Here is a 57,671-nt window from a genome sequence, read left to right as displayed (position 1 = left end):
GGCGGTGCGGCCGGACCGCGCAGGAGGCGCTCCGCCAGGGCGATCGCGGTCGAGCCGCCGACCGGTTCGTCGGGGTGCGGCCGGGCGACCACCAGGACGTGACGCGGACCGTGTCCCACGGACAGCATCTGGAGCGGGCGGCCGGCCCGGGACATGCCGATCCGGCGCAGCCGGCCGGTCCCGGGGAACCGGGAGACCAGCCGCCGCGCCGAGTCGGAGACTTCCGCGACCGTGAGGTAGCGGTCCGGCGTCGGCACCCGTCAGCTGCCGCCGTTGCCACCGCTGTCGCCGGTGGTCTCCTTCTTGTCCAGCGGCCGTATCTCGATCTTGTTCGGCATGCCATCTCCTCCCGACGGTGGCCCCTGGCGTGCGGTGCCGATGTCCTCTTGCCACCGTTCGCCTTACCGGTAACCCTTGTCAACACCGTTGATGCGCAAGCGAGTTGAGGTTCAGTAGATTGGCGCGAAATGACCGTACCCGCGATGCGGCGGCCTCGGATCAAGCCCGAGCACCGGGCCTACCGGACCGTCGAGGGCCATGTGCGGATCGGCAGCGTCGTGCACGGCATCGGCGCCGAGGTCAGGGATCCCGACGGCTGGGTGTGGACCCTGGTCGAGGCGATGGACGGCACCCGGAGCGCCGCGGACGTCGTCGCCGAGGTGGGCCGCCGCCATCCGGGACTGCGGCTGCCCGACCCGGACATCGCCCAGGCCATCACGGACCTGACCACCGCCGGGTACGTGGAGGACGCGGGGGCCGCGCCGCCCGCGGAACTGTCCGAGCGTGAACGCGAACGGTACGGCCGGGGCATGACCCTGCTGCGCTGGATGGACCTCAGCCCCCGGGAGAGCGCCTGGGAGCCGCAACTGCGGCTGCGCGGGGCCCGGGTGCTGCTGGTCGGCGTCGGCGGTACCGGCGGGGCCGCCGCGCGCGACCTGGTGGCCTCCGGGGTGGGTCGGCTGCACTGCGTCGAACCCGACGTCGTCGAGCTGTCCAACCTCAACCGGCAGACCCTCTTCGGCGAGCGCGACCTCGGCACGCCGAAGATCGACGCCGCGCTGACGGCCCTGCGCGCCCTGAACTCGGACGCCACGGTCACCGGCGAACGCCGCGAGGTGCGCGGGCCCGTGGACCTGCGCGAACTGCTGGCGGACGGCGCGGACGGCGCCGGGTACGACGTGCTGCTGCTGGCCGCCGACCGTCCGCCGGTGATCCGCAGGTGGGCCAACGAGGTCTGCCTGGCCACCGGCACGGCCTGGGCGGAGGCCGGATACCGCGGCCCGCTGGTCAGCGTCGGGGTCTTCAGGCCCGGCCGGGGCGCGTGCTGGGAGTGCCTGCGCGCCGCCGAGGCCGAGCGGCGCGACCTGCGGCTCGCGCCCGGCCAGGACGAGGAGGCCGCCTCGCCGCGCATGCCCTGGAACCCCGTCAACGCGGTCACCGCCGGTCTGTCCGGCGGCCTGCTGGCCCACGCGGCGCTGATGCTGCTGTGCGGGATACCGCCCGTCGAACCCGGATGCCGGTTCGGCCTCAACCTCATGCTGCCGGGCGACCCCGTCATGCAGCGCGCGCGACGCCGCCCCGACTGTCCGGCCTGCGGCGCCGCCGCCCGCCCGCCCGGGGAGCCCGCGTGAGCGGGACCGCGGCGAAGGACCGTCCGGTGATCGAGCCGTCGGCCCGGATCCTGCTGCACGACCTCGGGATCCGGCGGGACCGCGACGAGTGGATCGTGGGCCGCATGGCCACCCGGACCTTCGTCGCCCTGCCCGCGGCCGGCGCCCGCGCGGTGGAACTCCTCGGCCGCGGCCTGAGCGTGGCCCGTACCGCGGACCTGCTGCGCGCGGAGACCGGCGAGGAACTCGACGTCGGGGACTTCGTCCGGGACCTCGCCGCGCTGGGGTTCGTGGCGCGGATCGGCGACCACCCGGTGCCGGACGCCGTACCGGAGCGCGCGTCCCTGCCGTGGCTGCGTCCGGAGACGGTCCGGTTCGCCCTGCACCCGGCGCTCGCGGTGCTCGCCGTCCTGCTGCCGCTGGCCGCCGCGGGGATCCTGCTGCGCCGGCCCGACCTGGTCCCCTGCTACCGCGACCTGCTGTGGAGCCCGCACGGCAGCCTGGTCCTGGTCACCGGGGCGGCGGTGGGGTGGGCGCTGCTGTTCGCCCACGAGCTGGCGCACCTGGTCACCGCGCGGGCCGCGGGCGTGCCGGGGCGGATGCGGCTGGGCACCCGGCTGCAGTTCCTCGTCATGCAGACCGACATCAGCGGCATCGAACTCGCGCCCCGACGGCACCGGCTGACGGCCTACCTGGCGGGCATCGCCCTCAACCTGTCGGTCGCCTCGGCCCTCGTGCCGGTCCTCGCCCTGACCGACCCCGGGACGACGCTCCACCGGGTGCTGGCCGCGGTCCTGCTGCTGGCCCTGCTGCCGCTGCCCTTCCAGTGCATGGTGTTCACGCGCACGGACCTCTACTTCGTCCTCCAGGACGTCACCGGCTGCCGGGACCTGTACGGCGACGGTCTCGCCTACGCCCGCCACCGGCTGCGACGGCTGCCGCGCGTCCGGCACGCCGCCGGGGCCGCCGCCGACCCGAGCGCCGGGCTGCCCGCGCACGAGCGGCGCGCGGTCCGTCTCTACAGCGTCGTGCTGGTGGCCGGCACGGCGGCCTGCCTGGCGTTCATGGCCGCCGTCACGCTGCCCGCCGACCTCACCCTGCTGATCCGGGCGGCCCGGGGGCTGGGCCCGGACCGGGGCCTGGCACGCAACGCCGACTCGGCGGCCGTGCTGATCGTCCTGGGCGGAGTCAACGTCCTGTGGCTGGTGACCCGCTGGCGCAACCGCCGCACCCGGCGCTCCGCGTGAGGGGAGGGCGTTCGCGCAGTTCCCCGCGCCCCCTGAGCCAGGACCGGTGAGCCCACCTTCCTGGGGACGCGGGGAACTGCGCGACAAGCCCCCACCGGGCCGCAGCGAGTCGACGAGCGCACCCGGTGCCCCGCCCCCCGGAGGGTTACGCCGACTCGCGCAGTCGTAGTTCCGCTCCCACCGTCAGCTCGTCGGGGCGCAGCGGGGCGGTTCCGGTCAGGAGCCTCGCCGTCTGCTCGACGGCGAGGGCGCCGAGGCGGCGGGTGTCCAGGGCCACCGTGGTCAGCGCCGGCTCGACCAGCTTGCCGAGGCCCAGGCCGTCGAAGCCGAGGACGGCCAGGTCGCCGGGGACCCGGCGGCCGAGGCGGCGGGCGGCCCGCAGCGCGCCGATGGCGATGATGTCGTTGAACGTGAACACGGCGGTCAGGTGCGGATGCCGGGCGAGGAGGTCCTCGAGAGCACGCTCCCCGCCCTCCACGCTCTGGTCGGCGCGGGCCACCGCACCGGAGTCCAGCGCGCACGCGGACATCGCCGCGTCGAACCACTCGTGCCGGATGCTCGGCTCGGAGCGCTCGGCGTGGTCCAGCATGCCGATGTACCGGTGCCCGGCCCCTGTCAGGTGCCGTATCGCGGTGTGCACGCCCGTCTCGCCGTCGATCCGGATCGAGCTGAACCGCTCGGTCGGACGCTTGCGGTCGATGAGCACGACGGGCAGCCCGCGGGTGAGCCGCGCGATCTCGTCCTCGTCCAGGCTCAGGTAGCCCACCACCGCGTCCACCTGGGAGGCGATCACCTCCAGGGTGCCCCGCTCCTCCTCGACGCGGTCACCCGTGTCGTAGACCACGACGTGCCAGCCGCGGCCCCGGGCCGCGTCCAGCGCGGCGGCGGCGACCTCGGTGAAGAAGGGGTTGAGCAGGTCGGGGATCACCAGTCCGACGCTGAACGTGTCCTGCTTCACCAGCCCCCGGGCGAACCGGCTGGGCCGGTAGCCGAGCGCGAGGGCCGCGTCCAGGACGCGCTGTTTGGTGGAGACGCCGATCTCGCCCTTGTCGTTGAGCGCGCGTGACACGGTCTGCCGGGACACTCCCGCGGCTTCGGCCACATCGTCGATCGTCACCCTGCGGGGTCCGGTCCCCGACGGCGCCATCACTCACCTCCGTGCAGTTGCCGACGCGGCCGCGTCGCAGGGACACCGAGTATGCCGGGTCCGACGTATTGAGTCTTGACACTCCGGCGGGCCGAAGTTCAGACTCCCAATCACTTCCCGTTACCGCTCCCGTGAGCGCTCACGTTACCGCTCACGGAACCTGATTCCAACCAGAAGGCATCCGCCTCCAGGTGTCAACGTCGACCCGCCTGCCGACCCTCGCCAGGCGATCTCTGGAACGGAAGACATGACCAGCACAGTCACTCGCACCCGCCTCGCCGTCGCGGTCGCCACGGCCGGCATCGTCGTACTCGCCGGGTGCTCCTCGTCCGGTGCGCCGGACAAGGCGTCCGCCTCGTCCTGCGCACCCGCGAAGGGCAAGGTCACCCTCCAGTACTGGAACACCGTCCCGGGCATGGACAAGGTCGTCGCGCTGTGGAACAAGCAGCACCCGGACGTCCAGGTCGAGACCAAGAACATCTCCAACGACCAGTACGGCACCCTCGGCAACGCCCTCAAGGCGGACAAGGCGCCGGACCTGGCCCAGGTCGGCTACGACGAACTGCCCAACCTGCGCACCCAGAACGCCTTCGTGGACGCCTCCGCCTGCAAGGCGGCGACCGCGGCCAAGTCGAAGTTCGTGCCGTGGACCTGGTCGCAGACCAGCTTCGGCGGGACCGGCGTGTTCGCCCTCCCGCAGGACACCGGCCCGATGGCCCTGTTCGTGCGCACCGACCTCTTCAAGAAGCACGGCGTCGCCGTCCCCACCACCTGGGACGAGTACGCGACGGCCGCCGAGAAGCTGCACAAGGCGGATCCCCGCCTCGACATCACGTTCTTCGACCCGAACAACGCCGAGTGGTTCAACGGCCTGCTCTGGCAGAACAGCGCGGAGATGTACGGCTACTCCGGCGGGAAGTGGCAGGTCAGCGTCGAGTCGGACAAGAGCAGGCAGGTCGCCGACTACTGGCAGAAGCTCATCGACGGCAAGCTGGTGCGCACCGACCTCGCCAACGGGTCGACGCAGATGTACGCGGCGTACCAGAAGGACCAGGTCGCCAGCTACGTCGGTGCCGCCTGGGGCTACAGCATGTTCCGCGACAACCTGCCCAAGCAGGCGGGCAAGTGGTCGATCGTCCCGATGCCGACGTGGGGCAGCGGCGGTGCCTCCGGTGACTGGGGCGGCTCGACCGTCGCGTTCATGAAGGGCGGCAAGCACCTCTACGAGTCGGTCGAGTTCAACACCTGGCTGAACAGCGACCCGCAGGCGCTGGCGATGGAGAACGAGCTGGGCGGCCTCTACCCGGCGGCGAACGACGGGCTGAAGCTCCCGGCGCTGTCCAAGGGTGTGCCGTACTACGGCGACGAGAAGATCTTCGACGTGTTCGCCGACTCGTCCAACAAGATCGACACCAGCTTCAGCTGGGGCCCCACCCAGAAGGCCGTGAACCTCGCGCTCCAGGACGCGATGGCCAAGGCCGCCGCCGGTGACGGCACCCTGACCGACGCGCTCGCCACCGCCCAGGCCGCCGCGCTGAAGTCGATGAAGGACCAGGCCATCCCGGCCGAGGCGGGCAAGTGACCGCCGTATGACCGACATCGCGACCCGCCCGAGCCGTGCGGTGCCGCCGTCCGGGAGCCGCCGTCGCCGCCGCGACGGCGGCGGCCCCCGCCTGGGCACCGTCGCCGCCTTCGTCACCCCGTTCTTCCTGCCGTTCCTGCTGTTCTACCTGGTGCCGGTCTGCTACGCGCTGTGGCAGAGCTTCCGTGTGGTGCGCCGCAGCGGAGGCCAGTACGGCACCTCGTACACGACCTTCGGCGGCTTCGAGCAGTACGTCCAGGTCTTCCAGAACGACGAGTTCTGGTCCAGCATCGGCCGGATCGGCCTGTTCGGCATCGTGCAGGTGCCGGTCATGCTGTTCGTCGCCCTGATCATCGCGCTGCTCCTGGACACCCCGCTGCTGCGGGCCAAGGGGTTCTTCCGGATCGTCGCGTTCATGCCGTACGCGGTGCCCGGCGTGATCGCCGCGATCATGTGGTCGTACCTCTACTCACCACAGCTCAGCCCGGTCGTCGACCTGCTCGACGGCGTCGGGCTGCACCCCGACTTCCTCGGCCCCGGTGCCGTGCTGTGGTCCGCGGCGAACGTCTCCACCTGGCTGTGGACCGGCTACAACATGCTGATCATGTTCTCGGCGCTCCAGTCGATCCCGCAGGAGCTCTACGAGGCCGCCAAGCTCGACGGCGCCTCCAACTGGACGATCGCCTGGCGCGTCAAGGTCCCGATCATCGCCCCGTCGATCGTCCTGACGACGGTGTTCTCGATCATCGGCACCCTCCAGCTGTACGCCGAACCGGCCGTGCTGCGCCAGATCTCCTCGAACATCTCCAGCACGTTCACCCCGAACATGCTCGCCTACACGGTGGCCTCGGGGAACAACTACCAGCAGGCAGCCGCCATTTCCGTCGTCATCGCCGTCATCACCTTCGTCTTGAGCTTCGGGTTCATGCGACTGACCTCGAAGAAGGCCGGACTGTGAGCAACCACCCCTCCGCGAGCACCGAGAGCCGCGTCAGCCGGACCGCCGTCATGGGCCTGATGCTGCTGCTGGCCGTGTACTTCCTGCTGCCGGTCTACTTCCTGATCGTCGCGGCGACCAAGCCGCAGGGCGACCTCGCCACCACCAACGGCCTGGCGTTCTCGCACTTCAACCTCTTCGACAACCTGCACGTCCTGTTCACCCGCAGCGACGGCATCTTCGGCCGCTGGGCGCTGAACACCGTCGTCTACGCGGTGCTGGGCGCGGCCGTCGGCACCCTGATCTCCGCGCTGTGCGGCTACGCGCTCGCCAAGTTCAGCTTCCGCGGCCGGGAGTTCCTGTTCTCGGTCATCCTCGGCGGCGTCCTGGTGCCCACCACCGCGCTCGCTCTGCCGCTGTTCCTGCTGTTCTCGGCGACCGGGCTGGTCAACACCTACTTCGCGGTGTTCCTGCCCAGCATCGTCAGCCCCTTCGGCGTCTACCTCGCACGGATCTTCGCCAACGCGGCGGTCCCGCAGGAACTGCTGGAGTCGGCGCGGCTGGACGGCGCCGGCGAGTTCCGGACGTTCTTCTCCGTGGCGTTCCGGCTGATGACACCGGCCCTGGTGACCATCTTCCTGTTCCAGTTCGTGGCCATCTGGAACAACTTCTTCCTGCCGATGGTGATGCTGCAGAAGGAGTCCCTGTTCCCGATCACGCTCGGGCTCTACGAGTGGAACGGCCAGACCGCCCGCGCCCCGCTCCTCCAGCAGTCCGTGATCACCGGCTCGCTGGTGTCGATCGTGCCCGTGATCGTCGTCTTCATCCTGCTCCAGCGCTTCTGGCGGACCGGCCTCGCCGCCGGCTCCCTCAAGTGACCACCCGGAAGGTGCCCTCCGTCATGCCCGACTCCGCCGTCTTCGTGCCCCACTTCCACTGGGACCGCGAATGGTACGAGCCGTTCCAGGTGTTCCGGCACCGCCTCGTCACCGCCCTCGACACCGTGCTGGCCACCGCCGACGCCGACCCGGACTTCCGGTTCACCGTCGACGGGCAGATGGCCGCCGTCGAGGACTACCTGGAGATGCGCCCGGAGAACCGCGACCGGGTCGCCGCCCTGGTCCGCGAGGGCCGGCTGGCCGTCGGGCCCTGGCTGATCCTGCTCGACGAGTTCCTGTGCACCGGCGAGACCATCGTCCGCAACCTCCAGATGGGCTGGGCGGCGGCCGAACGCCTCGGCGGGGCCATGCCCGTCGGCTACCTCCCCGACATGTTCGGCCACGTCGCGCAGATGCCGCAGATCCTGGCCCGTGCCGGCATCGAACACGCGGCCCTGTGGCGCGGGGTGCCCGGCTCCGTCGACGGCCACGCCTTCCGCTGGCGCGCCCCCGACGGCTCCGAGGTCCGCACCGAGTTCCTCTTCGACGGGTACGACAACGGACTCGACGTCCTGCTGGTGCCCGACCGGATCCGGGAGGCGCTCGCCGAGTACGCCCGGCAGACCGCCGGCCGCTGGGGCGGCGACCCGCTCCTCGCCATGGCCGGCACCGACCACAACGCGCCCGACCCGCGGCTCGCCGACTGGCTGCGCAAGGCCTCCGGCGAGCAGCGGCCGATCACCGTCGCCACCCTCGACGAGTACCTGCGCGGCCACGTCCGCGACGCGGCGACCGCCGTCGTCACCGGTGAATTGCGCAGCCATGTGCGCGGCAACATCCTGCCCGGCGTGCTCTCCGTGCGGCTCGGGCTCAAGCAGCGGATGGCGCTCGCCGAGCGGACCGTCGACCACGCCGAGCGGATGAACGCCCTGTGGTCCCGGCGCGACGAGTCGCGCTTCCTCGACCTCGCCTGGCACAAGATCATCGAGTCGACCGCGCACGACTCGGTGGTCGGCTCCGGCACCGACGAGACCTGCGACCAGGTCGCCGCCCGCCTCGCCGAGGCCGCGCAGACCGCGCGGGCGGTCCGGGACGCGGCCCTCGCCGAACGCGCCGCCCTGGTGCCGGGCGACGCGCACCTGGTCGCCAACCCGCTGCCCGTGCCCCGCACCGCCCTGGTCGAGGTGGACGTCGTCGCCGCCCCGGACGGCCGGGACCTGGTCGCGACCACCGCCGACGGCACCGTCCACCCCGTCCAGCGGATCTCCGAGGCGCCGACCGTCCTCAGCGACGAACGCCTCGACGCCGCCCGACTGGAGCGCGTGCTGCGCCGCATCCACCGCCGCGAGCTGTTCGGCCTGCTCATCGACCGCTACGACCTCACCCCGAACTCCCTGGTCTTCCACCTCGCCGAGGCGCCGGCCGGTCCCTTCGACCTGATGACGCTGCGCGGCGAGGTCGCCGCCGCGGCGGCCGCGCACCCGGGGGAGTGGCGGGTGCTGACCCTGGCCGAGGCCCGGACCACCGCCCTGGCCGCGGTCCCCGTGCCGCCCGCGGGCCTGGCCGCCTTCCGGGTCGGGCCGGCCGACCGTCCCGCCGCCCCGGCCGCGCCGCCGGTGACGGCGACGGCGGACCGCCTCGCCAACGGCCTGGTCGAGGTCGCCGTGGCCGCCGACGGCACCCTGGAGGTGACCGGCGCCGACGGCACCGTCCTGACCGGCGTCGGCCGCCTGGCCGACGGCGGCGACCGCGGCGACAGCTACAACTACGCGCCCCCGGCACACGACGTCCTGGTGTCCGAGCCGTCCCGCGTCGGCGTCGAACTCCTCGACGGCGGCCCGCTGCGGGCCAGGCTCCGCGTCACCCGCGTCTACGACTGGCCGGCCGCGCTCGCCGCCGGCGACCGCGACCGGCGCGCCGGCGACACCGTCGCGACGCCCGTGGACATGGAGGTCGAGGTCCGCGCCGGCGAGCCGTTCGTCCGGATCTCCACCGCGTTCCTCAACGGGAGCGCCGACCACCGGCTGCGCCTGCACGTGCCGCTGCCCGAACCCGTCACCGTCTCCGCGTCGGCCGGGCAGTTCGCCGTCACCGAGCGCGGGCTGACCGCCGAGGGCGGCTGGGGCGAGTACCCGCTGCCGACCTTCCCGGCCGGCTCCTTCGTGTCGGCGGGCCCGGCCACCGTCCTGCTCGACCACTCCACCGAGTACGAACTCGTCGACGACGGCTCCGCCCTCGCCCTGACCCTGCTGCGCGCCATCGGCTCGATCAGCGTCAACATCCACCCGCTGCGCGACGAACCCGCGGCGAGCGAGATCCCCGTCCCGGGCGCCCAGGACCTGGGCATGCGCATCGAGAACCGGATCGCCGTGCTGCCCTCGGCGGGCGGCTGGCGGGACGCGGACGCGGTCGCGCTCGCCGAGGAGTTCCGGGCCGGCGTCCTGGTCGCCCGCGGCACCGCGCCCGGCGGCGGCCCGCTGCCCCCGGACGCGACCGGACTGCGGGTCGAGGGCCAGGACGTCCAGGTCTCCGCCATCCGCCGGATCACTCACCCCGAGCACGGTCCCGGCACCGAGGTACGGCTGGCGGCGCTGCGGGACACCGCGTCGGACGTCCGGGTGACCGGCGACTTCACCGAGGCCACCACCGTCGACCTGCTCGGCCGGCCGGCCGGACCGGAGCCGGTCACCGAGGACGGGCTCACGCTCGCCCTCGGACCCTGGGAGATCCGCACCGTCGTCCTCCGCTAGCGGCATGACACCCCCTCACGCAGAAAGTTGTGAACTCTTGCCCTCCGAGCACTCCGCGTACGTATCGGACACCGCCCCCTGGCGTGGCGCCCTGCGCCCGGCCCGCTCGTGGCTGCACTCCGACGCCCCCGCCCTCTCGCTGAACGGAGACTGGCGCTTTCGGCTGTCGCCGACCGCGGCCGTCGCCGAGGACTTCGCGGCCGCCGGCTTCGACGACGACGGCTGGGACGGCATACCGGTGCCCGCGCACTGGGTGCTGGAGGGCGACGGCGCCTGGGGCCGGCCGATCTACACCAACATCCAGTTCCCGTTCCCGATCGACCCCCCGCACGTCCCCGACGAGAACCCCACCGGCGACTACCGCCGCCGCTTCGCCCTCCCCGACGGCTGGTCGGACGCCGAGCGGGTGCTGCTGCGCTTCGACGGCGTCGAGTCGCTGTTCAAGGTGTGGGTGAACGGCGTCGAGATCGGCAGCGCGAGCGGCAGCAGGCTCGCCCACGAGTTCGACGTGACGACCGCGGTCCGCCCCGGCGACAACGTCGTCGCCGTCCGGGTCCACCAGTGGTCGGCGGCCAGCTACCTGGAGGACCAGGACCAGTGGTGGCTGCCCGGCATCTTCCGGGACGTCACCCTCCTCGCGCGCCCGGCCGGCGGTATCGAGGACGTCTGGCTGAGGACGGGGTACGACGAGGGGCGCGGCCGGATCGAGACGGAGATCACCGCCGACCCGGGCGCCTTCCCCGTCACCCTGCGCATCCCCGAACTGGGCGTCGAGCAGGTCTGGGAGACCCCGTCCGACGTGGCGCCCGTCGAGGTGGCCGCCGTCCAGCCGTGGTCGGCCGAACAGCCCCGCCTGTACGACGCCACCGTCTCCTCGGCCGCCGAGACCGTCACCCTGCGGGCCGGCTTCCGCACCGTCGAGATCCGCGGCGACCGCTTCCTGGTCAACGGCCGCCGGGTGGTCTTCCACGGCATGAACCGGCACGAGGCCCACCCCGAGCGCGGCCGGGTCTTCGACGAGGCGCACGCCCGCGAGGACCTCGCCCGGATGAAGCGGTTCAACGTGAACGCCATCCGCACCAGCCACTACCCGCCGCACCCGCGGCTGCTCGACCTCGCCGACGAACTCGGCTTCTGGGTCGTCCTCGAATGCGACCTGGAGACCCACGGCTTCGACCGCGTCGGCTGGACCGGCAACCCCACCGACGACCCGGCCTGGCGCACGGCCTGCCTGGACCGGATCGAACGCACCGTGGAACGCGACAAGAACCACCCCGGTGTCGTGATGTGGTCGCTCGGCAACGAGGCCGGGACCGGCGCCAACCTCGCCGCCATGGCGGCCTGGACGCACGCCCGCGACCCGGAGCGCCCCGTGCACTACGAGGGCGACTACACCGGCGACTACACCGACGTGTACTCCCGGATGTACGCGACGGTGCCGGAGGCCGAGCAGATCGGCACCGACGGCTCCGACGCCCCGCTGCTGGGCTGCACCCCGGCCCAGGGCACCCGCCAGCGCACCAAGCCGTTCCTGCTGTGCGAGTACGCCCACGCGATGGGCAACGGGCCCGGCGCCCTCGACCAGTACGAGGAACTCGTCCACCGGTACCCCCGGCTGCACGGCGGGTTCGTCTGGGAGTGGCGCGACCACGGCATCCTGGCCAGGACCGCCGACGGCACGCCGTACTACGCCTACGGCGGCGACTTCGGCGAGGTCGTGCACGACGGCAACTTCGTCATGGACGGCATGGTGCTCAGCGACGACGTGCCCACGCCCGGCCTGCACGAGTTCAAGGCGGTCGTCCAGCCGATCCGGTTCGCCTTCGACGGCGACCGGCTCACCGTCACCAACCTGCGGCACTCGGCGGACACCTCCGACCTGGACTTCCGCTGGCGCGTCGAGCACGACGGCACCGTCGTCGCCTCCGGCGCGCTGGAGGTCGCACCGGTGGCCGCGGGCGAGTCCGCGGCGGTGCCGCTGCCCGCCGTCCCTCTCGCCCGGGACGCCGAGACCTGGCTGACGGTCGAGGCGGTGCTGGCGGCCGCGACCGCCTGGGCCCCCGCGGGACACGAGGTCGCCACCGCCCAGCAGGACCGCTCGGCGCGGCGGCCCGTGCCCGCCGTCCGGCGCCGGACGGGCTGGCTGCCGGACGAGGGCACGTTCGCCCTCGGCATCGCCGAGTTCACCGGCGGCTCCCTGACCCGGCTCGCCGGCCGCGCCGTGACCGGTCCGCGCCTGGAACTGTTCCGGGCGCCGACCGACAACGACGAGGGCACCTCCGACCGCCTGGAGGGCAGCGACGACGCCCTGCCCGAGGTCTCCAGCGCCATGCTGTGGCGCCGCGACGGACTCGACCGGCTGACCGCGCGGCGGATCGCGGTGGCCCGCACCGCGGACGCCCTGCGCACCGTCGACCGGGTCTCCGCCGCGCACTCCGCGCTGTCGGTGGTGGTGGAGTCCGTGTGGTCCGTCGAGGACGGCGAGCTGGAACTGCGCGTGGAGATCGAGCCCGCGCGCGGCTGGCGGACGGTGTGGCCGCGGATCGGCGTGCGCTTCGAACTGCCCGACGGGACGGCCCCGGTGGACGGCGCCGACTGGTTCGGTCTCGGCCCGCACGAGTCGTACCCGGACAGCCTCCGCGCGGCCCGCACCGGCCGCCACCGCGCCGCCGTCGAGGACCTCGCGGCCGGCTACGCCCGGCCCCAGGAGACCGGCCACCGCTCCGGGCTGCGCCGGCTCACGCTGACCAGCGCCGGCACGCAGGTGCTGCACCTGACGGCGCTGCCCGACACCCGGGGGCGGCGCCCCGGCTTCACCCTGGCCCGGCACACCCCCCAGCAGCTCGCCCGCGCCGCCCATCCCCACGAGCTCCCGGAGTCCGCCACCAGCCACCTGATCATCGACGCGGCCCAGCACGGACTCGGCTCCCGGGCCTGCGGACCGGACGTGTGGCCGGAGTTCGCGCTGCGCCCCGAGGCCCGCACGCTCCGGCTGCGCATCACCGGCACCGCCCCGCGGGAGAGGTGACGCCCCGCCCGCGCGGCCGCCGCCCGTCCGGCCGCGCGGGCGGTCAGCCCGCCGTCGTCGGGTCCGTGACCCAGCCCGCCGTCAGGACCAGACGGCTCTCGCGGTGCACGGCGAGGAAGCCGAACGGGCGGTCCAGGACGGCGCGTACGACGGTCGACTCGTGCCGGTACCGCGGCGGTCCGCCGCCCGGCGTCGCCCGTACGGCCGTCACCGCGGCGGCCCGGAAGCCCAGCGGACCGAACTCCGCGACCACGGACTGCCCGGCCGCGCCGACGGCCAGCGGCGCGGCGCTGATGCCGGGGAAGTGGCCCTCGCGGGTGCCGGCGGCCGTGGAGAGGCCGAACAGGCCGTGCAGTTGCAGCAGATCGTGGTCCGCGCGCACCTGGAAGCCGACGGTCGTCACGTCCAGCCGTACCGGGTCCGGGGTCGCCGACGGCTGCCGCTCCACGGTCACGCCGGGCCCGGCCGGCCCGTACGGGAGCGCGCCGCCGGTCGTCACCGGCAGCGCGCGCTCCAGGACGCCGATGCCGGTCCGCAGCACCTGTCCGGGCGCCATGCCCTCCTCGCCGAGCAGCAGATGCACGTCGAGGGCGTTGCCGCCGGGCACCTTCACCGTGGTGACGTGCCCGTCCGGGCCCTCGGTCACCCCGATCCGGTCCGTGCGCACGCTGCTGCGGCGCAGGCCGGCCAGGGTGCGGCCCTGCCAGGGGCCGGCGCCGGGCCGCAGCACGGTCTCCTCGAACGGCTGCCGCCAGTCGGTGTGCAGGGCCAGCGCGGTCGCCAGCACCAGGCGCGCGCCCTCCGTCAGCTTGACCGGCATCCGGCCGACCAGCCCCTCGGTACGCCTGGCCGCCCAGGCGTCCAGCGCCTCCTGGGAGGCCGCGGGATCGGCGCCGAGCACCCCGTGCGCGTCGGCGGGCAGTCCGGCCGCCCACGGCTCGCGCAGCTCCAGCGCGCGGTCGGTCCACAGTCCCAGGGCCGCCCCGACACCGTGCATCGAGGCGAGCCCGGCCAGTAACTCCCGGGCACCGGCCGCGGCCTGGTCGGGCGGCAGGCCGACCGCGCGGGTCAGTTCGTCCCGGGCGGGGCCTTCCGCCCCGTCGGCGAGGAAGGCCAGCAGCGGCCAGACGCCGGCGGCCGAGAAGACCGTCCCCCCTCTGGTCCGCTGCGCCCACGCCGCGGTGAGCGCGTTGGCGGCGCCGACGGTCTCGTTCATTCGTCGTCCTCCCAGGAGTACTCGGCCGGTGGCGGCAGGGACCGGCCCGGACGGTGACGTGCGCGACCGCGGCGCCCGCCCTCGTTCCGCCCCCGTTCGCGGCGCGCTTACGATGCGCGCAGTCGTACGTCAGTTCAGCCGTCCGTCACACGCGGCCAGACGCCCCCTCAGGAAGCACGGTACCGGTGTCCATACCTCCGCCCCCCGGCCCCCAGCAGCCGCAAGGGCCCTACCAGCCGCCGCAGGCGGGCCCGGCGCAGTACCCGCAGTACCCGCAGCCGCAGTACCCGCAGGGGCCGTACGGGCCGCAGCCGCCGTACCCGTCGCCGTACCAGCCCTGGGGGCAGGGCTATGGCCCCTACGCCGTCCCGGCGCCCGTCAACGGCCTCGCCATCGCCTCCCTCGTGCTCGGGCTGCTGTGCTGCCTGCCGGGGGTCGGGCTGGTGCTGGGACTGGTCGCCCTGAGCCAGATCCGCAGGCGCGGTGAGCGCGGCAGGGCGATGGCGGTCGTCGGGTCGCTGCTCTCCGCGGCCGGACTCGCCGTGGTGGTGCTGGCGCTCGTGACCGGCGGCGCCGGCGACTTCTGGCGGGGCGTCAAGGAGGGCGCGAGCGAGAGCTCCAGCCTCTCGCTGTCCACCGGCGACTGCTTCGACACCCCCGGCGGCGCCCTCACCGGCGAGCTGGTCAGCCACGTCACGCACGTCGGCTGCGACGACGCGCACGACGGCGAGGTCTTCGCCACCTACGACCTCAAGGGCACCGGCTACCCGGGCGACGACGCGTCCGGCACGTCCGCGGACCGCCGCTGCTACGCCCTGGAGGACACCTACGCCTTCGACCTGTGGGCCGTCCCCGACGACGTCGCCGTGTACTACTTCACGCCCAGCGAGGACAGTTGGGCCACCGGCGACCGCAGCGTGATCTGCGCCTTCGGCAGTGCCACGAAGGGGAAGAAGCTCACCAGCTCCTACCACGCGGGCGCCGACTCCTACGCCCCCGAACAGGTTGCCTACCTCAAGGCCGCGCACCTGCTGAACGCCGCCCTGGACACCGCGCCGGACTCCGCGTACGTCGAGGACGACCTGCCCGGCAACAAGGCGTGGGCGGGCCGGGTCTCCACGGCCCTCGGCAAGCAGGCCGCCATGCTGCGCTCGTACGAGTGGTCCGCGCGGACCGAGCAGCCGGTCCACGCCCTCGCCGCAGGCCTCGACAGGGCGCGCGCGGAGTGGGCGAAGGCGGCGAAGGCGACGGATGCCGACGCCTTCTACACGCACTATGACAAGGGGTACAAGCTGATCGATCCGCACCGTACGGTGACGGTGCGCGATGCTCTGGGCCTCTTCACGGTCCCGCCCGCCTACGAGGACGGCGGCGGCGACTCCGGGGGCGAGGGAAGTGGCTCCGGCATGCAGGTGTGATCACGGCCATAGCGGGGAGAAAGTGCCTGCGTAAAGCGTTTCCGGGCCGCGTGTCATCACATCGAGTGATTCTCTGGCCTTTGCTTGCACGGCGGAACCCACGGTTGCCAGGCTGTTGCTGTCTGTACAACCTGATGGGAGCGGCCTGTGACTTTCGGTGAACAGCCGGCGTATCTGCGAGTCGCGGGTGATCTCCGCAAGAAGATCGCCGACGGTTCGCTGCCCCCGCACACCCGGCTGCCCTCCCAGGCCCGCATCCGCGAGGAGTACGGCGTCTCCGACACCGTCGCCCTGGAGGCCCGCAAGGTACTGATGGCCGAGGGGCTGGTCGAGGGCCGCTCCGGCTCCGGCACCTACGTGCGGGAGCGGCCGGTGCCCCGGCGGGTGGCCCGCTCCGGGTTCCGCCCGGTCGGCGGCGCCACCCCGTTCCGCCAGGAGCAGTCGGAGGCGGCCGCGCGCGGCACCTGGGAGTCCAGCAGCGAACAGGCCCTGGCCGGCGCCGTGATCGCCGAACGGCTCGGCATCCAGACCGGTGACCGGGTGATGCGCACCCGCTACCTGTTCCGGGACGCGGGCGAGCCGATGATGCTCTCCACCTCCTGGGAGCCCCTCGCCGTCACCGGCCGCACCCCCGTGATGCTGCCCGAGGAGGGACCCCTGGGCGGCATGGGCGTGGTCGAGCGGATGCGGGCCATCGACGTCATCGTGGACAACGTCACCGAGGAGGTGGGCGCCCGCCCCGGCCTCGCCGAGGAACTGCTCACCCTGGGCGGCGTCCCCGGCCACGTGGTGCTGGTGATCCAGCGGACGTACTACGCCTCCGGCCGCGCGGTGGAGACCGCGGACGTCGTCATCCCCGCCGACCGCTACCGCGTCGCGTACCACCTGCCCGTGAAGTAGCGCACACCCTCGCGGTAGTTGACGACTTCACCGTCTCTGTCGGGATCCGGACCGGGCCGTCGCGATCCGGCCGTTCTCCCAGGTCGTCCGGCCTCTCCACGGCATGCCCGCGACGCGGGACACCGCCTCTGCGCACGGCGCACTCGTCATCGTGCGCCCCCGCCGTTCTGGCTGGTTGCGTACCTCTTTGTGAAAAGGCGTATTCGCTGCGTGAAGGTTAGGCGTACGCTCGGGCATATGCGGAGTGCGGTTTCCTTGGCTGGGCGGGGACGGGCGGGAGCCGGGAGAGACGGAGGGGCGCGATGACGGAAGGCACGGTCTCTCTCCCGTGGCTCGTCATACGGCAGGACGACAACGGCAATCGCTACCGGGTCGGCCGGTACGCGACCCGGGCCGAGGCGCAGAAGATCGCCGACAGCCTCGACGACCGCGGGCACAAGCAGCTCTACTGGGTCGAGCGCATCGGCTTCGCCAACGGCAGCGGTGGCGGCACGCGCAACTGACGTCCCCACCGCCTCCCCGTAGGCTCCGGGCCATGAGTGAACGGATCGTGGTGGTCGCGGCCGCCCTGCTGGACGCCGGCCGCCTGCTCGCCGCCCGCCGCAGCGCGCCCCCGGACCTGGCCGGCCGCTGGGAACTGCCCGGAGGCAAGGTGGAGCCCGGTGAGAGCCCCGAAGCCGCCCTGGTGCGCGAACTCCGCGAGGAGTTGGGCGTCGCCGCCGAGGCCGTGGCCCGGGTGCCGGGGGAGTGGCCGCTGCGGGAACCGTACGTCCTGCGGGTGTGGACCGTCCGCCTGCGTTCCGGCTCCGCCGCCCCCGAACCCCTCCAGGACCACGACCGCCTGCGCTGGCTGGCCCCGGACGAACTCTGGGACGTGGACTGGCTCGACCAGGACGTGCCGGCGGTGCGCGAGGTGGCCGGCCTGCTGGAAGCGGTGCGGAACACCGCCGGATAGGGGCGTGCGACCGGCCGCCGCGCGCCGCCGGCTGCCCGGCGTCCGCAGCTCCCCGCCCCTCGGGGCGCTCGCCCGCCGGCGTAAGCCGTTCGTGCCACAGTGCACCCTCCCGCGCGGTACTGCCCCCCAGTAATCGGGTATGTGCCCATTAACCCCATGAAACCGGACAGGTCCGGGCTCGTCACCGGGGAAGCGACTGGGAAGTGATCGGTGTGATCGACACCGAAGGTGGCACCGTCGAGTGGACCTTTCCCGCGGAACCGGGCGCCGTGCGCACGGCCCGGACCGCGGTCCGTGACCAACTGGCCGGCTGGGGCCTGGGCACCCTCGCCGACCTCACCGCCCTGCTGGTCAGCGAGCTGGTCACCAACTCGCTCAGACATGCCACCGGCCCCATCGGCGTCCGCCTGGTCCGCCCCGCCGACCTCGCCGACACCCTCCGGGTGGAGGTCTCCGACCCGCTCCCCGACCCGCCCCGCGAGCGCGCCGCCGGGCCCGACGACGAGAGCGGCCGCGGCCTCCAACTGGTCGCCGGGTCCTCGCGGAGCTGGGGGACCCGGCCCGGCGGCACCGGCAAGACCGTCTGGTTCGAGCTGGCGGTTCCCGGCCGGACGGCGTGACAGGGGTGTACACGCAGTGCTACGTCGTCCACTCTCGGGAGTGGCCTCGGAACGGGTGCCGGAACGGGTGGTTCGGGGGCGTGTTCCCTGGTTAGAAGACTGGAAGTGTTGTCACGGACCGGTCCGGAAAACGTCGGGACCGTGCTGTGATCGTGAACACCGTGTCAGGCGGCGCCGTAGTGCTGGATACTGCGGGCAGCCGCCTCCGGTGACCGGTGCCGGATGCGGTGAGCTGGAGGGGACGGTTCGCGTGAGCGAGATACCAGCTGAGGCCACGGAGTCCGAGGACCCGTCGGACGGCGCGAGGGCAGGGACCGCGGAGGCGACCGCGGCCCCGGGCGACGCCGTGTGGCAGAGCAGCCCACCCGGCTCGATCTACGACTACATCAAGGTCGCCTCGTTCTCCATCGGCGCCGGCGGCCTGGTCGACCAGTGGAGCCTGCGCGCCGAGCAGCTCTTCGGCATCCCCGCGGAGCGTGCCGTCGGCATGGACCCCATCGAGGCGTTCGTCGACTCCGACCTGCGCGAACGCGGCCAGCGGAAGATGGCCGAGATCCTGGACGGGCGGGAGTGGACCGGCGTGGTCCCCTTCCGGATGCCCGACACGCCGGACGGCGACCGCGGCGAGGAAGGCCTCGCCGAGGTCTACGTCATGCCCACCCGCACCTCCGAGGGCGAGAACGCGGCCGTGTGCATCGTGGTCGACGTCCGCACCCTGCGCAGCATCGAGACCGACCTCGCCGCCTCGCAGTCGATATTCGGTCAATCTCCGTTCGGCTTCCTGCTGATCGACCCCGACCTGCGGATCCGCCGGGCCAACGTGCGGTTCTCCTCGATCTTCGGCGGCAGCCCCGACGACCACCGCGGCAAGGGCGTCCACGACTATCTGCCGCGCTCGGAGGCCGAGCGGGTCGCGGCCACCATGCGACGGGTCCTGGAGACCGGCAACTCCATCACGGACATGCACGTCACGGGCTTCGTGCCGGGCTCCGAGGAGCGCCGGCACTGGTCCATCAACCTCTACCGGGTGCACAGCGGCACCGGCCGGCCCATCGGCATCGCCTGGCTCGGCCTGGACATCACCGCCCGCCGCGCCGCCGCCCGCGAGGCCGCCGCCGCCCGGCGCAATCTCGCCCTCCTCAACGAGGCCGGCGCCCGCATCGGCAACTCCCTCGACCTGGAGACCACCGCCCGCGAACTCCTCGACGTGGTCGTGCCCGGCTTCTGCGACCTCGCCACCGTCGACCTCTACCAGGGCCTGCTGGCGGGCGACGAGCGGCCGCCCGGCCACTCCGACGGGAGCGCGGAGCTGCGCCGGGTCGCGTTCGCCAGCGCGGTCTCCGACGCGCCCTTCGTGGGCGGCGGCGCCCCGGTCGCCGTCGGCGCGGTCCACCACTACCCCTTCAACTCGCCGTGCGCGGACGCCCTGCGCACCGCCCGCCCGCAGCACGTGCCGGCCGAGGAGGGCGGGCTCGTCCAGTCCACCCTCGCCGTCCCGATGGTCGCCCACGACACGGTCGTCGGCCTCGCCCAGTTCGCCCGCACCAAGGGCAGCGAGCCGTTCGGCGACCGCGACCGCGATCTCGCCGTCGAACTGGCCGCACGCGCCGCGGTCTGCATCGACAACGCGCGCCTGTACCGCCGTGAGCACGAACGCGCGTTGATACTGCAGCGGTCCCTGCTGCCGCCCGGCGACCCCGAGGCGTCCGGCCTCGACATCGCCTGCCGCTACCTGCCGGGCAACGCGGCGACCGAGGTCGGCGGCGACTGGTTCGACGTCATCGAACTCCCCGGCCACCGCACGGCGCTGGTGGTCGGCGACGTCATGGGCCGCGGCCTGCGCGCGGCCGTCGCCATGGGTGAACTGCGCACCGCCGTCCGCACGCTGGCCCTGCTCGACCTCGAACCGGCCGAGGTCCTCTCGGCGCTGGACGAGATCGCCCGCGGCCTCGGCACCCCCGGCGGCGTCCAGCAGGCCACCCGGACGGGCCGCCAGCCCCGCGACGCCGACCTCTCCGAGGTGTACCTGGCGACCTGCGTGTACGCGGTCTACGACTCCGTCACCCGGCGCTGCACGTTCGCCAACGCCGGCCACCTGCCGCCGGTCCTGGTGGAACCGGGCGAGGACGCGCTGATGCTCGACGTGCCGCCCGGCATGCCGCTCGGCGTCGGCGGCGAGCCCTTCGAGGAGGTCGAGGTCGAACTCCCCGAGGGGGCGCTCCTCGCCCTCTACACGGACGGCCTCGTCGAGTCCCGCGACCATCCCCTGGACGAGGGGCTCCAGGCGTTCGTCGGAGCCCTCACCGACCCCTCGCAGCCCCTTGAGGACGTCTGCGACCACGTCCTGAACACCCTCGACACGCACCACGGCGAGGACGACATCGCGCTGCTGATGGCACGTGTCCAGGGGCTGCCCGTGGAGTCGGTCGGCGACTGGACGCTGCCGCGCGAGCCGCGCAGCGTGGGCCGCGCCCGGGAGTACGCGCGCGGACGGTTGCTCGGCTGGGACCTGGAGCCGCTGGTCGACACGGCCGAGCTGCTGGTCAGTGAGCTGGTCACCAACGCGCTGCGGTACGGCGAGGGGGAGATACGGCTGCGGCTGCTGCTCGACCGGACGCTGGTGTGCGAGGTGTGGGACTCCGGTCTGGTCCAGCCCCGGCGGCGGCGCGCCCGTGACACCGACGAGGGGGGGCGGGGGCTGCAGCTGGTCGGGCTGCTGAGCGCGGCGTGGGGCTCGCGGCGGACGCCCCGCGGGAAGACGGTGTGGTTCGAACTTCCCCTGCCGGACGGCGAAACAGGGCTGACCGACCCGGCGGAGGCCCTGCTGAGCCTGTTCTGACCCCGCGCCCCCCGGGGGTGGCCACGGCCGGTTCACGGGTGCGGCGCCGTGGGGGTTGCCCGCGCAGTTCCCCGCGCCCCTGAGGGGGGCGTTCACGGTCTGTTCGCGGGTGCGGCGCTGTGGGGGTTTCTCGCGCAGTTCCCCGCGCCCCTGAGGGGGCGCCCCGTCAGGGGCGCGGGGAACTGCGCGAACGGCCGCCGTGTACCCGCGGGCGCCCGGTGGCCGGCGGGGTACCCCCGTGGGCGTCAGCCCGTTCGCACCCGGGTCTCGGGCCCGCCGAACGTCACCACCGGACCCCCGTCCGCCTCCTCGCCGAGCAGCACGCCCCCCAGCACCGCCCCCGCGAGCCCGCCCTCATGGGCCGCCTCCCCGGCGTACGGGTTGCCCCGGGCGCGTACGTCCCGCTCCGCCAGCTCACGGGCCCGCCGCGCCAGCCGGTCCGCGTCCGAGGGCGCCGCCCGCCGCGCCTGAGCCAGCAGCGCCCGCGCCTCCGCGCCCACCGCCCCCCGGTGCACCCCCACGAAGTCGTCCGCCGCCCGCAGCGCGCTCCGCGCCACCAGCTCCGCCCCGGTGGCGATCACCCCGGACCGCCCGCCCCCGGCGCCCTCCACCGCCCGCACCACCCGGCGCAGCGCGTCCAGCGTGTCGTACGGGCCGCCGGTCAGCTCCTCGCGTACCGCGGCCAGCACGGTGTCGGCGTGGGAGACGCGGGACGGCGAGGCGGTCGCCCGGACACCCGCCAGTTCGGCCTCCGCCCCGGTGAGCGCGGCCGGCAGCACCCCCTCCGCGCCGCGCAGGTCCGCCGCGAGCCGGGCCACCCCGCCCAGCAGCACCCCGGCCTGTGCCACCGCCCCCTCGGCGGCGTGCACCTGACGGCGCGCCCCCTCGTCGTCGCCCGAGTCGGCGTCCCGGCGGGCCCGGTTGAGCCGTCCGGTCGCGAACACCAGCCGGTCCTTGGCCTGTTCGACGTACCCCATCACGGCGCCGACGGCCCCGTTCCCGTACCGTCCGGCGGCCCGGGACAGCGTGTCCGCCACCCCGGCCGTGCGCGCGGCCAGTTCCCGGAACCGCCCCTCGGCCACCGCCAGCGCGTTGCCCGCACCCCACGCGGCGTCGAACCCCTCGGCCGCCGCGTCCAGTTGCCGCCCCGCCTCCGCGCACCGCCCCACCACCCCGGCCAGCGCCTGCCGCCGGCCGGTGCCGTCCGCGGGTATCCCCTCCTCGTGCCGCCGCCATATCGCGAACGCGGCGGACAGCTCGGTCCCGGCCGCCTCCAGCGCCCGCGTGAGGCGGTCGCCGCCGTCGACGTACCCGAGCGCCTCCCGGCTGGTGCGCACGCAGTCGTCGGCGAGGACCAGCGCGGCGCGGGCCTGCCGCTCGACGTCGGCCGACGACGGCGCCGGCGGGACGGCGGGGACGATGCCGGGCGTGGTCCGGGTGCGGGCCCGCCGCACCCGCCGCACGTATCCGTAGCCGCCGAGCGCGCCGGCGGCGGCCACCGCCACCAGCGGCATGACGTAGTCGGAGGTGGACGCCCCGTCCGCCCGGGCCGCGGCGACCGGCTCGCGCGCCGCGGCGGGAACCGGATCTTCGGCGTGGGTCGTCATCAACGGCAACACCAGCCAGACCGCCCCGCTCACCCCGCCCAGCACGGCGTGCCCCACCCGCACCCCTATGTGGCCGGTGGCGTGCCTCGGACGGCCCCGGATCAAGGATGACGTCACATTCCGGAGCGTATGGGCAGCGGACCGGCACCGCGACCGGGGCGAGGGCGGCCGGGCGGCGACGACGGGAGGACGGCCGATGGCGACGGAATCCGGACCGGTACGGCAGGAGGAGGCCCCGGCCGGCGGGGAGGGCGCACCGGAGGCGCCCGGCGTCCGCAGGAGGATCGCCCGGATCCGCCGGCTCAGGCGGATCGTGATCGCCGTCGTCCTGGTCCTGGTCCTGCCTCTCCTCACCGCCGAGACCGCCCTCCGCGTCAACTACACCGGCGACCCGGCACCAGGCACCGGCACCCGCGGCAAGGACGCCCTCTGGCTCGGCCACGCCTGGGTCGACGGCCGCAGGACCGACGCCGACGTCACCGCCCTCGCCGCCCGGCTCGCGGACACCGGCATACGCGACCTCTACGTCCATGCCGGACCACTGGAACACAACGGCACGCTGCCCAGAACGGACTACCCCAAGGCCCGTTGGCTGATAACGGCCGTGCATCGAAAACTGCCCGGCGTGCGCGTCCAGGCCTGGCTCGGCGACGAGGTCGCCCCCGAGAAGCCGGACGCCATGCATCTGGAGAAGCCGGGGACGCGGGCCGCCGTCGTCGCCTCCGCCCGGCAGGTGATCGCCGCCGGCTTCGACGGGGTCCACTTCGACCTGGAGCCGATGCACTCCGGCGACCGCGACTTCCTGGCCCTCCTGGACGCGCTGCGGCCGGTCACCCCGCTGCTGTCGGTCGCCGCACACCAGATCGACCCGCTCCCCGCCTTTCACTCCTTCTGGGGTACTGTCACCGGCCATCCCAAATGGTGGTCACAAGAGTATTTCGGGCAAGTCGCACGCCGTGTGGACCAGATCGCGGTGATGTCGTACGACACGATGCAGCCGTCGCAGAGCCTGTACGGCGGCTATGTCGCGCAGCAGACCAGCCTCGCGCTGGAGGTCACCCCGGCGGACACCGACCTCCTGATGGGTCTGCCCTTCTTCCACGAGAACCGCTTCGGGCACTGGGCGCGCGCCGAGACCGTGCCGGCCGCCGTGCGAGGGGTTCGGCTGGGACTGTCCCGCACGGACGCGGATCGCGCTACCTTCGGCGTCGCCCTGTACGTCGACTTCGCCGCCACCGAGGATGACTGGACCTCTTATCGGAAGGACTGGGTCCGTACGTCATGACAACCGCTCGTGCCCACCTGACCCGTGACGACCTCGCTCCGCTCGCCCGCGAGGCCCTCGGCCGTGCCCCCGCCGCCGTCACCCGGCTGCGCGGCGGCTCCAAGAAAGGCGTCTACCGGCTCGCCCTGGACAACGGCAGGACGGCGATCGCCTACGTCTGGTCCCCGGAGGAGGACTACTGGGGTGCCGCCGACGCCGACATCCGCGACCCGTTCGCGCACGCCTCCGGGCTCGGCCTCTTCCTGTCCGCCCACGACCGGCTGACCGAGCTGGGCGTGCGCACCCCGCGGCTGCTGTTCGCCGACGAGGAGGCCGAGCACCTGCCGGTGTTCGCCGCGGTCGTCGAGGACATCCGCGGCGGCAGCCTGGAGACGCTGCTGCGCAGCGACCCCGGCGCGGCCCGGGTGCCGCTGGCCCGGCTGGCCGGCACGCTCGGCGTGCTCCGTGAGTGCACCGCCCCCGGATACGGCAAGGCCGCCCTGGTCGAGGAGGGCGGCGAGCCGCTCGGCAGCTCCTGCGAGCAGGTCGTCGCGGACCGCGCCGTGCGCGACATCGAGGAACTGGCCGGGCGGGACCCCCGGGTGCGGGAGGTCGGCCTGCCGCTGGCGGAGCGGGTCCGGGAGCTGTACGACGCGGTGGAGCCGCGCGACAGCACCTCCCTCGTGCACGGCGAACTCGGGCCGGACCACGTCCTGGTGACCGAGGAGGGCGATCCCGCGCTCATCGACATCGAGGGCCTCATGTACTTCGACGCCGAATGGGAGCACGTCTTCCTGCGACTGCGCTTCGGGCCCGCCTACGACGTGCTGCGCACCGCCGAGCTGGACGAGGACCGGATGCGGCTGTACCGGCTGGCGATGCACCTCAACCTGGTCGCCGGACCGCTCCGGCTGCTGGACGGCGACTTCCCGGACCGCGAACCGATGCGGGACATCGCCGAGTCCAACCTCCGGCAGGTGCTCAGCCTTCTGCGGGGCGCCTCCTGATCTTCGAGCCGAGCCACACCAGCGGGTCGTACTTGCGGTCCACGGCCCGCTCCTTCAGCGGGATCAGCGCGTTGTCGGTGATGTGGATGCCCTCGGGGCACACCTCCGTGCAGCACTTGGTGATGTTGCAGTAGCCGAGACCGTGTTCGTCCTGGGCCGTGCGCTTGCGGTCCAGGCCGGAGGCCTCGGCCGCGTCCAGCGGGTGCATGTCCAGCTCGGCGACCCGCATCAGGAAGCGCGGCCCGGCGAACGCCGTCTTGTTCTCCTCGTGGTCGCGCACCACGTGGCAGGTGTCCTGGCACAGGAAGCACTCGATGCACTTGCGGAACTCCTGCGAGCGGTCCACGTCCTCCTGGACCATCCGGTACTCGCCGGGGCCCACCCCGGCGGGCGGCACGAACGACGGGATCTCCCTGGCCTTCTGGTAGTTGAACCCGACGTCCGTGACCAGGTCGCGGATCACCGGGAAGGCGCGCAGCGGGGTGACCGTGAGGGTCTCGTCCCGTCGGAAGACGGACATCCGGGTCATGCACATCAGGCGCGGGCGGCCGTTGATCTCCGCCGAGCACGAACCGCACTTGCCCGCCTTGCAGTTCCAGCGGACCGCCAGGTCGTTGGCCTGGGTGGCCTGGATGCGGTGGATGATGTCCAGGACCACCTCGCCCTCGTTCACCTCGACGTCGAAGTCCTCCAGGCCGCCGCCCTCGGCGTCGCCCCGCCAGACCCTGAAGTGGGCCGTGTAGCCGCTCATTCGTACAGCTCCTCTTCGGCGAGGTACTTGACCAGCTCCTCCTTCTCGAAGAGGGCGAGCAGGTCGGCGCGGATGGGTTCGGTGGTCTCGCGGACGAGTTCGATCCGGCCGTGCGCCGGGTCGGCGGCCTCCGGGCCGTGCACCGGCTCGGCCGGCCGGCAGAGCAGGTTGATCCGGCGCCAGCGGCGGTCCATCGTCGGATGGTCCTCGCGGGTGTGGCCGCCCCGGGACTCGGTGCGTTCCAGGGCCGCACGGGCCACGCATTCGCTGACCAGCAGCATGTTCCGCAGGTCCAGGGCCAGGTGCCAGCCCGGGTTGAACTGGCGATGGCCCTCCACCCCGGCCCGGCGGGCCCGCACCCGCAGCGCGGCGAGCCGCTCCAGGGCCTGCTCCATCTCGGCCTCCCGGCGGATGATGCCGACCAGGTCGTTCATGGCCTGCTGGAGTTCCTGGTGGAGCGTGTACGGGTTCTCCGGCGGGCCGGAGTCCGGGTCCTGGCCCTCGGCCGAGAACGGCCGCAGCGCCTCGGCCGCCGCCGCGTCGACCTGTTCGTCGTCCACGCGCGGGCGGGCGTCGAGGCCCGCCGCGTGGTCGGCCGCGTGCCAGCCCGCCCGGCGTCCGAACACCAGCAGGTCGGACAGGGAGTTGCCGCCGAGCCGGTTGGAGCCGTGCATCCCGCCGGCCACCTCGCCGGCCGCGAACAGTCCGGGCACCCCCCGCGCGGCCGCCGTGTCGGAGTCCACCGCGACCCCGCCCATCACGTAGTGACAGGTCGGCCCGACCTCCATGGCCTCCGCGGTGATGTCGACGTCCGCCAGCTCCTTGAACTGGTGGTACATGGAGGGCAGCCGGCGCCGGATCACCTCGGCGGGCATCCGGGTCGACACGTCCAGGAAGACCCCGCCGTGCGGGGAGCCGCGGCCCGCCTTGACCTCGGAGTTGATCGCGCGGGCCACCTCGTCACGGGGGAGCAGTTCGGGGGGACGCCGGTTGTGGTCCGGGTCCTCGTACCAGCGGTCGCCCTCCTCCTCGGACTCGGCGTACTTCTCCTTGAAGACGTCCGGCACGTAGTCGAACATGAACCGCTTGCCCTCGGAGTTGCGCAGCACCCCGCCGTCGCCGCGCACCGACTCGGTGACCAGGATCCCCTTCACCGACGGCGGCCAGACCATGCCCGTCGGGTGGAACTGCACGAACTCCATGTTGAGCAGCGGCGCCCCGGCCAGCAGGGCGAGCGCGTGCCCGTCGCCGGTGTACTCCCAGGAGTTCGACGTCACCTTGAAGGACTTGCCGATGCCGCCGGTCGCGATCACCACGGAGGGCGCTTCGAGGACGAAGAAGCGGCCGGACTCCCGCTCGTAGGCGAAGACGCCGGAGACGCGCGAGCCGTCCTTGAGGATCCGGGTGACCGTGCACTCCTGGAACACCTTCAGCCGGGACTCGTAGTCGCCGGTCTCCTCGCGGTCCTCCTGCTGGAGGGAGACGATCTTCTGCTGGAGGGTCCGGATCAGTTCCAGGCCGGTGCGGTCGCCGACGTGCGCGAGACGCGGGTACTCGTGGCCGCCGAAGTTGCGCTGGGAGATCCTGCCGTCCTTGGTGCGGTCGAACAGGGCGCCCCAGGTCTCCAGCTCCCAGACCCGGTCCGGGGCCTCCCTGGCGTGCAGCTCGGCCATCCGCCACTGGTTGAGGAACTTGCCGCCGCGCAGGGTGTCACGGAAGTGGACCTGCCAGTTGTCGTGCTCGTTGGCGTTGGCCATGGCCGCCGCGATGCCGCCCTCGGCCATCACCGTGTGCGCCTTGCCGAACAGCGACTTGCAGATCACCGCCGTACGGGCACCCCGCTCGCGTGCCTCGATCGCGGCGCGCAGTCCGGCGCCGCCCGCTCCGACGACCACGACATCCCACTGCTGCCGCTCCACCGCTGCCATCAGAAGGCCCCACTCACTAGAAGAATCGCGGATCGTCGAAGACACCGGACGCGAGCAGGTAGACGTAGAAGTCGGCGAGCGCGACGCTCACCAACGACGCCCAGGCGAGCTGCATGTGCCGGTTGTTGAGCCTGCCGACGAACTGCCACGCCTTGTAGCGCACGGGGTGCCGGGAGAAGTGCTTGAGCTTGCCGCCGACGATGTGCCGGCACGAGTGGCAGGAGAGCGTGTACGCCCAGATCAGCACGATGTTGACCAGGAAGACCAGGGTGCCGAGCCCCATGTGACCCCAGTTCTCGTGGGAGTCGCGGAAGGACAGCACCGTGTCATAGGTCAGCACGCAGGCGACCAGCAGGGCGAAGTAGAAGAAGTACCGGTGGAGGTTCTGCAGGATCAGCGGGAAGCGGGTCTCACCGGAGTACGTCGCGTGCGGTTCGGCCACCGCGCAGGCCGGCGGGGACGCCCAGAAGCTGCGGTAGTACGCCTTGCGGTAGTAGTAGCAGGTCAGCCGGAAGCCCAGCGGGAAGACCAGGATGATGATCGCCGGTGAGACCGCCCACCAGTCGCCGAAGAGGCCGGCGTTGGGCCCCGAGGGCATGGATCTGCAGTTGTCGGCCAGACAGGGCGAGTAGAACGGCGAGACGTACGGCGCCGCGTAGTAGTGGGCGTTGGCGAAGGCCCGCCAGGTCGAGTAGACGATGAACGCGAACAGACCGGCCGCGGTGACGGCGGGCGCCAGCCACCAGCGGTCGGTCCGCAGGTGCGGGGCGGAGATCGCGGCGCGCGTACGGGCGCGTACGCCGCCGCTCTTCGGATGTGGTTCCGTACCAGTGGCCAATGGATGACTCCGGTCGGTTCGGGGGCGGGGCCTGCGGGCAGCGCGCCTGTCGGCGGGTGCCGGAACGCCTCCTACGGGGCGCGCCGGTCGCGGGCGCCGAGACCCTCGTCGTCCGTGTCCGTCCACAGGTTGATGTCGTAGGGGTCGTCGGAGATGGTGACGAGTTCGGGGCGCTCGACCGGGGCGCGGGTGCTGGCCGCCTCCCGCAGCAGCGCGACGCTCTCGCGCAGGTGATCGGCGTCGGCGCGGACGCGGCGCATCTCCAGCCCGCCGCGCCCGAGCTGCTGCTCCAGGCGGCCGACGGACCGGTTCAGGTCGTCCAGACAGCGCTGTACTGACGTCAGGTCGTCGTGCACGGACATGACGTGACCTCACTTCCGCGGACTTCGGTGTCCAAGGCGGCAACGTTCATGCGCCTGCGAGTGTTGCGCGTCACACCTGCCGGTGTGAAGGCGTGTGCAGGGATTGGCGGATTGCACACCTGCCCCGCGCGCCCGCACACGCTCCGGGCGCGCCGGGACGGGCGCCGCGACGGTGCCGCCGGCCCGTGCTCCACGGGCGGGCGTTGGGCCGCACGGGTGGGCTTTGGCGGCGCGGGCGGCCGTGTCGTCCCCGGCCGACCGGCCCCGTCCCTTTCAGTGGGTCCGTACTTCTGACGTACATGTGATCAACTCCAAAATACCCCCATATGTGAACAGACCTCACCCGTGTCACCGGGCCTCCCGGAGGTAGCAGAGATGTCCCACCACGGCGTCGGACCCAGGCCTGGCCGCAGTGCGGTCATGCGTTCCGTCACGTTCCTGGCCGCCGGCGCGCTCGCCGTGCCCCTCCTCGCGGGCTGCGGCTCCGACGACGAGGGGAGCAAGCCGCTGGCGGGGCAGGACGTCGCGGCCGCCGCCCGAGACGCGGTCGCCGAGGGCGGCACCCTGAAGTGGGCCGTGGACGCCGTACCGGAGACGCTCAACACCTTCCAGGCCGACGCCGACGCCGGCACCACCCGGGTCGCCCAGGCCGTCCTGCCGTCGATGTTCACCATCGACGCCACCGGCCGCGCGGTCCGTGACGCCGACTACCTGGAGTCCGCGAAGGTCATCGAGACCGAGCCGCGCCAGGTCGTCCTCTACAAGCTCAACCAGCAGGCCGTCTGGAGCGACGGCCGGGAGATCGGCGCGGCCGACTTCGCCGCCCAGTGGCGCGCCCTGTCCGGCAAGGACTCCGCCTACTGGACCGCCCGCAACGCCGGCTACGACCGCATCGCCAAGATCGAGCGCGGCGCCAACGACCTGGAGGTCCGGGTCACCTTCGAGCGGCCCTACACCGATTGGAAGTCACTGTTCTCGCCGCTCTACCCCAAGGAGGTCATGGGCACCCCGGACGCCTTCAACGACGGCGCCCGGCGCAAGCTCGCCCTCTCCGCCGGACCCTTCAAGGTCGACAAGGTCGACACCGCCAAGAAGGACGTCGTCCTCACCCGCAACCCGCGCTGGTGGGGCCGCCCGGCCAAGCTCGACGAGATCGACCTGCACGCCGTGGACCGGGACAAGCGCGCCACCGCGCTCGCCGCCGGCACCGTCGACGCCGCCGACATCGACCCCTCCGAGGCCCAGCGGATCATCAGCGCCGGACGCGACCAGGGCAGCGGCGGCGCTCCGCTGCAGGGCGCGGGCAAGACCTCCGCGAAGAAGCTGCGCTCCCTGGCCCTGACCCTCGGCATGGACGGGAAGCACCTGCCCAAGGGGCCCAAGAAGCTCCGCAAGAGCATCTCGAAGTGGCTGGAGGAGCAGCAGGAGCTGCGCGACGTCCAGGTCCGCAAGTCCCTGGAGCCGGCCTACACCCAGCTCGCCCTGAACGGCTCCGAGGGCCCCCTCGCCGACGAGCGGGTGCGCCGGGCCGTGGCGCGCGCCCTCGACCGGCAGACCCTCGCCAAGCTGGTGCTCACCCCCCTCGGACTGCCCGCGGTGCCGGTCGGCAGCCACGTGGCCCTGTCGGGGCAGGCCGCCTACGCGGACGGCAGCGGGACGCTCGGCGGCCTCGACACCCACGAGGCCCAGGCCCTGCTCGCCGACGCGGGCTGGGTGGCCGGCGGACCGGTCAAGGCCCCGGACAAGGCGGCCGGCGCCCAGACCGGGAACGGCGGCAAGACCGGCAAGGGCGACAAGGACGACGAGTCCGGCGACGGCGGGAGCGACGGGCAGTACATCGTCGGGGAGGACGACAAGAGCCCCGAGTCGCCCGACGACAAGGACACCCGCGACCACCAGAAGGACCAAGCCCACGGCGCTCCCGGCGCCTACGCGCCCAGGGGCACGGCCGCCCCCAAGGGGCCGCAGGCCGCGGCCGCACCGCTGGCCAAGGACGGCCAGGCGCTGACCCTGCGGTTCGTGCTGCCGTCGGGACCCGGTTCGCAGACGCTCCAGGACGTCGCCGAGCGGATCCGGCAGATGCTCTCCGCCGTAGGGATCCAGTCCGAGATCACCAAGGTCTCGGACGAGAGCTACTTCAAGGACCACATCGCGTCCGGCCAGTACGACCTGGCCCTGTACTCGTGGCCGTCCTCGCCCTTCCCCGCGACCGACGCGCGGCCGATCTACGCCAAGCCGGTACCGGCCGCCGACGGGTCGCTGAACGTCGAGCAGAACTACACGCGGGTCGGCACCGACCAGGTCGACCAGCTCTTCGACCAGGCGCTCGGCACGCTGGACGAGGACGAGGCGGACGGGCTGCTGCGGAAGGCGGACTCCCGGATCTGGGCGGCCGCCGGCTCGCTGCCCCTCTACCAGAGGCCGCAGATCGTCGGCGCCAGGAAGGATCTGGTGAACGTCGGCGCCTTCGGTTTCCAGACGCCCGTGTACCAGGACATGGGATTCCTGAAGAAGGGCGCGAAGGTGTCGCAGAGCCCGGCCGCGAAGTAGGCGCGGCGGGGCTCCGCACCGTCCCGGGGCGGCCTGGCGAGCCGCTGCTGGTTCGTGCCCGTACCATGGGGTGAGGCCGTGGCGTGTTCAGCCCGGCAGGGTCCGCGTAACACCGAAGTACGCGCCGGCCTTCCTCAACTCCGGGAGATAAGCCTTCATGGCCACGCGCCACGACATCCGCAACGTCGCCATCGTCGCCCACGTCGACCACGGCAAGACGACCCTTGTCGACGCCATGCTGAAGCAGGCCGGCGCCTTCGCCGCGCACGCCGCAGAGTCGCTCGACGACCGCATGATGGACTCGAACGATCTGGAGCGTGAGAAGGGCATCACGATCCTGGCCAAGAACACGGCCGTCAAGTACCACCCGAAGGACGGTGGCGAGGTCGTCACCATCAACATCATCGACACCCCGGGCCACGCCGACTTCGGTGGCGAGGTCGAGCGCGGTCTGTCGATGGTGGACGCGGTCGTGCTGCTCGTCGACGCGTCCGAGGGCCCGCTGCCCCAGACCCGCTTCGTGCTGCGCAAGGCCCTCCAGGCCAAGCTGCCCGTCATCCTGTGCATCAACAAGACGGACCGCCCCGACTCGCGCATCGACGAGGTCGTCAACGAGGCCTACGACCTCTTCCTCGACCTCGACGCCGACGAGGACCAGATCGAGTTCCCCATCGTCTACGCCTGCGCGCGCGACGGCGTCGCCTCGCTGACGAAGCCGGAGAACGGCACGGTCCCGCAGGACAGCGACAGCCTGGAGCCGTTCTTCTCCACGATCCTGTCCCACGTCCCGGCCCCCGAGTACGACGAGGCGGCCCCGCTCCAGGCGCACGTCACCAACCTGGACGCCGACAACTTCCTCGGCCGTATCGCGCTGCTCCGCGTCGAGCAGGGCGAGCTGCGCAAGGGCCAGACCGTCACCTGGATCAAGCGTGACGGCACGATGTCCAACGTGCGCATCACCGAGCTGCTGATGACCGAGGCGCTCACCCGCAAGCCCGCCGAGATGGCGGGGCCGGGCGACATCTGCGCGGTCGCCGGCATCCCGGACATCATGATCGGCGAGACCCTCGCCGACACCGAGAACCCGATCCCGCTGCCGCTGATCACGGTCGACGAGCCCGCGATCTCGATGACCATCGGTACCAACACCTCGCCGCTGGTCGGCCGTGGCGGCACCGGCAAGGGCGCCGACAACAAGGCCGCGGTCAAGGACCGCAAGGTCACCGCCCGCCAGGTCAAGGACCGCCTCGACCGCGAGCTGGTCGGCAACGTCTCGCTCCGGGTGCTGGACACCGACCGTCCGGACGCCTGGGAGGTCCAGGGCCGTGGTGAGCTGGCGCTCGCCATCCTGGTCGAGCAGATGCGCCGCGAGGGCTTCGAGCTGACCATCGGCAAGCCGCAGGTCGTCACCCAGGTCATCGACGGCAAGGTGCACGAGCCGGTCGAGCGCATGACGATCGACGTCCCCGAGGAGCACATGGGCGCGGTCACGCAGCTCATGGGCGTGCGCAAGGGCCGGATGGACAACATGTCCAACCACGGCTCGGGCTGGGTCCGGCTGGAGTTCGTCGTCCCGTCCCGCGGTCTGATCGGCTTCCGTACCGAGTTCCTGACCAACACGCGTGGCACCGGCATCGCCCACTCCATCCACGAGGGCCACGAGCCGTGGTTCGGCGTCCTGACGACCCGCAACAACGGCTCGCTCGTCGCCGACCGCGCCGGTGCCGTCACCGCGTTCGCGATGACGAACCTCCAGGAGCGCGGTGTGCTGTTCACCGACCCCGGCACCGAGGTGTACGAGGGCATGATCGTCGGCGAGAACTCGCGCTCCGACGACATGGACGTGAACATCACCAAGGAGAAGAAGCTCACGAACATGCGGTCGTCCTCGGCCGACTCGTTCGAGGCGATCGTCCCGCCGCGCAAGCTCTCCCTGGAGCAGTCGCTGGAGTTCTGCCGTGACGACGAGTGCGTCGAGGTGACCCCGGAGGCCGTTCGCATCCGCAAGGTCGTCCTCGACCAGAAGGAGCGCGGCCGCACCGCCAGCCGTGCCAAGCACGGCTGATCGCAGGACACCTGAGCCCGGGTGCCCCCATCATGGGGGCACCCGGGCTTTTTGCAACCCTTTTTCCGAGGGCGGCGAGGGAGCGGTGTTCGGCCAGTGTCCGACATGCGGAGATCCTCGCCCGATAGCCATGTAACAAGTCCGTTTCGCGGCCTTCTCCCCTCGAACAGTTTGTCCATTTTTCGGAAGAAGTTGGCATCAGCTGTGACTGAATTGAGATTTAAAGACAGTGGTCGGCACCTGGCTCATGGCAGATAGTTAGCCGCGTACCGCTCGGGTCAATGGGTCTCGCGCTGTGGGGACAGCGCCGACTCACGAGCACCAGGGGGCGTCTGACCCTCCGTCAGGGGTGTCGGAGGGAAGACAGGGGCCCTCTCCAGTTGGTGAACACGTGAAGTCATGAGGAGGGGTCCCATGTGCAGTGTCACAAGCACCAGGTGGGTTCCATCGTCGTCCGTTCCCGAATGCCCCTGTTCGTCCGGCGGTTGGTTCTGAGGAACCTGCCGGCCGCGTAGCGCCGTCGCTCGCCTACGCGCGTCCGGCTGTGGGTTTCCCGGAACTCCCGGGACGACCTGACACGCCTTCGGATCCTGCCCCCGCGGCCGTGCTCCCCCATGCCGGCCGCCGGTTCGGCGCAACCAGACCTGTGAATTGGACGAACTGTGACCAGTCCTACGGACATTGAGGGTGGCGGAAGGCTGGCCGTCATCGACGGCGGGCCCCAGCCCGACACCAAGACCGAGGCCGCGAAGCTGGAAGGCCGCTCTCCCGGCCAGCTGATGTGGATGCGCTTCAAGCGCGACCGCACCGGCGTCCTCTCGGCCTACGTCGTGGGCTTCTTCTTCCTGATCGCCCTGATCGCCCCGCTCATCTCGATGCTGTACGGCAAGAACCCGTACACCGTGTACGCGGACGAGCGTCCCGAACTCTTCGACAGCGCGGGTGTGCCGGTGCAGCCCAACGGCGGCATCAGCAGCGACTTCTGGTTCGGCCTCGAACCGGGCAACGGCTACGACGTGTTCACCAAGCTCATCTACGGCATTCGCACCTCGCTGACCATCTCCGTGGTGGTGACGCTGGCGACGGTGCTGACCGGCATCCTGCTCGGCGTCGCGGCCGGCTACCTCGGCGGTAAGACGGACTACTGGATCGGGCGGGTCATCGACTTCCTGCTCGCCTTCCCGGCCCAGCTGTTCTTCATCGCCAGCATGCCGGTGGTGGTCTCGCTCTTCGTGAGCCCCCGCGACGAGACACCCATCTTCGTACGGGTGCTGGCCCTGATCCTGGTGCAGTGGTTCCTCGGCTGGATGGGCCTCGCCCGCATCCTGCGCGGCACCTCGCTGGCCCTGCGGGAACGGGAGTTCATCGAGGCGGCCCGGGTCAGCGGGGCCTCGCCCTGGCGGATCATCCGCAAGGAGATCCTGCCGAACGTGGTCACCCCGATCCTCGTCCAGGCGACCTACATGCTGCCGGGGTTCGTGACCGCGGAGGCGGGCCTGTCCTACCTCGGCGTCGGCATCGTCGAACCCACCCCGGACTGGGGCCAGATGTTCGCCAAGGCCTCCACCGAGCTCGTCCAGGTGAACGACATCACCTACATGTTCTTCCCCGGTGTCTCGATGATCATCTTCATCGTGGCCTTCAACCTGCTCGGGGACTCGGTCCGTGACGCCTTCGATCCGAAGACGGCTCGCTGACCGACGCAGGGTGGGCGTCCGAGCCCGAAATACCGCACGGCATATCCCGTTGTGTACCGGTGACACCAGAGATAGGTGGAAATTCAGTGATGAGTAGGGGCGGACGCCAGGCGTACTCGGCGCTCTCAGTGCTCGCGGCCGGAGCTCTTGTGCTCACCGGTTGCAGCAAGGGGGGCAGCGATACCGGCGGAGACGACAAGAAGCAGGACCAGAAGAATGCCCAGGCGCAGCAGGCGTCCATCAAGTTCGGCGACGCGTCGGACTCGACAGGCCCCGCGGCCGAGGTGCCGGGAGCGAAGACCGGCGGCAAGCTCGAGGTGCTCCAGCGTGACTCCTACGCCCACCTCGACCCGGGCCAGATCTACGTCTCCGACGAGGGCTCGCTCGCCACGCTGCTCCACAGAGGCCTGACCGGGTACAAGTCGACCGACGACAAGGGCGTGGGCCACGAGGTCGTCGGCGACCTGGCCACCGACTCCGGCACCACCACCGACGGCGGCAAGACCTGGAAGTACACCCTCAAGGACGGCGTCAAGTTCGCCGACGGCACGCCCATCACCTCGGCGGACTTCCGGCAGACCTACGAGCGGCTGTTCGCGCCGTTCATCAACCAGGGTCCCACCTACCTCCAGCAGTGGCTGGCGGACACCGCGGGTGCCGACTACCGCAAGCTCCTGCCGGACGGCCCGTACAAGGGCAAGCACCTCCCGGACAGCATCCTGGAGACGCCCGACGCCAAGACCATCGTCTTCCACTTCAAGTCGCCGCACCCGGACCTCCCGTACGCGCTCGCCATGGCGGGCTACGCGGTGGTGTCGAAGAAGGGTGACACCCAGGCGAAGTACGACAAGAACCCTGTCACGAGCGGCCCGTACAAGATCCAGTCGTTCAAGTCCGGCAAGTCGATGGTCCTCGTCAAGAACACCAACTGGGACCCGAAGTCCGACCCGATCCGCCACCAGTACCTGGACGAGCTGGACTTCACGTTCAACCAGCAGTTCGAGACGTCCACCAAGGCGCTCCTCGCGGACAGCGGTGCCGACCAGACCGGCATCAGCTTCAACAACCAGGTGGACGCGGGCAACCTGTCGAAGGTCCTCGCCGACCCGACCCTCAAGTCCCGCACGGTCTCCGGCTACCAGCCGTACGTGGGCCAGATCAACATCAACCAGAAGCACGCGCCGCTCCAGGACAAGAAGATCCGCGAGGCGATCGCGTACGCGCTGCCGGTCTCCCCGATCGTGCGCGCCTACGGCGGCAACGCGGCCATGGAGGTCGCCGGCGGTCTGATCTCCCCGACCGTCAGCGGCTACGACGCCTCCTTCGACCCGTGGGGCAAGAAGAAGAACCCCGGCGGTGACCAGGCCAAGGCCAAGAAGCTGCTCCAGGAGGCCGGCAAGGTCGGCATGAAGCTCACCTACGGCTACCAGAACACGCCGGAGGGCCAGCAGATCTCCACGGCCATCGCCGCGGCCCTGAAGAAGGCCGGCTTCGACGTCCAGCGCCAGGACATCCCGGCCGAGACGTACTACGACAACATCGGCAAGGTCAACAACAACTACGACATCTACTCGTCCGCCTGGGGCGCCGACTGGCCGTCGACCTCGACCGTGATCCCGCCGCTGTACGACGGCCGCGCGATCGCCGACGGCTCGCCGAACTACTCGCACGTCAACGACGACCACGTCAACAGCGAGATCGACCGCATCAACAAGATCACCGACCCGGCCAAGTCGGCGGCCGACTGGGAGAAGCTCGACCAGTACATCGTGAAGAACGTCATCAACGTCGTTCCCACCGTGTACTACAAGCAGACCCAGATCGCCGGTTCCAAGGTCGGCGGCCTCGTCTACGACAACGTCATCGGCGGCATCGACCCGCGTCGCCTCTACATCAAGTAACCACTGCCTCCGGTCCGGTACCCGGTACGCCCGTCCACTCCCGGTGAGTGACGGCGTACCGGGTACCGCCCGGCCCGTTGACGTCTGAGAGCTGCCCCCTCATGCTGCGCTTCCTCGTCCGCCGGATCCTCAGTGCGATCGTCATCCTCTTCCTGCTGAGCATGGTCACGTACCTGCTGTTCTTCGGCGTGCCCCGCGACCCGGCGCTGCTGATGTGCGGAAAGACGTGCAATCCGACGGCCATCGCCAACATCCATCACGTGCTCGGCCTCGACAAGTCCATTCCCGAGCAGTACGGGATCTTCCTGCACAACCTGGTGCTGGGGAGCAACCAGTTCGACCAGGGCCCCTGCCCCGCCCCCTGCTTCGGGTACTCGTACCACACCAACGACCTGGTCTGGCAGACGCTTCTGGACCGGCTGCCCACCACGGTCTCGCTCACCCTCGGCGGTGCGTTCTTCTTCCTGCTCATCGGCCTCGGCACCGGCCTGGCGGCCGCCTGGAAGCGCGGCACGCTGATCGACAAGACGGCGACCGCCGGTGCGATGGTGCTCAGCTCCATGCAGATCTACTTCCTGGGCCCGCTCGCCCTGGCCGTCCTCGTCTACCAGACCCACTGGTTCGACAAGCCGGCCTACAACAACTTCACCGACGATCCGCTCTCCTGGTTCGGCGGCCTGATCATCCCGTGGGTGGTGCTCTCCACGATCTTCGCCGCGCAGTACACCCGTATGGCGCGCTCGTCGATGATCGAACAGCTCCAGGAGGAGCACGTGCGCACGGCCCGCGCGAAGGGGATGTCGCGGCGGTACGTCTTCTTCCGGTACGCCGGACGCGGCTCGCTGATCCCGATCGTCACCATCTTCGGCATCGACCTCGGCGCCCTGCTGGGCGGTGCCATCATCACCGAGGTCACCTTCAGCCTCCCCGGCCTCGGGCAGCTCGCCGTGCAGTCCGTGTTCTTCAGCGACCTTCCGCTGCTGCTGGGCGTGATGCTCTTCTCGGCCAGCATGATCCTGCTGTTCAACATCATCGTGGACGCGGCGTACGCGTTCATCGACCCGCGCATCCGGCTGGCCTAGCCGGGTAAGAGGAGAACCGTCGTGACCACTTTGACCAAGGACGCCGGCGCCCCCGCTCCGGCCGACGCGGGCGCCTTCCTCTCCGTGCGGGACCTGTACGTCAGTTTCCGCACCGAGGACGGCGTCGTCCGGGCCGTGGACGGGCTGTCGTTCGACGTGCAGCGCGGCAGGACGCTCGGCATCGTCGGCGAGTCGGGCTCCGGCAAGTCCGTCACCAACCTGACCATCCTCGGCCTGCACAACCCGCAGTTCACCACCGTCGAGGGCGAGATCCTGCTGGACGGCAAGGAGCTGACCACCGCCAGGGAATCCGAGATGGAGAAACTGCGCGGCAACAAGGTCGCCATGATCTTCCAGGACCCGCTCACCGCGCTGTCGCCGTACTACACCGTCGGCCGCCAGATCGCCGAGCCGTTCATGAAGCACAAGGGCGCCTCGAAGAAGGCGGCCTGGGACCGGGCCGTGGAGATGCTCGCCAAGGTGGGCATCCCCAACCCGGCGGCGCGGGCGAAGGACTACCCGCACCAGTTCTCCGGCGGCATGCGCCAGCGCGCGATGATCGCGATGGCCCTGGTCTGCGACCCCGACCTGCTGATCGCCGACGAGCCGACCACCGCTCTGGACGTGACGGTCCAGGCCCAGATCCTGGACCTCCTCAAGGACCTTCAGCAGGAGTTCGGGTCCGGCATCGTCTTCATCACCCACGACCTCGGGGTGATCGCGGACATGGCCGACGACATCATGGTGATGTACGCGGGCAGCGCGGTGGAGCGCGGCACGGTGGACGAGGTCCTGCGGGCACCGCAGCACCCGTACACCTGGGGCCTGTTGAACTCCATGCCCCGCCTGGACTCCGACCTCGCCACCCCGCTGAGCCCGATCCCCGGTACCCCGCCCTCGCTGCTGAACCCGCCGTCCGGCTGCCGCTTCCACCCGCGGTGCACCTTCCAGGACCGGGTCGGCGGCGCCCGCTGCGTCACCGAACGCCCACTGCTGGCCCCCGACCGTGCCTCGGCCTGCCACCTCACGGCGGAGCAGAAGCGAACCATCTTCATCGAAGAGATCAAGCCCCGACTGGGCTAGGAGACGACACGTCATGACCCAGGACACGATCCTTCCGGCCCAGCGCGAGGCCGCCGTCGGAGAACCCCTGCTGGAGGTCTCCGGACTGACCAAGTACTTCCCGGTCAAGGGCGGCTTCCCGATCCGGCGGACGGTCGGGCACGTCCAGGCCGTGGACGGCATCGACCTGACCGTGCGGGTGGGCGAGAGCTTCGGGCTGGTCGGCGAGTCGGGCTGCGGCAAGTCGACCACCGGCCGGCTGGTCACCCGGCTGCTGGAGCCGACCGACGGCACGATCACGTACCGCGGAACGGAGATCGGCCACGCCTCGCGCAAGCAGCTGGCACCGATCCGCTCCGAAATCCAGATGATCTTCCAGGACCCGTACTCGTCGCTGAACCCGCGGCAGACGGTCGGCAAGATCATTTCCGGTCCGATGGAGATCAACGGCATCAACCCGGCGGGCGGCCGCGAGAAGCGGGTCCGCGAGCTCTTGGAGATCGTCGGCCTGAACCCGGAGCACTTCAACCGGTTCCCGCACGAGTTCTCCGGCGGTCAGCGCCAGCGCATCGGCGTCGCCCGCGCGCTCGCCCTGGAACCGAAGCTGATCGTCGCCGACGAGCCGGTCTCGGCCCTCGACGTCTCGATCCAGGCCCAGGTCGTGAACCTCCTCCAGGAGGTCCAGCGGGAACTGGGCATCGCCTTCCTGTTCATCGCCCACGACCTGGCGGTGGTACGGCACTTCTCGCAGCGCGTGGCCGTCATGTACCTCGGCAAGATCATCGAGGTCGGTGACCGGGAGGCCATCTACAACCGCCCCCGCCACCCGTACACCCACGCCCTGCTCTCGGCGGTGCCGGAGGTCGACCTCTCGGGCGACCCGAACGCGGCCGGCCGTGAGCGGATCCGCCTGGCCGGCGACGTCCCGTCCCCGATCAACCCGCCGTCCGGCTGCCGCTTCCGCACCCGCTGCTGGAAGGCGCAGGACAAGTGCGCGACGGAGGCCCCGCCGCTGGTCCAGATCTCGGGCAACCGGGCGGGCCACCTGACGGCCTGCCACTTCCCCGAGGAGCCGACGACCGAGGCCAGGGACGAGGACATCGTCCTGGACCCGGCCCTGGCGGCGCTGGAGGAGGGCACCACTCCCTAGCCAGGCTGCGCGACAGTGATGATCTCGGGGCTCGTCGAGGTGAGCGGGCCCCGGGACCAGTCGCCGTACTGCTCGGTGATCCGGAAGCCGGCGTCGCTCAGGAAACCGGCGAGGGTGTCGGGGCCGAGGAAGCGCAGCGTGGCCCGGCACACCCGGGGCTCGGGCCACGGCGAGCCGTCGTAGGTCTCGGTGAAGGTCACGCGCTCCCCGGCCGGGGCGCCCTCGACCTCGTGCCAGACCCGGATCGCCCGGCCGTCCGCGTCGGTGACGTGGTACACGCGGTCCGGCGTCCACCTCTCCCAGGCGCGCGCGCCGGGATTGCGGGTCTCGAAGACGAACCGGCCGGTGGGGGAGAGGGCCCGCCGCACGGCGGCCAGCGCGGTGCGCACCTCCTCGTCGCCCAGCAGCACCTGGAAGGCATGACCGGTCATCACGACCAGGTCGAAGCCGGGGCCGTCCCAGAGCCGGGTCCGCAGATCGCCGAGGATCCACTCGACGCCCGGTTCGGCCCGCCGTCCCTGCACGAGCATCGCGGCCGCCGGATCGAGCCCGGCCAGCCGCCCCTCGTGCCCCGCCTCCCGGGCCCGCCGCAGCAGCCGCCCGGTGCCGCAGCCGACGTCGAGCACGGAACCGGCGGCCATGACGAGATCCAGGTAGAAGTCGTCACCCGGCCCCCACGGGTTGAGTCTGTCGTACAGCGCGGCGAGTGAAAGATCCGCGAACGAGTGATCGACCACCGCGGCAGTCTGCCACACGATGTTGAACGAAAGGTCAGGAACGGCGTTCTTCTTGACCTTCTATCAACTTCGGTTCCAGGCGCGTGCGTTCGCCGCCCTCTCGCGCCCGCGGACATGAGGAAGGCCCGCACCGGGGTGGGTGCGGGCCTTCGCTCCCCTGGAGCGGACGTTCGGGGCTCGGGTCAATGGGCCGGTGAAGGTCCGTTCCGCAGGCGGCGGCCGACGAAAGGGGTGTGTCAGGCCGCTGCCTCAGGGTCCTTGGAGAGGCGCGGGGCGGGAATCATGTCCCGGACCTCGGGGTAGTGGCACGCGGTCAGGTGGCCGGGCTTGTTGCCCTCGGCCTGGACCAGCGGCGGGGCCTCCGTCGCGCACTTCTCCGTCGCCTTCCAGCAGCGGGTGCGGAAGCGGCAGCCGGACGGCGGGTTGATCGGGGACGGGACGTCGCCGACCAGACGGATCCGCTCGCGCGGCACCTCGTCCACCGTCGCCTCGGGCACGGCGGACAGCAGGGCCCGGGTGTAGGGGTGGCGCGGGTTCTCGTACAGGTCCTCGCGGTCGGCGATCTCGACGATCTTGCCGAGGTACATCACCGCGACGCGCTGCGAGAAGTGCCGCACGATCGCCAGGTCGTGGGCGATGAAGACGAACGCGATGCCCAGTTCCCGCTGGACCTTCTGGAGGAGGTTCACGACCTGGGCCTGGATCGAGACGTCGAGGGCCGAGACCGGCTCGTCGGCGACGATCAGCTTCGGTTCCAGGGCGAGGGCGCGGGCGACGCCGATGCGCTGGCGCTGACCGCCGGAGAACTCGTGCGGGAACCGGTTGAAGTGCTCCGGGTTCAGGCCGACGATCTCCAAGAGCTCGCGGACCCGCTTCTCGCGGCCGCCGGCCGGGTTGATGTCGTTGATCTCCATCGGACCGGAGACGATCTTGCCGACCGTCTGCCGCGGGTTCAGGGACGCGTACGGGTCCTGGAAGATCATCTGGATCTCGGACCGGATCGGCGCCAGCTGCCTGCGGCCCGCGTGCGTGATGTCCTGCCCGCGGTAGGAGATGCTGCCGGCTGTCGGCTCCAGCAGGCGGGTGATCAGCCGGCCGGTGGTCGACTTGCCGCAGCCCGACTCGCCGACCAGGCCGAGGCTCTCGCCCTCGGCGACCTGGAAGTCGAGTCCGTCCACGGCCTGCACCGCGCCGACGGTCCGCTTGATCGGGAAGCCGCCCTTGATCGGGAAGTGCTTGGTCAGCCCGGAGACGTCCAGGAGGGGGGTGGTGTTGCTCATGGTCGTGATATCCCGTCTCGTGTCCGTCACTTGTGGCCGGTGGCGGCGTAGTCGGCGAAGAGTGCGTCGCGCTGGCTCAGCTCGAGGTGGCAGGCCGAGCCGCGGCCCTCGGTCAGCTGCAGGAGCGGCCGATCGGTGGAGCACCGGTTGCCCGGGACCTTGTCCGCGAACGCGCAGCGCGGGTGGAAGCGGCAGCCGGTGGGAGGGTTGAGCAGCGACGGAGGCGAACCGGGGATCGGCGACAGCGGGACGTCGACCGGTCCGTCGAGGCTCGGCATCGAGTTGAGCAGGCCCAGGGTGTACGGGTGCTGGGGCGAGCCCAGCACCTCCTTCTTGGTGCCCCGCTCCACGCACCGGCCGCCGTACATCACCAGCACGTCGTCCGCGATGTCGGCGATGACACCGAGATCGTGGGTGATGAAGATGATCGCCGTGCCGAACTCCTGCTGGAGGTCCTTCAGCAGGTCCATGATCTGTGCCTGGACGGTCACGTCGAGCGCCGTGGTCGGCTCGTCGGCGACGAGCAGCTCGGGGTCGCAGACCAGGGCCATCGCGATCATCGCGCGCTGGCGCATACCACCGGAGAACTGGTGCGGGTAGTCGTCCACCCGGACGTCGGGCTGCGGGATGCCGACCCGGCGCAGCATCTCGATCGCGCGCGCCCGCGCCTCCCTCTTGGAGACGCCGGTGTGCTTGCGGTAGGTCTCCGCGATCTGGGTGCCGACGGTGTGGTACGGCGACAGCGACGCCAGCGCGTCCTGGAAGATCATCGACATCTTGTTGCCGCGCAGCTTCTCCAGCTTCCGCTCGGAGGCCGTGAGCAGTTCCTGGCCGTCGAGCAGGATCTCGCCGTCGATCTGGGTGCGGGCGGGGTCGTGCAGACCCAGGATCGTCAGGTTGGTGACGGACTTGCCGGAGCCCGACTCGCCCACGATGCCGAGTGTCTGGCCCTTGACGAGGTCGAAGCTGAGCCCGTCGACGGCCTTGACGATGCCGTCCTCGGTGGAGAAGTGGACCTTGAGGTCCTTGACGGAGAGGAACGGCTGCTGATCGGTGCTCGTCACGGTGACGCTCCTGGGGGGGGTGATGCGAGAGGTCGGGGGTGGGGCGGAGGTCAGGCGAGCCGGATCCGCGGGTCGATGAGGGCGTAGACGGCGTCCACGATGATGTTGAAGATCACGATCGCGCCGGCGGACAGCAGGGTCACGCCGAGGACCATGGGCAGGTCGCTCTGTTCCACGGACTTCAGCGCGAGCTGGCCGACGCCCTGGAGGCTGAAGACCGTCTCGGTGATGATCGCGCCGCCGATGAGGGTGGCGAGGTCGATGCCGAAGATCGTGACGATCGGGCCCATGGCGCCGCGCCAGGCGAACCGGAAGAAGACGTTGCGCCGGGACAGGCCCTTGGCCCGGGCCGTGCGCACGTAGTCCTCACTGAGCGTCTCCACCAGCTGGGAGCGCGTCATACGGGTGTAGTTCGCGGTCCAGATGAGAGCCAGGACCAGCCACGGCAGCAGCAGGCCGGAGGCCCATGCGAAGGGGTTCTCGGTGAGGGGGGTGTACGACGGGTTGTCCAGGATGCCGAGCTTGGCGACGAAGAAGTACATCGCGATGTAGCCGACGAAGTAGATCTGCATCGAGGAGGCGATCAGCGAAGCGGAGCTGGCGACCTTGTCCTGCCACTTGCCCTGCTTGACGGCGGCGAGCATGCCGGAGCCGATGCCGAAGACGAGGAAGACGGCGGCCGACCCGAAGGCCAGCGACAGGGTCAGCGGGAGCCGGTCCATGATCGTGCCGAGGACGGGCTCGCGGTTGGCGAACGAGTATCCGAGGCACGGCGCGCTGCAGTTGCCGAAGTCGCCGTAGCTGCGGCCGACGAAGACGCCCTTGAGCCAGTACCAGTACTGAACGGGGACCGGATGGTCGATGCCCAGGTTGTGCCGGACCTGCGCGAGCATGTCGGGCGTGCAGTTCTTGCCGCAGGACAACGTGGCGGGGTCACGCGGGATGGCGTAGAAGAGCCAGAAAGTGACGGCGCTGATGATCAACAGGATGACCAGCGCGCCGAAGACTCGGCGGACAAGGAAGCGGAACATGGGGCGTGACTTTCCGGACGGGGCGCCGTCGCCGGGGGAGTGAGGGGTGGGCCGTAAGGGGGCGGCCGGGTCGCGGCCGCCCCCCGAGGGTCTGGTGCGCTTACTTCTTGACGTACAGCTTGCAGAGCGCGACGCAGGTGTTGCCGGCGTCGTAGACGACGTTGCCGATCTTGGATCCGTACATCCAGTTACGGATGGAGTGGTAGTCCGGGACGACCGGCGCGAGCTCCATGATCTGCTTGTCGATGGCGCCCCAGGCCTTGTTCGCCGCTTCGACGTCGGCGATCTTGGAGGCCGCGTCGATCGCCTTGTTCACGCTCGGGTCGTTCAGCTGGGCGTAGTTGCTGCGGCCGTCGCCGATGTTCTTGCCGCTCCAGCAGGGGTAGAAGACCGAGTAGCCGTTCGGCCAGTCCGGGCTCCAGCCGGCCGCGAACAGGTCGTAGCCGTTGTCGATCTTGCCGATCTGGGTGTAGAAGGTCGTCTTGTCGATCTGCTGGTTGACGACCTGGAAGCCGGCCGCCTCAAGGGCGTTCTTGATGGCCACGGCCTGCTTCACCGCGTTGTCCGACTGCTGATAGGCGATGACCAGCTTCTGGCCGACCTTGCCGGCCTCCTTCAGCAGCGCCTTGGCCTTGGCCGGGTCGCCGCCGGGCTTCGTGGTCACGCCGTACAGGTCGAACTTCTTGTAGCCGGGGGTCACCGGGCTGAGGATGGTGCTGGCCAGCTCGCTGGTGGAGGCACCACCGCGGATGGTCTGCAGCTGCTGGTGCGGCCACGCCCAGTTGATCGCCTGGCGGACCTTGACGTCCGTGATCCGGGTCGTGTTGATCGGCCAGTAGTAGGTGACCGTGTCGACCTGGGTGAGGACGCGCTTCTTCAGCGAGGCGTTGGTGAGGACCTGCGCGGTGCGCTCGGCCGCCACCTCGTTGAAGATCGACATCGCGTACTGGTCGTTGCCCTTGTCCGCGATGAAGCGGTCGGTGGAGGCGACCGGCTGGAAGCCGAACTGGAAGACGTACTTGTCCGGGTACGCGTTGCGGATCGCGTCCGTGGCCGGGTCCCAGTGCTCGTTGCGCACGTAGGTCATCGACTTGCCGATGCTGCGGCTGTCGATCTTGTAGGGGCCGAGGGAGTACGGACGCTTGTCGTACTTCTCCTTGGTGTCCTTCTTCTTGTTGACGAGGCCGTAACCCGGCATGCCCAGCGTGTAGTTGAAGTCGGCGCGGGCCTCGTTGAGGGTGAACGTGATCGTCCGGCCGGAGACCTCGATCGACGAGAGCTTCTTGCCGTCGTAGGGGCCCTTGTACTTGTCGCCGCCGACCAGCCACTGCTGGACGTAGCGCGGGCCCTCGGTCACGAAGGAGGCGAAGAGGCGCTCGAAGGTGTGGCGGACGTCGTCCATGGACAGCTCGGTGCCGTCCTCCCACTTGATGCCGTCCTTGATCGTGAACGACCAGGTCTTGCCGCCGTCCTTCATGGTGCCGGCGTCGGTCGCGACGTCGCCGACGAGCGTGGCGCCGCCCTTGTCGTCGATCTTGTAGCCGGTCAGGCCGCGCAGGACCGGGCGGGTGATCGCACCCTCGGTGGAGACGTAGATCTGCGCCGGGTCCAGGTGGTCCATGTCGAACTGGTCGAGCGAGTAGACCGTGCCGCCCTTGACCGCTCCCGCGACCTCGGGCGCCGGGCCCGTGGAGTCCGCCTTGGTGCCGACCGGGATGTTCATGGTCTTCGCGTTGGAGACGGACGGGACCTGGGACGAGCCCTTGCCGCTGTCACCGCTGCTGCAAGCGCTCAGCACGGTCGTGGACGCCGCGGCCACACCGGTGGCGATCAGGAAGTTTCTGCGAGAAAAGGACATGCTGAGCCTGCCTATAGGGGTCAATTCGGATGGTCGGAACCAGCCGGACGTCATCGAACCGGGCCGGGTGGTGCAGGGGGTCGCTACCGCTTGGACTTCGGGTCGAGCGCGTCGCGCACCGAGTCACCGAGCAGGTTGAAGGCGAGGACGAAGATCACCATGGAGATGCCCGGGAAGAGCATGAAGGTGATGTCCTCGGTGTAGAACTGCGCGCCTCGGCCGATCATCACGCCCCAGTCGGGGGTCGGGTCGATCATGCCTACGCCGAGGAAGGCGAGGCCCGCCTCCGCGGTCACGAAGGCCGGCAGCAGAAGGGTGGACTGGATGATGATCGGGGTCCACAGGTTGGGCAGCAGTTCCTTGAACACGACACGCATCGGTGACGCACCCGTGACCTTCGCCGCTTCGACGAACTCCCGCTCGCGCAGGCCGAGGACCTGCCCGCGCAGCAGGCGGGCGATGGATGCCCAGCCGAAGGCGGACAGCACCACGATCAGCGCGGTGGCGCGCAGCGAGGTCGGGATGTTCTCGTCGGGAGCGACGAAGAAGCCGAAGACCACCGGCATGAACGCGATGAAGAACAGCGTGGACGGGAACGACAGCAGGATGTCGATGATCCGGCTGACGAGGTAGTCCGTCTTGCCGCCCAGGTAGCCCGCCGTGACGCCGATCACGACGCCGAGGACCGTGGTGAGCAGGGCGGCGGCCGTCGCGATGCCGAGGGAGTTGCGGATGGCGTACAGCAGGAACGTGAAGACGTCCCGGCCCAGCTGGGGTTCGATGCCGAACCAGTACTCCGAACTCATGCCGCCGTTGGGCCCTGCGGGGTAGGAGAAGGCGTTGAGCAGCTCGGGGTGCTGGGTGGTGTAGGTGGTGTAGGGGTTCTTGCCGTACAGCTTCGCGATGAGCGGCGCGGCTATGCCTATGACGAAGAAGAAGATCACGACATAGGCGGATATGACGCCGGTCCGGTCACGCCTGAAGCGCTTCCAGGCCAAGCGGCCCGGCGACCTGCTCTCGCTGCCCTTCGAGCCGTCCGAAGCAGTCGACTTCGTCGCGGTCTCTTCGGTCACCTCGAGCGGGGCAGCCGCAGATGGAGTTGGGGGGGTCATGGTGCTCCTGGCCCAAGGGAGGGTCTGATGACTCCGCAGGGCGCTCCCCTACGGGCTATGCCGGACTTTTTCAACGCAATTCATTCACGGTCAATAAAATCTCGGTCGGCTTGGGTTTCTCTTTGCCTTCTTTGCCCGTACTTGACGATTCCGTAGCTACGCGGGTAGCACCTCGTGATCGGTCTGTGTTTTATGTCGGGCTAATCGGGCCAAACGGTCAAGAGGTTCGATATGCGGACGCTGATGTGCCGAAATCCGTACATCGCCGGGTTGCAATCCAACGTTTCGGCATCGGTGTGCGGAGATCCATTGCGCCCTCCGCTCAAGATCCTCAAGCGGCTCCTGGGGCCATCCGCAATCGGGTGACGCGTCCCCCTAAAGGTCGGCGTGGGATGCCCTGAGGGCCGCCGTTCGGGGCAGTGGGTGAGCGGTATCGACCGATTGAGTCGATATTGACCGGTAGTGCACCAATCTCTGATCACCCTTCACGGAGGAGGCACGCCATGCGCTCAGCCACGCACGCCCGATGGGCGGCCTGTGCGGTGGTGACGGCAGTCGCCGCCACGGCCTGCGGCGGCGGTGGAGGCGGGGGCGGTGGCAGCGGTGTGCTCAGCTCCTCCTGGGGCGACCCCCAGAACCCCCTGGAGCCGGCCAACACCAACGAGGTCCAGGGCGGCAAGGTCCTCGACATGATCTTCCGGGGCCTGAAGAAGTACGACCCGAAGACCGGCAAGGCCCAGGACATGCTCGCCCAGAAGATCGACACGAGTGACTCGCAGAACTTCACGATCACCCTCAAGGACGGCTGGACCTTCTCCAACGGCGAGAAGATCACCGCCCGCTCCTTCGTCGACGCCTGGAACTACGGCGCGAGCCTCAAGAACAACCAGAAGAACGCCTACTTCTTCGGCTACATCGAGGGGTACGACAAAGTCCATCCCGACAGCGGCGGCCAGAGCGCCGAAGCGCTCTCCGGCCTCAAGGTCGTCGACGACAAGACCTTCACCGTCAAGCTGAACCAGAAGTTCTCCAGCTTCCCCGACACCCTCGGCTACGCGGCCTTCGCCCCGCTGCCGAGGTCGTTCTTCACCGACCACGCCGGCTGGCTGAAGCAGCCGGTCGGCGACGGGCCGTACACCATCGAGTCGTACACCAAGGGATCGCAGATGTCCCTGAAGAAGTGGGACGGCTACCCCGGTGCCGACAAGGCGCGCAACGATGGAGTGACGCTCAAGGTCTACACCGACAGCGACACCGCCTACACCGACCTCATCGCCGGCAACCTCGACCTGGTCGACGACATCCCGGCGGCCCAGCTGAAGAACGTCAAGAGCGACCTCGGTGACCGCTACCTCAGCACCCCGGCCGGCATCATCCAGACCCTCGCCTTCCCCTACTACGACAGCGCCTGGAACAAGAGCGGGTCCGAGAAGGTCCGCACCGGGCTGTCCATGGCCATCAACCGGAAGCAGATCACCGACACCATCTTCCAGAACACCCGCACCCCGGCCACCGACTGGACCTCCCCGGTGCTCGGCGCGGCGGGCGGCTTCAAGGAGGGGCTGTGCGGGAGCGCCTGCGACTACGACCCGGCGCAGGCCAAGAAGCTGATCCAGGAGGGCGGGGGACTGCCCGGCGGACAGCTCAAGATCACGTACAACGCGGACACCGGCTCGCACCGGACCTGGGTGGACGCCGTGTGCAACTCCATCAACAACGCGCTCGGCAACGACAGGGCGTGCGTCGGCAACCCCGTCGGCACCTTCGCCGACTTCCGCAACCAGATCGGCCAGCACAAGATGACCGGGCCGTTCCGCGCGGGCTGGCAGATGGACTACCCGCTCATCCAGAACTTCCTCCAGCCGCTCTACTACACCAACGCCTCCTCCAACGACGGCAAGTGGTCCAACAAGGACTTCGACAAGCTCGTCGACCAGGCCAACGCCGAGACCGACACCGCCAAGGCCGTCTCCACCTTCCAGCAGGCCGAGGGGGTGGTCCGCGACAACATGGCCGCCATTCCGCTCTGGTACCAGAACGGCAGCGCCGGCTACTCCGAGCGGCTCTCGAACGTGGCCCTCAACCCGTTCAGCGTCCCGGTGTACAACGAGATCAAGGTCAGCTGACCCGGCATGGGGCGCTACGTCGTCCGGCGGCTGGTCCAGATGATCCCGGTGTTCGTCGGGGCCACGCTGCTGATCTTCCTGATGGTGAACGTCATGGGCGACCCGATCGCCGGGCTGTGCGGGGAACGGGCCTGCGACCCGGCGACCGCCGCCCAGCTGAAGAGGGAGTTCGGACTCGACAAGCCGGTGTGGCAGCAATACCTCACCTACATGGGGAACGTCTTCACCGGCGACTTCGGTACGGCGTTCACCGGGCAGCCCGTCACCGAGCTGATGTCCACCGCGTTCCCCGTCACCATCCGGCTGACGATCGTGGCCATCGTCATCGAGGTCGTCGTCGGCGTCACGCTCGGCGTCCTGACCGGCCTGCGGCGCGGCCGGCCCGTCGACACCGGGGTGCTGCTGGCCACCCTGGTCGTCATCTCCGTACCGACGTTCGTCACCGGCCTGTTGCTCCAGTTGCTGCTCGGCAAGGAGTGGCACTGGATCAATCCGTCCGTCTCCCCGCAGGCGCCCTTCAGCGAGCTGATCGTGCCCGGGCTCGTCCTCGCCTCCGTCTCGCTCGCCTACGTCACCCGGCTGACCCGCACCTCCATCGCCGAGAACAAGCGGAGTGACTACGTCCGTACGGCGATCGCCAAGGGACTGCCCCGGCACCGGGTCATCACCCGGCACCTGCTGCGCAACTCCCTCATCCCGGTCGTCACCTTCATCGGGACCGACATCGGCGCCCTCATGGGCGGCGCCATCGTCACCGAGCGGATCTTCAACATCCACGGCGTCGGCTACCAGCTCTACCAGGGGATCCTGCGCCAGAACACCCAGACGGTGGTGGGCTTCGTGACGGTGCTGGTCCTGGTGTTCCTGGTGGCCAACCTGCTGGTGGACCTGCTCTACGCCGTACTCGACCCGAGGATCCGCTATGCCTGAGCAGCCGTTCGAGCCCGACGGGGCCATCGCGGGGACGGGCATGGGCGGGGCGATGGACCTGGCGGCCAGCGAGGCGCGCACGCTGGAGCGGCCCCCCGGCGGTCCGCTGGGCACCGGCCCGTCCCAGAAGCCGCGTTCGCTGTGGTCCGACGCCTGGCGGGACCTGCGCCGCAACCCGGTCTTCATCGTCTCCGCCCTCGTCATCCTCTTCCTCTTCGTCATCTCCCTGTGGCCGTCCCTGATCGCCTCCGGCTCCCCGCTCAAGTGCGACCTGGCCAAGTCCCAGGACGGCGCGGGGCCGGGCGCGCCCTTCGGGTACGACGGACAGGGCTGCAACGTCTACACCCGCACCGTCTACGGCGCCCGTACCTCCGTCACGGTCGGCGTCTGCGCCACGCTCGGGGTCGCGCTGCTCGGGTCGGTGCTCGGCGGACTCGCCGGATTCTTCGGCGGGTTCTGGGACTCCGTGCTCTCCCGGCTCACCGACGTCTTCTTCGCGATCCCGGTCGTCCTCGGAGGTCTCGTCCTCCTGTCAGTGGTGACCAGCAACACGGTCTGGCCGGTCATCGGGTTCATGGTGCTGCTGGGCTGGCCCCAGATCTCCCGGATCGCCCGCGGCTCGGTGATCACCGCCAAGCAGAACGACTACGTCCAGGCCGCCCGCGCCCTCGGCGCCTCCAACTCCCGGATCCTGCTGCGCCACATCGCGCCGAACGCGGTGGCCCCGGTGATCGTCGTGGCCACCATCGCGCTCGGCACGTACATCGCGCTGGAGGCGACCCTGTCCTACCTCGGCGTCGGCCTGAAGCCGCCGAGCGTCTCCTGGGGCATCGACATCTCCGCGGCCTCGCCCTACATCCGCAACGCCCCGCACGCGCTGCTGTGGTCCTCCGGGGCCCTCGCACTCACCGTCCTGGCCTTCATCATGCTCGGCGACGCGGTGCGCGACGCCCTCGACCCGAAGCTGAGGTGAGCGCCGCCATGCTGCTCGAAGTGCGCGACCTGCACGTGGAGTTCCGGACCCGGGACGGGATCGCGAAGGCGGTCAACGGGGTCTCCTACGCCGTCGACGCCGGCGAGACGCTGGCCGTCCTCGGGGAGTCCGGCTCCGGGAAGTCGGTCACGGCCCAGGCGGTGATGGGGATCCTGGACATGCCGCCGGGGCGGATCGGCGGCGGCGAGATCCTCTTCCAGGGGCAGGACCTGCTGAAACTCAAGGAGGAGGAGCGGCGGAAGATCCGCGGTGCCGGGATGGCCATGATCTTCCAGGACGCGCTGTCCGCGCTCAACCCGGTGCTCAGCGTCGGCGACCAGCTCGGCGAGATGTTCGTCGTGCACCGGGGGATGTCCCGCAAGGACGCGCGGGCCCGGTCGGTCGAGCTGATGGACCGGGTGCGGATCCCGGGCGCCGCGCAGCGGGTGCGGGACTATCCGCACCAGTTCTCCGGGGGCATGCGCCAGCGCATCATGATCGCCATGGCGCTGGCGCTGGAGCCGGCGCTCGTCATCGCCGACGAACCGACCACGGCGCTGGACGTCACCGTCCAGGCCCAGGTGATGGATCTGCTCGCGGAGTTGCAGCGCGAGTACCGCATGGGGCTGATCCTGATCACCCACGACCTGGGGGTGGTCGCGGACGTCGCCGACCGGATCGCCGTGATGTACGCCGGACGGATCGTCGAGTCCGCCCCGGTGCACGACATCTACAAGGCACCCGCGCACCCGTACACGCGCGGGCTCCTCGACTCCATCCCGCGCCTGGACCAGAAGGGCCAGGAGCTGTACGCCATCAAGGGCCTGCCGCCCAACCTCATGGACATCCCTCCGGGCTGCGCCTTCAACCCGCGCTGCCCGATGGCCCGGGACGTGTGCCGCACCGACGAACCACCGCTGTACGAGGTGGACCCGCACCGGGGCAGCGCCTGCCACTTCTGGAGGGAGTGCCTCGATGGCCGACACGATGGTTGATCCGATCCTGGAAGTGAGCGGACTGGTCAAGCACTACCCGTTGACCCAGGGCATCTTGATCAAGAAACAGATCGGTGCCGTCAAGGCCGTCGACGGCGTCGACTTCGCCCTCGGCAGAGGGGAGACCCTCGGCATCGTCGGGGAGTCAGGCTGCGGCAAGTCGACGGTCGCCAAGATGCTGGTCAACCTGGAGCGGCCGACGGCCGGGACGATCAAGTACAAGGGCGAGGACATCACCGGGCTGGGCGGACGCGCGCTGAAGGCGGTCCGGCGCAACATCCAGATGGTCTTCCAGGACCCGTACACCTCCCTCAACCCGCGGATGACCGTGGGCGACATCATCGGGGAGCCGTACGAGATCCATCCCGAGGCGGCTCCCAAGGGCGACCGGCGCACACGCGTCCGGGAACTGCTGGACGTCGTCGGTCTCAACCCCGAGTACATCAACCGCTATCCGCACCAGTTCTCCGGCGGCCAGCGGCAGCGGATCGGGATCGCGCGCGGGCTGGCGCTGCGGCCCGAGGTGATCGTCGCGGACGAGCCGGTGTCCGCGCTGGACGTCTCCGTCCAGGCCCAGGTGATCAACCTGCTCGACCGGCTCCAGAACGACTTCGACCTGAGTTACGTCTTCATCGCCCACGACCTGTCGATCGTCCGGCACATCTCGGACCGGGTCGGGGTGATGTACCTGGGCCGGATCGTGGAGATCGGCAGCGACGAGGAGATCTACGAGCATCCGACCCACCCGTACACCCAGGCCCTGCTCTCGGCGGTGCCGGTGCCCGATCCGGCGGCCCGCGAACGCCGGGAGCGGATCATCCTGAGCGGGGACGTGCCGTCGCCGACGAACATCCCGTCGGGGTGCCGGTTCCGCACCCGGTGCTGGAAGGCCGAGGAACGGTGCGCGGTGGAGGTGCCGTTGCTGGCGGTGCCCGCCGTGTTCCGGTCGGTGCCGGGGCCCGCGGCGCACGACTCGGCCTGCCATTTCGCCGAGGAGAAGCAGGTGGTGCCACCGGAGGAGCGGGACGGGGAGGCGTCCGACGATCGTCCCGACGGGGGTGCGTAGCGGGACGTATGCGGGCCAATCGCGTTAACACACAGGCAACTTCGGCGACCCGGCCCCGATATACGGACGCGGCACTGTAATCAGCGTACGGCCGTGCGGGTGCCGTAAACGGGCCGGGACGCGCCATGTCGTCCCGGCCCGTTGCCGTACCCCTAGCCGAGCCCCAGACTCCGCCGGAGGAAGTCCAGCTGGAGCAGGAGCAGGTTCTCCGCGACCTGTTCCTGCGGGGTCATGTGGGTCACGCCCGACAGCGGGAGCACCTCGTGCGGGCGGCCCGCGGCCAGCAGGGCGCTGGACAGGCGCAGCGAGTGGGCCACCACCACGTTGTCGTCCGCCAGCCCATGGATGATCATCATCGGCCGGTGCGGCTCGGCCGCGTCGACCAGGCCCTCGTCGTCGATCACCGAGTTGCGCCGGTACACGTCCGGCTGTTCGCCCGGGTCGCCGAGGTAGCGCTCCTGGTAGTGGGTGTCGTACAGGCGCAGGTCGGTCACCGGGGCGCCCACCACGGCCGCGTGGAAGACGTCCGGGCGGCGCAGGGCCGCGAGCGCGGCGAGGTAGCCGCCGAAGGACCAGCCCCGGATCGCCACCTTGGTCAGGTCGAGCGGGAAGTCGGCGGCGAGCGCCTGGAGGGCGTCGACCTGGTCCTCCAGGACGGTCGCGGCGACGTCGTCCTTGATGGCCTTCTCCCAGGCCGGCGAGCGGCCGGGAGTGCCCCGCCCGTCGGCGACGACGACCGCGAAGCCCTGGTCGGCGAACCACTGGGAGGTGAGGTGGGCGTTGTGCGCGGCGACCACGCGCTGGCCGTGCGGACCGCCGTAGGGGTCGAGGAGAACCGGAAGGGGAGTGTCCCCGTGGTAGTCCCGTGGCATAAGCACGGCGCACGGAATTCGGCGTGCGCCCCCCTCGGTGAGAGTCACGCGCGGGGACAGACCGGGATCTTCGGCGTACGACGTGATACTCGCCAGATGTTTTCCGTCACGGAGCACCTGGACACGCACGCCCGGTGTGTCCAGCGCGGCGGAGACCAGAACGGTCACGCCTCCGGCGCGCACGGCCGTGTGCACGCCCGGCTCCTGCGACACGCGCTCCATGCCGAGTTCGTTGACCCGGTAGACGTGTACCTCGCCGGTCTCGGGGGACTCGGCCTCCTCACCGGCGGACGCGGAGACCAGCACGTCGTCGGCGGTCACGTCGAGAACCGCACGGATGTGCAACTGCGCGCCTGTGAGGGGACGTTCGCCGACCGTGAGGACCCGGGCGCCGCCCTCGTCGGCGATCCGGACCAGGTGTCCCGACGGGCTCCAGCAGGGCACTCCACCGAACAGTTCAAGCCATGTTGGATCTTCGTCGGCGTGCACCATCCGGGTCGCCCCCGACCCCGGGTCGACGGCGAGGAACAGCTGGCTGCGCTGGTCCCGCGCCTGGACGAGCAGCAGCGGAGCGCCCGCGTCTGACCAGTGCACACGCGCCAGGTACGGGTAGCGCGCCCGGTCCCAGGAGACCTCCGTGCGCCCCCCTTCGAGGTCGTAGGCGAACAGCCGTACCTCCGCGTTGTCGGTGCCCGCGGCCGGGTAGGCGACATGATGTGGCTCACGCTCGGGGTGGGCGGGGTCGGCGATCCACCACTGCCGCACCGGCGTGTCGTCCACGCGGGCCACCAGCAGCCGGTCGGACCCCGGCGACCACCAGAAACCGCGCGAACGCCCCATCTCCTCGGCCGCGATGAACTCGGCCAATCCGTAGGTGACCTGTTCCGACTCGGGCTCCGCCAGCGCCCGGTCGTCCTCACCGCCGGCGCCCACGACCCGCAGGGCGCCCCCCGCGACGTACGCGATGCGGCTGCCGTCGGGGGACGGGCGCGGGTCGATCACCGGCCCGGGGACCGCGAGTTCACGTGTCGTGCCGGACCTCGACTCCGCCGTGAAAAGCCGCCCTGACAAGGCGAAAGCCGTCAGGTCGAGGGCCGCGTCGCAGGCGTAGCCGACGATGCCCGCACCGCCCTCGCGGCTGCGTTCGCGGCGGGCCCTCTCCTGTGCCGAAAGGTGCTCGTCGGCACCGCCGAGCAGAGTGCGCGGGTCGGCCGCCAGGCGCTCCTCGCCGCTCGGTACGTCCAGGATCCACAGGGAGTTGGCCCGGTCCGTACCGGATCCGGAGCGCAGGAACGCCACCCGGGAGCCGTCGGGGGCCACGGTGAACGCGCGCGGCGCGCCGAGCGTGAAACGCTGGGTACGGGCGTGCCGGCGGGGGAATGAGACAGCCTCGGTCTTCATGCCCTGACCATATTGGCCATGCGCCCCCTTGTGCGGCCGTGCGCCGAGCGATGCGCGAGCACGCATAGTTATGATCACTACCGCTGAGTGGGTATGAACCTGCTGGCTTGCGCATGGATGTGCTGTACCGATCTACAACCCCCATACCCGAACCCCCCGCGTCCCTGGGATCTTTGGAGGTGAGCCGCCGTGGCACTCTCGATTTCGGCGGTGGTGCTGCTGGCGATCATCGTCTTCTTGTTGATCAAGAAGTCGGGTCTGAAGGGCGGTCATGCGGTCATCTGCATGCTGCTCGGTTTCTATCTCGCCTCCTCGACCATCGCGCCGACGATCAGCGATCTGACGACGAACGTCGCCAGCATGATCGGCAGCATCAAGTTCTGAGCCCGTCCGCCGTCCGGCCCGGTCGACCTCGTCGACCGGGGCTGCGTGGCGCCGTCGGCGGCGTTTCGTAGGCTGGGCACATGACGGAACCGCCCGCCCGGCCGCTACCCGCCCGGCGCCTGCTGCTGGTGCACGCTCACCCGGACGACGAGTCGATCAACAACGGCGCCACCATGGCCCGCTACGCGCGCGAGGGTGCCCAGGTGACCCTGGTCACCTGCACCCTCGGCGAGGGCGGCGAGGTCATCCCGCCCGAGCTGCGGCACCTGACCGGTCCCGCGCTCGGCGAGCACCGCCACGGCGAGCTGGCCGCCGCCATGCGCGAGCTGGGCGTCACCGACTTCCGGCTGCTCGGCGGCCCCGGCCGCTACCGGGACTCCGGGATGATGGGCACCGCCGACAACGACGACCCGCACTGCTTCTGGCGGGCCGACGTCGACGTGGCGGCCGGACAGCTGGCCGAGGTGATCCTGGAGACCCGCCCCCAGGTCCTCGTCACCTACGACGACAACGGCGGGTACGGCCATCCGGACCACATCCAGGCCCACCGCGTCGCCGTGCGCGCCGTCGAGCTGGCCGCCGAGGCCGGCCACCGTGTCGCCAAGGTCTACTGGAACCGCGTCCCGCGCGCGGTCGCCGAGGCCGCCTTCGCCCGGCTCCACGACGACCTGCCCGGCCTCCCGTTCGAGAAGGCCGCCGCCCTCGACGACGTGCCGGGCGTGGTCGACGACGGCCGGATCACCACCGAGATCGACGGCACGGCGTACGCCGGTGCGAAGACCGCCGCGATGGCCGCCCACGCCACCCAGATCGAGGTGGCACCGCACGGCGCCCCCTGCTTCGCGCTCTCCAACGCGCTGGCGCAGCCCGTGTTCACCACCGAGTACTACGAACTGGCGGGCGGAGGGCCGGGCGCGGGACGCGAGAGCGATCTCTTCGCCGGTCTCGGCCTGCCGGCCCAGGAGGCGTCATGAGTTCCGCCGGCCGCGGCTCGATGCTCGCGCAACCGTTGCAGTTCCCCTCCGCCGGGCGGTTTGCCGCCCTGCTCGGGCTGATCGTGCTCGGCGTGGCCGTCGGCGTCGCCGGCGCCCTCGTCCAGGCCGCCTGGTTCCCCGGCGGCCTGCTGCTCGCCCTCGCCGGTGCCGCCGGGCTGTTCGTCGGCGGATCGCGGGCACTGGGCAGTCGGTCGGGGGCGGTGGCGCCCGCGTTCGGCTGGGTCGTCGCCGTCATCTTCCTCACCGCCAGCAGACCCGAGGGCGACTTCCTGTTCGGGGCGGGAGGCGGGTCCTATCTCTTCCTGCTCGGCGGTATGGCGCTGGCTGTGATCTGCGCCACTATAGGTTTGGGGCGGCAACCCGACGCGGATCCCGCCCGACTTGGCAAGTGACGTACCACTTCGCCGTGCGGCGCGCGTGCGAGTCCGGTGTGGGTTTCCCCAGCGGTCATGGGAT

45 protein-coding genes (1 of these 45 only partly in view) are annotated in these 57,671 nt (G+C 70.8%); 30 read left to right on the top strand and 15 right to left on the bottom strand.

Features of this window, described 5'->3' with window-relative positions:
- On the bottom strand, positions 1-257 hold the 5' portion of the coding sequence (locus ACIRQ9_RS21820) for a M14 family zinc carboxypeptidase (RefSeq protein ID WP_404175690.1). Its footprint begins 1,072 nt before the window's first position; 257 of the gene's 1,329 nt are visible here — the first part of the coding sequence; it begins with the start codon at positions 255-257; its stop codon lies off the left edge, out of view.
- A 210-nt stretch (positions 258-467) separates the two neighbouring features.
- Here ACIRQ9_RS21820 and ACIRQ9_RS21815 point away from each other — a divergent pair, with 210 nt between their 5' ends.
- Both ACIRQ9_RS21815 and ACIRQ9_RS21810 read left to right on the top strand, forming a co-directional pair.
- Positions 468-1,631, top strand: a complete 1,164-nt coding sequence (locus ACIRQ9_RS21815; protein ID WP_404175687.1) for a HesA/MoeB/ThiF family protein — start codon at positions 468-470, stop codon at positions 1,629-1,631.
- A complete protein-coding gene (locus tag ACIRQ9_RS21810; RefSeq protein WP_404175685.1) occupies positions 1,628-2,857 on the top strand; it encodes a hypothetical protein in 1,230 nt (409 codons plus the stop codon). Before ACIRQ9_RS21815 ends, ACIRQ9_RS21810 begins: the two co-directional genes overlap by 4 nt.
- A 145-nt stretch (positions 2,858-3,002) precedes the next feature.
- On the opposite strand, the gene ACIRQ9_RS21805 is transcribed toward ACIRQ9_RS21810, so the two are convergent.
- Positions 3,003-4,004, bottom strand: a complete 1,002-nt coding sequence (locus ACIRQ9_RS21805) for a LacI family DNA-binding transcriptional regulator (RefSeq protein WP_404175682.1) — start codon at positions 4,002-4,004, stop codon at positions 3,003-3,005.
- A gap of 247 nt (positions 4,005-4,251) precedes the next feature.
- Between ACIRQ9_RS21805 and ACIRQ9_RS21800 the strand changes: the two genes are divergently transcribed.
- Genes ACIRQ9_RS21800 through ACIRQ9_RS21780 form a run of 5 tightly spaced genes read left to right on the top strand, consistent with a single transcriptional unit; the run spans position 4,252 to position 13,179 of the window.
- Entirely contained in the window at positions 4,252-5,586 is a 1,335-nt protein-coding gene (locus ACIRQ9_RS21800) for an ABC transporter substrate-binding protein (RefSeq protein ID WP_404175679.1), read from the top strand.
- A gap of 7 nt (positions 5,587-5,593) precedes the next feature.
- Entirely contained in the window at positions 5,594-6,544 is a 951-nt protein-coding gene (locus ACIRQ9_RS21795) for a sugar ABC transporter permease (protein ID WP_362172222.1), read from the top strand.
- A 50-nt stretch (positions 6,545-6,594) separates the two neighbouring features.
- A complete protein-coding gene (locus ACIRQ9_RS21790; protein WP_404175797.1) occupies positions 6,595-7,401 on the top strand; it encodes a carbohydrate ABC transporter permease in 807 nt (268 codons plus the stop codon).
- Positions 7,402-7,424: 23 nt separating this feature from the next.
- Complete coding sequence (locus ACIRQ9_RS21785; protein ID WP_404175675.1) at positions 7,425-10,151, top strand: alpha-mannosidase; 2,727 nt, start codon at positions 7,425-7,427, stop codon at positions 10,149-10,151.
- A 4-nt stretch (positions 10,152-10,155) separates the two neighbouring features.
- The gene (locus ACIRQ9_RS21780; RefSeq protein ID WP_404175672.1) at positions 10,156-13,179 is read left to right on the top strand and encodes a glycoside hydrolase family 2 TIM barrel-domain containing protein; all 3,024 of its coding nucleotides are present in this window, start codon (positions 10,156-10,158) and stop codon (positions 13,177-13,179) included.
- A gap of 43 nt (positions 13,180-13,222) precedes the next feature.
- Here ACIRQ9_RS21780 and ACIRQ9_RS21775 read toward each other — a convergent pair whose 3' ends face one another.
- On the bottom strand, positions 13,223-14,395 hold the full coding sequence (locus tag ACIRQ9_RS21775) for a serpin family protein (protein WP_404175669.1): 1,173 nt from the start codon (positions 14,393-14,395) through the stop codon (positions 13,223-13,225).
- 185 nt (positions 14,396-14,580) lie between these two features.
- Here ACIRQ9_RS21775 and ACIRQ9_RS21770 point away from each other — a divergent pair, with 185 nt between their 5' ends.
- The 6 genes from ACIRQ9_RS21770 (at position 14,581) to ACIRQ9_RS21745 (ending at position 21,127) form a co-directional block, all read left to right on the top strand.
- Positions 14,581-15,813 (top strand): DUF4190 domain-containing protein, encoded by a 1,233-nt coding sequence (locus ACIRQ9_RS21770; protein WP_404175666.1) that lies wholly within the window; start codon positions 14,581-14,583, stop codon positions 15,811-15,813.
- A 147-nt stretch (positions 15,814-15,960) separates the two neighbouring features.
- Positions 15,961-16,713 (top strand): GntR family transcriptional regulator, encoded by a 753-nt coding sequence (locus tag ACIRQ9_RS21765; RefSeq protein ID WP_404175663.1) that lies wholly within the window; start codon positions 15,961-15,963, stop codon positions 16,711-16,713.
- A 302-nt stretch (positions 16,714-17,015) separates the two neighbouring features.
- On the top strand, positions 17,016-17,216 hold the full coding sequence (locus ACIRQ9_RS21760; RefSeq protein ID WP_404175660.1) for an SPOR domain-containing protein: 201 nt from the start codon (positions 17,016-17,018) through the stop codon (positions 17,214-17,216).
- A 32-nt stretch (positions 17,217-17,248) separates the two neighbouring features.
- Positions 17,249-17,668 (top strand): (deoxy)nucleoside triphosphate pyrophosphohydrolase, encoded by a 420-nt coding sequence (locus ACIRQ9_RS21755; protein ID WP_404175657.1) that lies wholly within the window; start codon positions 17,249-17,251, stop codon positions 17,666-17,668.
- 203 nt (positions 17,669-17,871) lie between these two features.
- On the top strand, positions 17,872-18,288 hold the full coding sequence (locus ACIRQ9_RS21750; RefSeq protein WP_404175654.1) for an ATP-binding protein: 417 nt from the start codon (positions 17,872-17,874) through the stop codon (positions 18,286-18,288).
- Positions 18,289-18,538: 250 nt separating this feature from the next.
- Positions 18,539-21,127 carry a SpoIIE family protein phosphatase gene (locus ACIRQ9_RS21745; RefSeq protein WP_404175651.1) on the top strand — a complete coding sequence of 863 codons (2,589 nt, stop codon included), beginning with the start codon at positions 18,539-18,541 and terminating at the stop codon, positions 21,125-21,127.
- Between the two features lie 245 nt (positions 21,128-21,372).
- On the opposite strand, the gene ACIRQ9_RS21740 is transcribed toward ACIRQ9_RS21745, so the two are convergent.
- Positions 21,373-22,851, bottom strand: coding sequence for a hypothetical protein (locus tag ACIRQ9_RS21740; RefSeq protein WP_404175648.1), 1,479 nt, complete (start codon positions 22,849-22,851; stop codon positions 21,373-21,375).
- A 79-nt stretch (positions 22,852-22,930) separates the two neighbouring features.
- Between ACIRQ9_RS21740 and ACIRQ9_RS21735 the strand changes: the two genes are divergently transcribed.
- Positions 22,931-24,019 (top strand): hypothetical protein, encoded by a 1,089-nt coding sequence (locus ACIRQ9_RS21735; RefSeq protein ID WP_404175646.1) that lies wholly within the window; start codon positions 22,931-22,933, stop codon positions 24,017-24,019.
- Positions 24,016-25,005: a phosphotransferase family protein gene (locus ACIRQ9_RS21730; RefSeq protein WP_404175643.1), complete on the top strand. Its 990-nt coding sequence runs from the start codon at positions 24,016-24,018 to the stop codon at positions 25,003-25,005. The genes ACIRQ9_RS21735 and ACIRQ9_RS21730 overlap by 4 nt, the downstream gene beginning before the upstream one ends.
- On the opposite strand, the gene ACIRQ9_RS21725 is transcribed toward ACIRQ9_RS21730, so the two are convergent.
- From ACIRQ9_RS21725 to ACIRQ9_RS21710, 4 genes are all read right to left on the bottom strand, one after another.
- Positions 24,980-25,756 carry a succinate dehydrogenase/fumarate reductase iron-sulfur subunit gene (locus tag ACIRQ9_RS21725; RefSeq protein WP_404175640.1) on the bottom strand — a complete coding sequence of 259 codons (777 nt, stop codon included), beginning with the start codon at positions 25,754-25,756 and terminating at the stop codon, positions 24,980-24,982. The genes ACIRQ9_RS21730 and ACIRQ9_RS21725 overlap by 26 nt on opposite strands.
- Positions 25,753-27,684 (bottom strand): fumarate reductase/succinate dehydrogenase flavoprotein subunit, encoded by a 1,932-nt coding sequence (locus tag ACIRQ9_RS21720; protein WP_404175638.1) that lies wholly within the window; start codon positions 27,682-27,684, stop codon positions 25,753-25,755. The genes ACIRQ9_RS21725 and ACIRQ9_RS21720 overlap by 4 nt, the downstream gene beginning before the upstream one ends.
- A 16-nt stretch (positions 27,685-27,700) precedes the next feature.
- Positions 27,701-28,522 carry a hypothetical protein gene (locus tag ACIRQ9_RS21715; RefSeq protein ID WP_404175635.1) on the bottom strand — a complete coding sequence of 274 codons (822 nt, stop codon included), beginning with the start codon at positions 28,520-28,522 and terminating at the stop codon, positions 27,701-27,703.
- Between the two features lie 71 nt (positions 28,523-28,593).
- Positions 28,594-28,884 carry a hypothetical protein gene (locus ACIRQ9_RS21710; protein WP_404175632.1) on the bottom strand — a complete coding sequence of 97 codons (291 nt, stop codon included), beginning with the start codon at positions 28,882-28,884 and terminating at the stop codon, positions 28,594-28,596.
- 375 nt (positions 28,885-29,259) lie between these two features.
- Here ACIRQ9_RS21710 and ACIRQ9_RS21705 point away from each other — a divergent pair, with 375 nt between their 5' ends.
- From ACIRQ9_RS21705 to ACIRQ9_RS21675, 7 genes are all read left to right on the top strand, one after another.
- Positions 29,260-31,434 carry an ABC transporter family substrate-binding protein gene (locus ACIRQ9_RS21705; RefSeq protein ID WP_404175629.1) on the top strand — a complete coding sequence of 725 codons (2,175 nt, stop codon included), beginning with the start codon at positions 29,260-29,262 and terminating at the stop codon, positions 31,432-31,434.
- Positions 31,435-31,591: 157 nt separating this feature from the next.
- Complete coding sequence (typA, locus tag ACIRQ9_RS21700; protein WP_404175626.1) at positions 31,592-33,499, top strand: translational GTPase TypA; 1,908 nt, start codon at positions 31,592-31,594, stop codon at positions 33,497-33,499.
- Positions 33,500-34,161: 662 nt separating this feature from the next.
- Positions 34,162-35,196, top strand: a complete 1,035-nt coding sequence (locus tag ACIRQ9_RS21695; RefSeq protein WP_404175623.1) for an ABC transporter permease — start codon at positions 34,162-34,164, stop codon at positions 35,194-35,196.
- A gap of 89 nt (positions 35,197-35,285) precedes the next feature.
- The gene (locus tag ACIRQ9_RS21690; protein ID WP_404175620.1) at positions 35,286-37,097 is read left to right on the top strand and encodes an ABC transporter substrate-binding protein; all 1,812 of its coding nucleotides are present in this window, start codon (positions 35,286-35,288) and stop codon (positions 37,095-37,097) included.
- 101 nt (positions 37,098-37,198) lie between these two features.
- Positions 37,199-38,179: an ABC transporter permease gene (locus ACIRQ9_RS21685; protein WP_404175617.1), complete on the top strand. Its 981-nt coding sequence runs from the start codon at positions 37,199-37,201 to the stop codon at positions 38,177-38,179.
- Positions 38,180-38,200: 21 nt separating this feature from the next.
- Entirely contained in the window at positions 38,201-39,262 is a 1,062-nt protein-coding gene (locus tag ACIRQ9_RS21680; RefSeq protein ID WP_404175614.1) for an ABC transporter ATP-binding protein, read from the top strand.
- Between the two features lie 13 nt (positions 39,263-39,275).
- Positions 39,276-40,391 (top strand): ABC transporter ATP-binding protein, encoded by a 1,116-nt coding sequence (locus tag ACIRQ9_RS21675; protein WP_404175611.1) that lies wholly within the window; start codon positions 39,276-39,278, stop codon positions 40,389-40,391.
- Here the strand turns inward: ACIRQ9_RS21675 and ACIRQ9_RS21670 are convergent.
- From ACIRQ9_RS21670 to ACIRQ9_RS21645, 6 genes are all read right to left on the bottom strand, one after another.
- Positions 40,388-41,128 (bottom strand): class I SAM-dependent methyltransferase, encoded by a 741-nt coding sequence (locus ACIRQ9_RS21670; RefSeq protein WP_404175608.1) that lies wholly within the window; start codon positions 41,126-41,128, stop codon positions 40,388-40,390. The two genes, ACIRQ9_RS21675 and ACIRQ9_RS21670, sit on opposite strands and share 4 nt — an antisense overlap.
- Positions 41,129-41,364: 236 nt before the next feature.
- The gene (locus ACIRQ9_RS21665) at positions 41,365-42,408 is read right to left on the bottom strand and encodes an ABC transporter ATP-binding protein (protein ID WP_404175605.1); all 1,044 of its coding nucleotides are present in this window, start codon (positions 42,406-42,408) and stop codon (positions 41,365-41,367) included.
- A gap of 26 nt (positions 42,409-42,434) precedes the next feature.
- The gene (locus ACIRQ9_RS21660; RefSeq protein WP_404175602.1) at positions 42,435-43,472 is read right to left on the bottom strand and encodes an ABC transporter ATP-binding protein; all 1,038 of its coding nucleotides are present in this window, start codon (positions 43,470-43,472) and stop codon (positions 42,435-42,437) included.
- A 50-nt stretch (positions 43,473-43,522) separates the two neighbouring features.
- On the bottom strand, positions 43,523-44,503 hold the full coding sequence (locus ACIRQ9_RS21655; protein ID WP_404175599.1) for an ABC transporter permease: 981 nt from the start codon (positions 44,501-44,503) through the stop codon (positions 43,523-43,525).
- A 100-nt stretch (positions 44,504-44,603) separates the two neighbouring features.
- Positions 44,604-46,361, bottom strand: coding sequence for an ABC transporter substrate-binding protein (locus ACIRQ9_RS21650; protein ID WP_404175596.1), 1,758 nt, complete (start codon positions 46,359-46,361; stop codon positions 44,604-44,606).
- An 83-nt stretch (positions 46,362-46,444) separates the two neighbouring features.
- The gene (locus ACIRQ9_RS21645) at positions 46,445-47,473 is read right to left on the bottom strand and encodes an ABC transporter permease (protein WP_404175593.1); all 1,029 of its coding nucleotides are present in this window, start codon (positions 47,471-47,473) and stop codon (positions 46,445-46,447) included.
- A 503-nt stretch (positions 47,474-47,976) separates the two neighbouring features.
- Here ACIRQ9_RS21645 and ACIRQ9_RS21640 point away from each other — a divergent pair.
- The 5 genes from ACIRQ9_RS21640 to ACIRQ9_RS21620 are packed head-to-tail and all read left to right on the top strand — an operon-like array spanning position 47,977 to position 53,563.
- The gene (locus ACIRQ9_RS21640) at positions 47,977-49,599 is read left to right on the top strand and encodes an ABC transporter substrate-binding protein (RefSeq protein WP_404175590.1); all 1,623 of its coding nucleotides are present in this window, start codon (positions 47,977-47,979) and stop codon (positions 49,597-49,599) included.
- Between the two features lie 6 nt (positions 49,600-49,605).
- Positions 49,606-50,529, top strand: a complete 924-nt coding sequence (locus ACIRQ9_RS21635; RefSeq protein WP_404175587.1) for an ABC transporter permease — start codon at positions 49,606-49,608, stop codon at positions 50,527-50,529.
- Positions 50,522-51,502, top strand: coding sequence for an ABC transporter permease (locus ACIRQ9_RS21630; RefSeq protein WP_404175584.1), 981 nt, complete (start codon positions 50,522-50,524; stop codon positions 51,500-51,502). The genes ACIRQ9_RS21635 and ACIRQ9_RS21630 overlap by 8 nt, the downstream gene beginning before the upstream one ends.
- A gap of 8 nt (positions 51,503-51,510) precedes the next feature.
- A complete protein-coding gene (locus ACIRQ9_RS21625; RefSeq protein WP_404175581.1) occupies positions 51,511-52,497 on the top strand; it encodes an ABC transporter ATP-binding protein in 987 nt (328 codons plus the stop codon).
- On the top strand, positions 52,478-53,563 hold the full coding sequence (locus ACIRQ9_RS21620; protein WP_404175578.1) for an ABC transporter ATP-binding protein: 1,086 nt from the start codon (positions 52,478-52,480) through the stop codon (positions 53,561-53,563). The genes ACIRQ9_RS21625 and ACIRQ9_RS21620 overlap by 20 nt, the downstream gene beginning before the upstream one ends.
- A gap of 152 nt (positions 53,564-53,715) precedes the next feature.
- On the opposite strand, the gene ACIRQ9_RS21615 is transcribed toward ACIRQ9_RS21620, so the two are convergent.
- A complete protein-coding gene (locus ACIRQ9_RS21615; protein WP_404175575.1) occupies positions 53,716-55,836 on the bottom strand; it encodes a prolyl oligopeptidase family serine peptidase in 2,121 nt (706 codons plus the stop codon).
- Between the two features lie 189 nt (positions 55,837-56,025).
- Here ACIRQ9_RS21615 and ACIRQ9_RS21610 point away from each other — a divergent pair, with 189 nt between their 5' ends.
- The 3 genes from ACIRQ9_RS21610 (at position 56,026) to ACIRQ9_RS21600 (ending at position 57,607) form a co-directional block, all read left to right on the top strand.
- Positions 56,026-56,220 carry a hypothetical protein gene (locus tag ACIRQ9_RS21610; RefSeq protein WP_350782972.1) on the top strand — a complete coding sequence of 65 codons (195 nt, stop codon included), beginning with the start codon at positions 56,026-56,028 and terminating at the stop codon, positions 56,218-56,220.
- An 80-nt stretch (positions 56,221-56,300) separates the two neighbouring features.
- Positions 56,301-57,194: an N-acetyl-1-D-myo-inositol-2-amino-2-deoxy-alpha-D-glucopyranoside deacetylase gene (mshB, locus tag ACIRQ9_RS21605; protein WP_404175571.1), complete on the top strand. Its 894-nt coding sequence runs from the start codon at positions 56,301-56,303 to the stop codon at positions 57,192-57,194.
- On the top strand, positions 57,191-57,607 hold the full coding sequence (locus ACIRQ9_RS21600; RefSeq protein ID WP_404175568.1) for a DUF6113 family protein: 417 nt from the start codon (positions 57,191-57,193) through the stop codon (positions 57,605-57,607). The genes mshB and ACIRQ9_RS21600 overlap by 4 nt, the downstream gene beginning before the upstream one ends.
- The last annotated feature ends 64 nt before the right edge of the window (positions 57,608-57,671 follow it).

Source organism: Streptomyces sp. NPDC101237 (assembly GCF_044767465.1).
Taxonomy (GTDB): Bacteria; Actinomycetota; Actinomycetes; order Streptomycetales; family Streptomycetaceae; genus Streptomyces; species Streptomyces gramineus.
This window is presented reverse-complemented; position numbering and strand designations above follow the sequence as displayed.

What these genes read in the sequence shown, in the direction of transcription:
- ACIRQ9_RS21815 (WP_404175687.1), top strand. Translation starts at nt 468, where the DNA reads ATGACCGTACCCGCGATGCGGCGGCCTCGGATCAAGCCCGAGCACCGG.
- ACIRQ9_RS21805 (WP_404175682.1), bottom strand. Translation starts at nt 4,004, where the DNA reads ATGGCGCCGTCGGGGACCGGACCCCGCAGGGTGACGATCGACGATGTG.
- ACIRQ9_RS21800 (WP_404175679.1), top strand. Translation starts at nt 4,252, where the DNA reads ATGACCAGCACAGTCACTCGCACCCGCCTCGCCGTCGCGGTCGCCACG.
- ACIRQ9_RS21795 (WP_362172222.1), top strand. Translation starts at nt 5,594, where the DNA reads ATGACCGACATCGCGACCCGCCCGAGCCGTGCGGTGCCGCCGTCCGGG.
- ACIRQ9_RS21790 (WP_404175797.1), top strand. Translation starts at nt 6,595, where the DNA reads ATGGGCCTGATGCTGCTGCTGGCCGTGTACTTCCTGCTGCCGGTCTAC.
- ACIRQ9_RS21785 (WP_404175675.1), top strand. Translation starts at nt 7,425, where the DNA reads ATGCCCGACTCCGCCGTCTTCGTGCCCCACTTCCACTGGGACCGCGAA.
- ACIRQ9_RS21780 (WP_404175672.1), top strand. Translation starts at nt 10,156, where the DNA reads ATGACACCCCCTCACGCAGAAAGTTGTGAACTCTTGCCCTCCGAGCAC.
- ACIRQ9_RS21775 (WP_404175669.1), bottom strand. Translation starts at nt 14,395, where the DNA reads ATGAACGAGACCGTCGGCGCCGCCAACGCGCTCACCGCGGCGTGGGCG.
- ACIRQ9_RS21760 (WP_404175660.1), top strand. Translation starts at nt 17,016, where the DNA reads ATGACGGAAGGCACGGTCTCTCTCCCGTGGCTCGTCATACGGCAGGAC.
- ACIRQ9_RS21755 (WP_404175657.1), top strand. Translation starts at nt 17,249, where the DNA reads ATGAGTGAACGGATCGTGGTGGTCGCGGCCGCCCTGCTGGACGCCGGC.
- ACIRQ9_RS21735 (WP_404175646.1), top strand. Translation starts at nt 22,931, where the DNA reads ATGGCGACGGAATCCGGACCGGTACGGCAGGAGGAGGCCCCGGCCGGC.
- ACIRQ9_RS21730 (WP_404175643.1), top strand. Translation starts at nt 24,016, where the DNA reads ATGACAACCGCTCGTGCCCACCTGACCCGTGACGACCTCGCTCCGCTC.
- ACIRQ9_RS21725 (WP_404175640.1), bottom strand. Translation starts at nt 25,756, where the DNA reads ATGAGCGGCTACACGGCCCACTTCAGGGTCTGGCGGGGCGACGCCGAG.
- ACIRQ9_RS21720 (WP_404175638.1), bottom strand. Translation starts at nt 27,684, where the DNA reads ATGGCAGCGGTGGAGCGGCAGCAGTGGGATGTCGTGGTCGTCGGAGCG.
- ACIRQ9_RS21710 (WP_404175632.1), bottom strand. Translation starts at nt 28,884, where the DNA reads ATGTCCGTGCACGACGACCTGACGTCAGTACAGCGCTGTCTGGACGAC.
- ACIRQ9_RS21705 (WP_404175629.1), top strand. Translation starts at nt 29,260, where the DNA reads ATGTCCCACCACGGCGTCGGACCCAGGCCTGGCCGCAGTGCGGTCATG.
- typA (WP_404175626.1), top strand. Translation starts at nt 31,592, where the DNA reads ATGGCCACGCGCCACGACATCCGCAACGTCGCCATCGTCGCCCACGTC.
- ACIRQ9_RS21690 (WP_404175620.1), top strand. Translation starts at nt 35,286, where the DNA reads ATGAGTAGGGGCGGACGCCAGGCGTACTCGGCGCTCTCAGTGCTCGCG.
- ACIRQ9_RS21685 (WP_404175617.1), top strand. Translation starts at nt 37,199, where the DNA reads ATGCTGCGCTTCCTCGTCCGCCGGATCCTCAGTGCGATCGTCATCCTC.
- ACIRQ9_RS21675 (WP_404175611.1), top strand. Translation starts at nt 39,276, where the DNA reads ATGACCCAGGACACGATCCTTCCGGCCCAGCGCGAGGCCGCCGTCGGA.
- ACIRQ9_RS21665 (WP_404175605.1), bottom strand. Translation starts at nt 42,408, where the DNA reads ATGAGCAACACCACCCCCCTCCTGGACGTCTCCGGGCTGACCAAGCAC.
- ACIRQ9_RS21655 (WP_404175599.1), bottom strand. Translation starts at nt 44,503, where the DNA reads ATGTTCCGCTTCCTTGTCCGCCGAGTCTTCGGCGCGCTGGTCATCCTG.
- ACIRQ9_RS21650 (WP_404175596.1), bottom strand. Translation starts at nt 46,361, where the DNA reads ATGTCCTTTTCTCGCAGAAACTTCCTGATCGCCACCGGTGTGGCCGCG.
- ACIRQ9_RS21645 (WP_404175593.1), bottom strand. Translation starts at nt 47,473, where the DNA reads ATGACCCCCCCAACTCCATCTGCGGCTGCCCCGCTCGAGGTGACCGAA.
- ACIRQ9_RS21640 (WP_404175590.1), top strand. Translation starts at nt 47,977, where the DNA reads ATGCGCTCAGCCACGCACGCCCGATGGGCGGCCTGTGCGGTGGTGACG.
- ACIRQ9_RS21635 (WP_404175587.1), top strand. Translation starts at nt 49,606, where the DNA reads ATGGGGCGCTACGTCGTCCGGCGGCTGGTCCAGATGATCCCGGTGTTC.
- ACIRQ9_RS21630 (WP_404175584.1), top strand. Translation starts at nt 50,522, where the DNA reads ATGCCTGAGCAGCCGTTCGAGCCCGACGGGGCCATCGCGGGGACGGGC.
- ACIRQ9_RS21625 (WP_404175581.1), top strand. Translation starts at nt 51,511, where the DNA reads ATGCTGCTCGAAGTGCGCGACCTGCACGTGGAGTTCCGGACCCGGGAC.
- ACIRQ9_RS21620 (WP_404175578.1), top strand. Translation starts at nt 52,478, where the DNA reads ATGGCCGACACGATGGTTGATCCGATCCTGGAAGTGAGCGGACTGGTC.
- ACIRQ9_RS21615 (WP_404175575.1), bottom strand. Translation starts at nt 55,836, where the DNA reads ATGAAGACCGAGGCTGTCTCATTCCCCCGCCGGCACGCCCGTACCCAG.
- mshB (WP_404175571.1), top strand. Translation starts at nt 56,301, where the DNA reads ATGACGGAACCGCCCGCCCGGCCGCTACCCGCCCGGCGCCTGCTGCTG.
- ACIRQ9_RS21600 (WP_404175568.1), top strand. Translation starts at nt 57,191, where the DNA reads ATGAGTTCCGCCGGCCGCGGCTCGATGCTCGCGCAACCGTTGCAGTTC.